The sequence below is a fragment of the Desulfuromonas svalbardensis genome (genome assembly GCF_055389415.1).
In genome coordinates this window covers 459,055-516,725 of sequence record NZ_AP042416.1, presented here as the reverse complement: position 1 = coordinate 516,725, position 57,671 = coordinate 459,055, and the positions used below count along the sequence as shown (strand labels likewise).

General features: G+C 46.0%; 54 protein-coding genes (2 of these 54 only partly in view). 33 read left to right on the top strand and 21 right to left on the bottom strand.

Features of this window, described 5'->3' with window-relative positions:
* The 5 genes from ACZ5KY_RS02415 to ACZ5KY_RS02395 all read left to right on the top strand — a co-directional run.
* Positions 1-42: the 3' portion of a transporter substrate-binding domain-containing protein gene (locus ACZ5KY_RS02415; protein WP_464242316.1), read on the top strand. 1,731 nt of this gene lie to the left of the window's left edge; only the last 42 of its 1,773 coding nucleotides appear in the window; its start codon lies off the left edge, out of view; its stop codon occupies positions 40-42.
* Positions 35-1,468, top strand: a complete 1,434-nt coding sequence (locus tag ACZ5KY_RS02410) for a sigma-54-dependent transcriptional regulator (protein WP_464242315.1) — start codon at positions 35-37, stop codon at positions 1,466-1,468. The genes ACZ5KY_RS02415 and ACZ5KY_RS02410 overlap by 8 nt, the downstream gene beginning before the upstream one ends.
* A gap of 305 nt (positions 1,469-1,773) precedes the next feature.
* Positions 1,774-2,742 (top strand): TAXI family TRAP transporter solute-binding subunit, encoded by a 969-nt coding sequence (locus tag ACZ5KY_RS02405; protein WP_464242314.1) that lies wholly within the window; start codon positions 1,774-1,776, stop codon positions 2,740-2,742.
* Between the two features lie 84 nt (positions 2,743-2,826).
* Complete coding sequence (locus ACZ5KY_RS02400) at positions 2,827-4,926, top strand: TRAP transporter permease (RefSeq protein ID WP_464242313.1); 2,100 nt, start codon at positions 2,827-2,829, stop codon at positions 4,924-4,926.
* 9 nt (positions 4,927-4,935) lie between these two features.
* On the top strand, positions 4,936-5,424 hold the full coding sequence (locus tag ACZ5KY_RS02395; protein ID WP_464242312.1) for a universal stress protein: 489 nt from the start codon (positions 4,936-4,938) through the stop codon (positions 5,422-5,424).
* Positions 5,425-5,448: 24 nt separating this feature from the next.
* Here ACZ5KY_RS02395 and rimO read toward each other — a convergent pair whose 3' ends face one another.
* Genes rimO through ACZ5KY_RS02370 form a run of 5 tightly spaced genes read right to left on the bottom strand, consistent with a single transcriptional unit; the run spans position 5,449 to position 9,588 of the window.
* Positions 5,449-6,795, bottom strand: coding sequence for a 30S ribosomal protein S12 methylthiotransferase RimO (gene rimO / locus ACZ5KY_RS02390; RefSeq protein WP_464242311.1), 1,347 nt, complete (start codon positions 6,793-6,795; stop codon positions 5,449-5,451).
* A 15-nt stretch (positions 6,796-6,810) separates the two neighbouring features.
* Positions 6,811-7,296: a YajQ family cyclic di-GMP-binding protein gene (locus ACZ5KY_RS02385; RefSeq protein ID WP_464242310.1), complete on the bottom strand. Its 486-nt coding sequence runs from the start codon at positions 7,294-7,296 to the stop codon at positions 6,811-6,813.
* A gap of 27 nt (positions 7,297-7,323) precedes the next feature.
* On the bottom strand, positions 7,324-8,070 hold the full coding sequence (locus ACZ5KY_RS02380; RefSeq protein WP_464242309.1) for a LolA family protein: 747 nt from the start codon (positions 8,068-8,070) through the stop codon (positions 7,324-7,326).
* 48 nt (positions 8,071-8,118) lie between these two features.
* A complete protein-coding gene (gene thiL, locus ACZ5KY_RS02375; protein WP_464242308.1) occupies positions 8,119-9,126 on the bottom strand; it encodes a thiamine-phosphate kinase in 1,008 nt (335 codons plus the stop codon).
* Positions 9,127-9,174: 48 nt separating this feature from the next.
* Positions 9,175-9,588 (bottom strand): acyl-CoA thioesterase, encoded by a 414-nt coding sequence (locus ACZ5KY_RS02370; RefSeq protein WP_464242307.1) that lies wholly within the window; start codon positions 9,586-9,588, stop codon positions 9,175-9,177.
* 268 nt (positions 9,589-9,856) lie between these two features.
* Here ACZ5KY_RS02370 and nfo point away from each other — a divergent pair, with 268 nt between their 5' ends.
* On the top strand, positions 9,857-10,708 hold the full coding sequence (gene nfo / locus ACZ5KY_RS02365; protein WP_464242306.1) for a deoxyribonuclease IV: 852 nt from the start codon (positions 9,857-9,859) through the stop codon (positions 10,706-10,708).
* Positions 10,709-10,787: 79 nt separating this feature from the next.
* Here the strand turns inward: nfo and ACZ5KY_RS02360 are convergent, their stop codons facing one another.
* Complete coding sequence (locus tag ACZ5KY_RS02360; protein ID WP_464242305.1) at positions 10,788-12,389, bottom strand: phosphoenolpyruvate carboxykinase; 1,602 nt, start codon at positions 12,387-12,389, stop codon at positions 10,788-10,790.
* 401 nt (positions 12,390-12,790) lie between these two features.
* Positions 12,791-13,690, bottom strand: a complete 900-nt coding sequence (locus ACZ5KY_RS02355; protein ID WP_464242304.1) for an Mrp/NBP35 family ATP-binding protein — start codon at positions 13,688-13,690, stop codon at positions 12,791-12,793.
* A 288-nt stretch (positions 13,691-13,978) separates the two neighbouring features.
* Between ACZ5KY_RS02355 and ACZ5KY_RS02350 the strand changes: the two genes are divergently transcribed.
* Together ACZ5KY_RS02350 and ACZ5KY_RS02345 are read left to right on the top strand one after the other, a co-directional pair.
* Positions 13,979-15,379, top strand: coding sequence for a hypothetical protein (locus tag ACZ5KY_RS02350; RefSeq protein ID WP_464242303.1), 1,401 nt, complete (start codon positions 13,979-13,981; stop codon positions 15,377-15,379).
* A gap of 106 nt (positions 15,380-15,485) precedes the next feature.
* On the top strand, positions 15,486-17,024 hold the full coding sequence (locus ACZ5KY_RS02345) for a hypothetical protein (protein ID WP_464242302.1): 1,539 nt from the start codon (positions 15,486-15,488) through the stop codon (positions 17,022-17,024).
* A 76-nt stretch (positions 17,025-17,100) separates the two neighbouring features.
* Here ACZ5KY_RS02345 and tkt read toward each other — a convergent pair whose 3' ends face one another.
* Positions 17,101-19,092, bottom strand: a complete 1,992-nt coding sequence (gene tkt, locus ACZ5KY_RS02340) for a transketolase (RefSeq protein WP_464242301.1) — start codon at positions 19,090-19,092, stop codon at positions 17,101-17,103.
* A gap of 250 nt (positions 19,093-19,342) precedes the next feature.
* Here tkt and ACZ5KY_RS02335 point away from each other — a divergent pair, with 250 nt between their 5' ends.
* Positions 19,343-20,524, top strand: a complete 1,182-nt coding sequence (locus ACZ5KY_RS02335) for a BaiN/RdsA family NAD(P)/FAD-dependent oxidoreductase (protein WP_464242300.1) — start codon at positions 19,343-19,345, stop codon at positions 20,522-20,524.
* 64 nt (positions 20,525-20,588) lie between these two features.
* Here ACZ5KY_RS02335 and ACZ5KY_RS02330 read toward each other — a convergent pair whose 3' ends face one another.
* The gene (locus ACZ5KY_RS02330; protein ID WP_464242299.1) at positions 20,589-21,893 is read right to left on the bottom strand and encodes a pyridoxal phosphate-dependent aminotransferase; all 1,305 of its coding nucleotides are present in this window, start codon (positions 21,891-21,893) and stop codon (positions 20,589-20,591) included.
* Between the two features lie 460 nt (positions 21,894-22,353).
* On the opposite strand from ACZ5KY_RS02330, the gene ACZ5KY_RS02325 reads away from it, so the two are divergent.
* The 13 genes from ACZ5KY_RS02325 (at position 22,354) to ACZ5KY_RS02265 (ending at position 33,876) form a co-directional block, all read left to right on the top strand.
* Complete coding sequence (locus ACZ5KY_RS02325; RefSeq protein ID WP_464242298.1) at positions 22,354-22,746, top strand: NADH-quinone oxidoreductase subunit A; 393 nt, start codon at positions 22,354-22,356, stop codon at positions 22,744-22,746.
* A gap of 83 nt (positions 22,747-22,829) precedes the next feature.
* Entirely contained in the window at positions 22,830-23,312 is a 483-nt protein-coding gene (locus tag ACZ5KY_RS02320) for an NADH-quinone oxidoreductase subunit B (protein WP_464244610.1), read from the top strand.
* Positions 23,309-23,824 carry an NADH-quinone oxidoreductase subunit C gene (locus ACZ5KY_RS02315; RefSeq protein ID WP_464242297.1) on the top strand — a complete coding sequence of 172 codons (516 nt, stop codon included), beginning with the start codon at positions 23,309-23,311 and terminating at the stop codon, positions 23,822-23,824. Before ACZ5KY_RS02320 ends, ACZ5KY_RS02315 begins: the two co-directional genes overlap by 4 nt.
* A 5-nt stretch (positions 23,825-23,829) precedes the next feature.
* A complete protein-coding gene (locus tag ACZ5KY_RS02310; protein WP_464242296.1) occupies positions 23,830-24,951 on the top strand; it encodes an NADH-quinone oxidoreductase subunit D in 1,122 nt (373 codons plus the stop codon).
* 5 nt (positions 24,952-24,956) lie between these two features.
* Positions 24,957-25,943 carry an NADH-quinone oxidoreductase subunit NuoH gene (gene nuoH / locus ACZ5KY_RS02305; protein ID WP_464242295.1) on the top strand — a complete coding sequence of 329 codons (987 nt, stop codon included), beginning with the start codon at positions 24,957-24,959 and terminating at the stop codon, positions 25,941-25,943.
* Entirely contained in the window at positions 25,940-26,380 is a 441-nt protein-coding gene (locus ACZ5KY_RS02300) for a NuoI/complex I 23 kDa subunit family protein (RefSeq protein WP_464242294.1), read from the top strand. The genes nuoH (ACZ5KY_RS02305) and ACZ5KY_RS02300 overlap by 4 nt, the downstream gene beginning before the upstream one ends.
* A complete protein-coding gene (locus tag ACZ5KY_RS02295; protein ID WP_464242293.1) occupies positions 26,377-26,901 on the top strand; it encodes an NADH-quinone oxidoreductase subunit J family protein in 525 nt (174 codons plus the stop codon). The genes ACZ5KY_RS02300 and ACZ5KY_RS02295 overlap by 4 nt, the downstream gene beginning before the upstream one ends.
* Positions 26,898-27,212: an NADH-quinone oxidoreductase subunit NuoK gene (gene nuoK, locus ACZ5KY_RS02290; protein WP_464242292.1), complete on the top strand. Its 315-nt coding sequence runs from the start codon at positions 26,898-26,900 to the stop codon at positions 27,210-27,212. The genes ACZ5KY_RS02295 and nuoK (ACZ5KY_RS02290) overlap by 4 nt, the downstream gene beginning before the upstream one ends.
* 86 nt (positions 27,213-27,298) lie before the next feature.
* Positions 27,299-28,792, top strand: coding sequence for a monovalent cation/H+ antiporter subunit D family protein (locus ACZ5KY_RS02285; protein ID WP_464242291.1), 1,494 nt, complete (start codon positions 27,299-27,301; stop codon positions 28,790-28,792).
* Positions 28,789-29,037 (top strand): hypothetical protein, encoded by a 249-nt coding sequence (locus tag ACZ5KY_RS02280; protein WP_464242290.1) that lies wholly within the window; start codon positions 28,789-28,791, stop codon positions 29,035-29,037. Before ACZ5KY_RS02285 ends, ACZ5KY_RS02280 begins: the two co-directional genes overlap by 4 nt.
* Positions 29,027-30,793: a Na(+)/H(+) antiporter subunit D gene (locus tag ACZ5KY_RS02275; RefSeq protein ID WP_464242289.1), complete on the top strand. Its 1,767-nt coding sequence runs from the start codon at positions 29,027-29,029 to the stop codon at positions 30,791-30,793. Before ACZ5KY_RS02280 ends, ACZ5KY_RS02275 begins: the two co-directional genes overlap by 11 nt.
* A 46-nt stretch (positions 30,794-30,839) precedes the next feature.
* Positions 30,840-32,438, top strand: a complete 1,599-nt coding sequence (locus ACZ5KY_RS02270) for a complex I subunit 4 family protein (protein WP_464242288.1) — start codon at positions 30,840-30,842, stop codon at positions 32,436-32,438.
* 19 nt (positions 32,439-32,457) lie between these two features.
* The gene (locus ACZ5KY_RS02265) at positions 32,458-33,876 is read left to right on the top strand and encodes an NADH-quinone oxidoreductase subunit N (RefSeq protein WP_464242287.1); all 1,419 of its coding nucleotides are present in this window, start codon (positions 32,458-32,460) and stop codon (positions 33,874-33,876) included.
* Between the two features lie 319 nt (positions 33,877-34,195).
* On the opposite strand, the gene ACZ5KY_RS02260 is transcribed toward ACZ5KY_RS02265, so the two are convergent.
* The 12 genes from ACZ5KY_RS02260 to ACZ5KY_RS02205 all read right to left on the bottom strand — a co-directional run bounded on the left by ACZ5KY_RS02260 (position 34,196) and on the right by ACZ5KY_RS02205 (position 48,116).
* Complete coding sequence (locus ACZ5KY_RS02260; protein ID WP_464242286.1) at positions 34,196-34,456, bottom strand: hypothetical protein; 261 nt, start codon at positions 34,454-34,456, stop codon at positions 34,196-34,198.
* Between the two features lie 11 nt (positions 34,457-34,467).
* Positions 34,468-35,508, bottom strand: a complete 1,041-nt coding sequence (locus ACZ5KY_RS02255; RefSeq protein WP_464242285.1) for an FAD:protein FMN transferase — start codon at positions 35,506-35,508, stop codon at positions 34,468-34,470.
* Between the two features lie 72 nt (positions 35,509-35,580).
* On the bottom strand, positions 35,581-36,036 hold the full coding sequence (locus ACZ5KY_RS02250; protein ID WP_464242284.1) for a ferritin family protein: 456 nt from the start codon (positions 36,034-36,036) through the stop codon (positions 35,581-35,583).
* Between the two features lie 84 nt (positions 36,037-36,120).
* Positions 36,121-37,353 carry an NADH:ubiquinone reductase (Na(+)-transporting) subunit F gene (nqrF, locus tag ACZ5KY_RS02245; protein WP_464242283.1) on the bottom strand — a complete coding sequence of 411 codons (1,233 nt, stop codon included), beginning with the start codon at positions 37,351-37,353 and terminating at the stop codon, positions 36,121-36,123.
* Positions 37,354-37,387: 34 nt separating this feature from the next.
* Positions 37,388-37,999 (bottom strand): NADH:ubiquinone reductase (Na(+)-transporting) subunit E, encoded by a 612-nt coding sequence (gene nqrE, locus ACZ5KY_RS02240; protein WP_464242282.1) that lies wholly within the window; start codon positions 37,997-37,999, stop codon positions 37,388-37,390.
* Positions 38,000-38,010: 11 nt separating this feature from the next.
* Positions 38,011-38,625: an NADH:ubiquinone reductase (Na(+)-transporting) subunit D gene (locus tag ACZ5KY_RS02235; RefSeq protein WP_464242281.1), complete on the bottom strand. Its 615-nt coding sequence runs from the start codon at positions 38,623-38,625 to the stop codon at positions 38,011-38,013.
* Between the two features lie 2 nt (positions 38,626-38,627).
* Positions 38,628-39,401 carry a Na(+)-translocating NADH-quinone reductase subunit C gene (locus ACZ5KY_RS02230; protein ID WP_464242280.1) on the bottom strand — a complete coding sequence of 258 codons (774 nt, stop codon included), beginning with the start codon at positions 39,399-39,401 and terminating at the stop codon, positions 38,628-38,630.
* The gene (locus ACZ5KY_RS02225) at positions 39,394-40,557 is read right to left on the bottom strand and encodes an NADH:ubiquinone reductase (Na(+)-transporting) subunit B (RefSeq protein ID WP_464242279.1); all 1,164 of its coding nucleotides are present in this window, start codon (positions 40,555-40,557) and stop codon (positions 39,394-39,396) included. The genes ACZ5KY_RS02230 and ACZ5KY_RS02225 overlap by 8 nt, the downstream gene beginning before the upstream one ends.
* Positions 40,558-40,562: 5 nt before the next feature.
* Positions 40,563-41,900: a Na(+)-translocating NADH-quinone reductase subunit A gene (locus tag ACZ5KY_RS02220; protein WP_464242278.1), complete on the bottom strand. Its 1,338-nt coding sequence runs from the start codon at positions 41,898-41,900 to the stop codon at positions 40,563-40,565.
* Positions 41,901-42,378: 478 nt separating this feature from the next.
* Positions 42,379-43,095 carry a PilZ domain-containing protein gene (locus ACZ5KY_RS02215; protein ID WP_464242277.1) on the bottom strand — a complete coding sequence of 239 codons (717 nt, stop codon included), beginning with the start codon at positions 43,093-43,095 and terminating at the stop codon, positions 42,379-42,381.
* 103 nt (positions 43,096-43,198) lie between these two features.
* On the bottom strand, positions 43,199-45,301 hold the full coding sequence (locus ACZ5KY_RS02210) for a carboxy terminal-processing peptidase (RefSeq protein WP_464242276.1): 2,103 nt from the start codon (positions 45,299-45,301) through the stop codon (positions 43,199-43,201).
* Between the two features lie 277 nt (positions 45,302-45,578).
* Complete coding sequence (locus ACZ5KY_RS02205; protein WP_464242275.1) at positions 45,579-48,116, bottom strand: helicase C-terminal domain-containing protein; 2,538 nt, start codon at positions 48,114-48,116, stop codon at positions 45,579-45,581.
* Positions 48,117-48,328: 212 nt separating this feature from the next.
* Here ACZ5KY_RS02205 and ACZ5KY_RS02200 point away from each other — a divergent pair, with 212 nt between their 5' ends.
* The 11 genes from ACZ5KY_RS02200 to ACZ5KY_RS02150 all read left to right on the top strand — a co-directional run.
* Positions 48,329-48,709, top strand: coding sequence for an iron-sulfur cluster assembly scaffold protein (locus ACZ5KY_RS02200; protein WP_464242274.1), 381 nt, complete (start codon positions 48,329-48,331; stop codon positions 48,707-48,709).
* 357 nt (positions 48,710-49,066) lie between these two features.
* Entirely contained in the window at positions 49,067-49,423 is a 357-nt protein-coding gene (locus ACZ5KY_RS02195) for an NADH-quinone oxidoreductase subunit A (protein ID WP_464242273.1), read from the top strand.
* On the top strand, positions 49,414-49,956 hold the full coding sequence (locus ACZ5KY_RS02190) for an NADH-quinone oxidoreductase subunit B (RefSeq protein WP_464242272.1): 543 nt from the start codon (positions 49,414-49,416) through the stop codon (positions 49,954-49,956). Before ACZ5KY_RS02195 ends, ACZ5KY_RS02190 begins: the two co-directional genes overlap by 10 nt.
* Before the next feature lie 34 nt (positions 49,957-49,990).
* The gene (locus ACZ5KY_RS02185) at positions 49,991-50,470 is read left to right on the top strand and encodes an NADH-quinone oxidoreductase subunit C (RefSeq protein ID WP_464242271.1); all 480 of its coding nucleotides are present in this window, start codon (positions 49,991-49,993) and stop codon (positions 50,468-50,470) included.
* 36 nt (positions 50,471-50,506) lie between these two features.
* Positions 50,507-51,685, top strand: coding sequence for an NADH dehydrogenase (quinone) subunit D (gene nuoD, locus ACZ5KY_RS02180; RefSeq protein WP_464242270.1), 1,179 nt, complete (start codon positions 50,507-50,509; stop codon positions 51,683-51,685).
* An 85-nt stretch (positions 51,686-51,770) separates the two neighbouring features.
* Entirely contained in the window at positions 51,771-52,787 is a 1,017-nt protein-coding gene (gene nuoH, locus ACZ5KY_RS02175) for an NADH-quinone oxidoreductase subunit NuoH (RefSeq protein ID WP_464242269.1), read from the top strand.
* A 27-nt stretch (positions 52,788-52,814) separates the two neighbouring features.
* Positions 52,815-53,210, top strand: coding sequence for a NuoI/complex I 23 kDa subunit family protein (locus ACZ5KY_RS02170; RefSeq protein ID WP_464242268.1), 396 nt, complete (start codon positions 52,815-52,817; stop codon positions 53,208-53,210).
* Between the two features lie 20 nt (positions 53,211-53,230).
* On the top strand, positions 53,231-53,743 hold the full coding sequence (locus ACZ5KY_RS02165; RefSeq protein ID WP_464242267.1) for an NADH-quinone oxidoreductase subunit J: 513 nt from the start codon (positions 53,231-53,233) through the stop codon (positions 53,741-53,743).
* 24 nt (positions 53,744-53,767) lie between these two features.
* Positions 53,768-54,070, top strand: coding sequence for an NADH-quinone oxidoreductase subunit NuoK (nuoK, locus tag ACZ5KY_RS02160; RefSeq protein WP_464242266.1), 303 nt, complete (start codon positions 53,768-53,770; stop codon positions 54,068-54,070).
* A gap of 46 nt (positions 54,071-54,116) precedes the next feature.
* Positions 54,117-56,096 carry an NADH-quinone oxidoreductase subunit L gene (gene nuoL / locus ACZ5KY_RS02155; RefSeq protein WP_464242265.1) on the top strand — a complete coding sequence of 660 codons (1,980 nt, stop codon included), beginning with the start codon at positions 54,117-54,119 and terminating at the stop codon, positions 56,094-56,096.
* Positions 56,097-56,140: 44 nt separating this feature from the next.
* Positions 56,141-57,671, top strand: the 5' portion of a protein-coding gene (locus ACZ5KY_RS02150) for an NADH-quinone oxidoreductase subunit M (RefSeq protein ID WP_464242264.1). It continues 62 nt past the right edge of the window; the window shows 1,531 of its 1,593 coding nt (coding positions 1-1,531); the start codon lies at positions 56,141-56,143; its stop codon lies beyond the right edge, outside the window.

Below are 57,671 nucleotides of genomic sequence, written 5' to 3'. Positions count from 1 at the left end.
GTCACCCTTTTGCTGCCCGAGGAGGGGGTGATCAATGAATGAGAGTTTGTGTCCTGAGTTTAAAATTTTACTGGTGGATGATGAGCGCTCGTGGCTTAGGAGCCTGAGTATCACCTTAGAGGGCCCTGGCGGCTATAACAATCAACTCATGTGTAGCGATAGCCGACAGGTTTTGGATGTTTTGGCGCGTGAAGACATTGGGCTTGTATTGCTCGACTTGACCATGCCTCATGTTAGCGGCGAGTCGTTACTTGAAGAGATCGTTGCCAATCATCCCCAGGTGACGGTGGTGGTGGTGAGTGGCATGAACCAGATCGAAACGGCGGTGCGGTGTTTAAAGATTGGCGCATTTGACTATCTCGTCAAGAGTGTTGATGAGGAGCAGTTACTCGACTGTGTTCACCGCGCTGTGCGAGTGGTGGAGTTGGAGCGTGAAAATCAGGCTTTAAGTCGCGGTTTGTTGCATCAACAGTTACGTTACCCCGAGGCGTTTAGCTCTATTCTGACTCAGGATAGCAGTATGAAAGCGATCTTCCAGTATGTGGAATCGGTGGCGGCAACGCGGCGGCCAATCCTTATTAGTGGTGAGAGCGGTGTCGGTAAAGAGCTGATTGCTGGCGCACTCCACCAGATCAGTGGTCGCAGTGGCATGCTAGTCGCCGTTAACGTAGCAGGGCTAGACGATAATGTGTTTTCTGACACCCTGTTCGGTCATGTGCGCGGTGCGTTTACTGGGGCAGATACGGCGCGACCTGGCATGATCGAAAAAGCAGCTGGTGGCACCCTGTTTCTCGATGAGATCGGTGACTTAAGTCTTGCCTCACAGGTAAAGCTACTCCGTTTGCTTCAGAGTGGGGAATATTATCCCTTAGGCAGTGATCAGTCCTGTCAAATAAAGGCGCGGGTTATTGTTGCCACCCATCAAGACCTGATTGCTCGGCAAAATGATGGCCGTTTCCGTAAGGACCTTTATTACCGTTTGCGCACCCACCATGTTGAGATTATTCCACTGCGGAAACGACGTGGCGATATCTCACTGTTGTTTGGCTATTTTCTCGAAATGGCAGCTAAAGAGTTAGATGTTGACGTACCGTTGATCCCCGATGGTCTCCTTGGTTTACTCTCTAGTTATGATTTTCCGGGCAATGTACGTGAATTGAAGATGATTATTTACGATGCGTTGAGTGTCAGTCGCGGCGAAACACTATCGTTACGGCCTTTTCAAAAAGCGTTGGGTGTCAACGCCGATGTGCCCGCTGGGCGCGGTGAATTGGATGAGATGTTGGCCGCACGGTTGTTCGGTATGTTAGATCAATTACCGACACTGAACGAGGTTGGCTCTCTGTTGGTCGCTGAAGCGATGCAGCGTTCACAGGGCAACCAAAGTGTTGCCGCACGTTTGCTTGGTATTTCACAACCCGCACTAAGTAAGCGGTTAAAAAATTCCCCAATTAATCCCTCATCTTAATCATTCAAATATTATAACTATAGTTATAGTGAATAGCTAAGGTTATAGATCCTGTTAAACCCTGTAGTTCCAGTAAGTTATTGATTTTCAGAACCAAGACTATAACTTTTATTATAGTTTCCTCGTATGGTGTCCCTCGGTCTTTCTCTCCATTTGTTCTTTAAATACAGCATGTTATATGAATCGCGTAGACTTGGCACTCCCCTTGCTAATTAGTATTAATGTGCAACACTATAATGTGTCGCCAAGGGGGGGATGTGATCAACATCCTGATAGATTGAAATCACCATATGGAGGAATACAGTATGAAGAAAACAGCACTATTTTTTGCCGTCATGGCCGTTTTTACTTTGATTGCAGCACCAGCATTTGCCGTTCGTTACGTCACCATTGGTACGGGTGGTGTCACTGGAGTGTATTATCCAACCGGTGGCGCGATCAGCAAGCTGGTGAATAAAAAACGTAAAGAATATAACTTGCGTATGACTGTCGAGTCCACGGGTGGTTCGGTGTTTAATGTCAATGCCCTGATGAATGGCGACCTAGAGATGGGTGTCGTTCAGTCTGATCTACAATATCAGGCAATGAAAGGGATTGGCGCTTGGGAGGGAGAGCCTCAGGAAAAACTTCGCGCGGTATTTTCAATCCATCCTGAAATTGTCACCATCATTGCAGCTGTTGATAGTCAAATCAACGGTATCGCTGATTTCAAAGGTAAAATTATCAATATCGGAGCTCCGGGTACGGGACAACGGGTTAACGCCTTGGATTTGATCACTGCGGCAGGTCTTGATCCGAAGACGGATCTGCAAACCGAAGGGATTAAACCAGCAGAGTCTGCCAAGATGTTACAGGATGGCCGTATCGATGCGTTCTTCTACACAGTAGGCCACCCAAATGGCTCAATCAAAGAAGCAGTTGCTGGTGCGCGTAAGGTGGCGTTTGTCCCTGTTGAGCAAGCTCTTATCGACAAACTGGTTGCTGAGCAACCTTATTATGCTGCGGCCAACATCCCTGTTGCACCCTATGCCGGCGTTGCGAACAGCGAGCCAGTTCCTAGCTTTGGCGTTAAAGCAACAATCTGTAGTTCAGCCGATGTTCCTGAAGATGTGATCTATACCATTACCAAAGAGGTGTTTGAAAACCTTGAGGTACTGAAAACTCTTCACCCTGCCTTGGCAATATTGACCAAAGAGAACATGCTTCAAGGTCTGAGTGCTCCGCTACACCCTGGTGCGTTGAAATATTATCGCGAAGTGGGTTTGATGAAGTAAACCGCTTTTGCCGAGGTGGGGAGGTTATTCTCCACCTCGGTGAATTGTGCTGCCAACGTAACTGCACTACGGTCAGGAGGTCTGATGAAAATAGCTGATAATCAACACGACGAAAAGAGTGAACGAACAATGCCAGAGCAAGATGATGGGATTGCCGCCGCAAAGCGGATTCAAGAGGAGGAAGAACTCGGTATTCGCTACCTCCAGGGATGGCAAAAGTTCCTCGTTCCGTCGATCGCTCTCATCTGGTCACTGTTTCAATTATCGTTATCGAGCTGGTTGTTGGTCGATTCAACCTATATTCGTGCTATTCACCTGACCTTTGCATTGCTCATTGTGTTTTTGTCCTACCCCATGTTCAAGCGCGATATTCACATTCCGGGCTTGCGTTGGTTGGGTGAAAAACATGGAATACCATGGCCTGATTTTGTTTTGGCAGGTGTCGCCTCCGCTGCTGCATTGTATCTAGCTGTTGATTATGAGGGGATTGCCAATCGTATCGGTCGCGCCAGCGATATGGATATTGTTGTTGGCATTACCTTGGTGGTGATACTGCTCGAAGCAGCGCGGCGGGTAATTGGCCCTGCACTACCAATCATCGCCTCGATCTTTACCGCCTATGCTTTCTTTGGCCGCTATATGCCAGATTTCCTCGCCTTCAAAGGGGTGAGCATTCCCCGTTATCTGAGCCAAATTACTTTGTCGACCGAGGGGATTTATGGAATTCCTCTCGATGTATCAGCGCGTATTGTCTTCTTGTTTGTGTTGTTTGGCGCCATGCTCGACAAGGCCGGAGCAGGTAAGTTTTTTATCGATGTTGCCATGAGTTTGCTTGGCCGCTACAAAGGCGGCCCAGCTAAAGCGGCGGTGTTGTCGAGTGGATTGTCTGGTTTGGTATCTGGTTCAAGTATTGCCAACGTGGTGACCACGGGAACATTTACCATTCCGCTGATGAAAAAGGTGGGCTATCCCGCTCATAAGGCGGCGGCCGTTGAGGTCGCAGCAAGTACCAATGGTCAACTGATGCCACCGATCATGGGAGCGGCAGCATTCATTATTGCCGAATATGTCAATGTTCCTTATCTCGATGTGGTCAAAGCCGCAACGGTTCCAGCTTTCGCCTCCTACGCGGCACTGTTTTATCTGACCCACCTCGAAGCGTGCAAACTGGGGATGAAGGGGTTAGCTAAAGCCGACCTTCCTCAATTTGTTTCCACCTTTATGGGTGGCTTACACTTCCTTATCCCGATTTTCGTTCTACTTTACGAACTCATTATTCCTCGTCACTCGCCCGATTTAGCCGCCTTCCGCGCGATTGGGGTGTTGGTGGTGTTGATGATATTGCAACGGCTGATTCCAGCATGGCGCGATGGGCTGTCGAAACTGGCGGCATTAAGATTGGGTTGTGGTGAAGTGGTGGATGGCTTGATTGCTGGCGGGCGTAATATGGTTAGTGTCGCGGTAGCGACTGCCGCGGCAGGGATCATTGTCGGTGTTGTCACGATGGGCCTCGGCGGATTGGTGACTGATATTATCGATCTGCTCAGTGGTGGGAATCTGGTGCTTATGCTGGTGATCACCGCTATCGCTAGTTTGATTTTGGGGATGGGTCTTCCAACAACGGCGAACTACATCGTCATGGCATCACTCACGGCACCTGCTTTGGTAGCTCTAGCTGACATGCAAGGATTTGCCGTACCGTTGATTGCCGCTCACCTGTTTGTCTTTTATTTCGGTATTTTAGCTGATGATACGCCACCCGTTGGTTTGGCAGCCTATGCCGCTGCGGCGATTGGTGGTGCCGACCCGATCAAGACCGGCCTTCAAGGCTTTATGTATGATATTCGTACGGCCATCTTGCCGTTTATGTTTATCTTTAATACCGATATTTTATTGCTTGGAATCAGTAATCCGTTCCTGGCGGTCTATATCTTTATTATGACCTGTGTTGGCACTTTTGCCTTTGCAGCCGCAACGCAAGGGTGGTTTATCCGGAAGAACAGTTGGTACGATACTCTGTTACTCTTGCTGGTTTCGGCGATGATGTTCCGTCCGGACTTTTTTGCCCGAGTGGTTGGCATTGAGAACCATTACCTTGCGTATCTGCTTGGCGTGGCTCTATGGGCTGGAATCTATTTTTTGCAAAAAATGCGTGGTGGTTCAACACCGGTCGCACTAGCGTAGGAGGTTGTTATGTTGCCAGAGTATAAGACTATTTTACTTGCCATCGATCTATCGGAAAATTCTGCTTATGCGCTACGCCACGCGCTAGCCATTGGCCGCTGTCACAATGCTAAAGTGCATCTACTTCATGTATTACCCGATGTTGAACCTGCGGTGCTTAACTATGTGGCAACGGTAATGGGGGAGAATAAACTCGCCGACTATGAGTTGCAGCATAAGGAAGATATTCGTGATCAGGTTCGGGTGTCGGTTCATGAGTTTGCAAAAGCCGAGTTACTCAATAATCCTGAGTTGTTAGAACTGATCCACGACATTGAAGTTCATCATGGCAACCCGGCCTCTGTCGTGCTGGATGTTGCCGAACGTCTTGATGTCGATCTGATTGTCATCGGCAGTCATAGCAAAGGGCGGGTCAAGCATGCGTTTCTCGGCACTATGGCCAAGCGCTTACTGCGCAAATCGGTGCGACCGGTACTGGTGATTCCTTTACAGGACTGATAAGAGAATGTGTCGGGGAGTGAATTACTCCCCTTCACCGACCATCTCACCAATGAGGTCATACTCGGTGGTGTCTGTTACTGTTACGGCAACGATGTCACCGATGTTGGGTTGCCCTGCTGTGATGTAGACGATGCCATCGACATCGGGAGCCTGTCCGCGACTGCGTCCTTGCAGGAGCAAGTCAGTCTCTTCACTAAACCCATCTACTAACACATCAATCTGTTGACCGAGCAAGGCGTGATGTTTGTTGAGCGAAATCGTACTTTGAGCGGTCATAATCTGTTTTTGGCGCTGCTCTTTTAGCTCTTCATCAATTTGATTATCCATTTTGGCTGCCGAAGTACCATCCTCTTGCGAGTAACAGAACGCACCAACGCGGTCAAAATTCCCCTCATTGACAAATCCGAGAAGTTTTTCAAACTGGGCCTCTGTTTCACCAGGAAAGCCGACGATAAACGAGGTGCGCAGGGTGATGTTGGGTACCCGTTGGCGAATGCGTTGAATGAGTGCACGCAATTGCTCTTCATCAATGCGCCGATTCATCTTTGTTAAAATAGCGTCGTCAATGTGTTGTAACGGCAGATCGAGATAGTTACAAATCTTCTCTTCGCTGGCGATCAGATCGATCAATTCATCCGTTACCCCATCTGGGTAGGCATACAGCAGCCGAATCCACTTTAAATCAGCAATCTTCACTAACTCACGTAGGAGTTTTTCCAGCGTTGAACCATCCTTCAAATCATGACCAAAGGCGGTAATATCCTGCGCGATGAGATTGATCTCTTTTACCCCTGCCTGAACACTGGCTTCCACTTCGGTGACAACCGAAGCGATACTACGTGAACGCAGTGGTCCGCGTAATTGAGGAATGATGCAGTAGGAGCAGCAATTGGAACAGCCCTCGGCAATTTTGACGTACGAGGTGTAGAATGGTGAGGCTTTTACGCGCGGCGTGGTGTGGTCGTGTAGCGCAGTTGGCGCGCTCACCGCCTGGAGTTGCTGCTTCGAGGCGCGATATTCATCGATCAGTTCGACAATCCGCACCGCATCACCCGTTCCCATGAAGATATCCACTTCGGGAAGTTCTTTAGCGAGATCCGCTTTGTAGCGCTGTGGTAAACATCCGCAAACAATCAACAGCTTGCACGAGCCGTCATCCTTAAGCTGCGTTGCTTCAAGGATGGTATCGACGGATTCTTCCTGAGCATCGCGGATAAAAGAACAGGTATTGATGATGAGGATATCCGCCTGTGCTTCATCGTTAGTGATGTTGAAGCGATCACTGGTAAGGTGGCCGAGAATCACTTCCGAATCAACAAGGTTTTTCGGGCAGCCTAAGCTGATTAAACACACATTTTCTTTATTCAAACGAGTTCTCCATGACTATGAGCGCATGTTCGTAAATTGGAGGTCAACTTCAAGGTCGGTCCCTTTGAGCATCTGCATCACTTCTTGCAAGTCGTCAATTTTTTTGGCAGAAACGCGCACTTCATCGTCAGTAATTTGTGGTTGGACTTTGAGTTTTGTCTCTTTAATTTTTTTGATGATCTCTTTGGCTTTCTCTTTTGAGATCCCTTGAACTAAGTCGATGTGTTGACGAACCGCGACGCCGGATGCATTTTCCACTTTACCGAAGTCGAGACACTTGGCCGATACGTTACGGCGGGTTAGTTTGGCTTTGAGAATATCGACAATCGCTTGCAGCTTATAATCATCGGCAGCCAAAATGGTGATGCTATCCTTGTTAAGGGTGACCTCGTTGTGAGTACCCTTAAAGTCGTAGCGCTGATCAACCTCTTTACAGGTTTGGTTCACAGCATTATCAACTTCTTGTAGATCTACTTTAGAAACAATGTCAAAACTTGGCATGAAACTCCTCCATGAAGGATAGATAGATTATTTAAAATCAACGGTTAAATCAGATGGCCGTACGGTATCAACCCCTTCAGGGATAACGAAGGTAAATGATTCCGTTTCGGCTGTTTGATTAATTTTTATCGCACGGAACTCGATCTCAGTGGTGTTCCCGGTGGGATCGAGAACGCTGGCCATGTGTAATGGAAAGCCCGCTTGGGGTTGCGTGTCTGCCAGCCACTTTGGTACTGCGAGCATCAGAGTTTTGATGTAGACCGAGGACTCTTTCGGGGTAAGTTGCAGTAAAAAGTCTTCATCATCATTGCGTTGAGGAACTCCCCATACAACAGAGAAGTGCTGCGAGAGCTGACCTAAATTGCGTAAAAACAGTAAGGGGTCTTCACTGTAATAGCTTTCATCGTTCACTTCTGAGACCATCACCTGATTATTATCGGGTAGATACACCCACAAGTTTTCGCCGTCGGACACCACTTGTTGCTGGTTTGGTACGGTATAGCGCCAGTGGAAGAGGGTGTCGGTACGTTGCGCATCATCCGCACAGATAAACTTCATTGCCATCGTGCCACGTGCTGTTTGGGTACGATTAAGGCTAGCAATGCGGGCCTTTTGATAAAAATCGGCCTCAACTGTTTGTATGCTTTGCTCGCCAGCACTTGCGTTAAAGCGTTGTTGGAAGCGTTCGAGTAGTTGTTCAGGGCCAGGGCTGGTGGTCTGAGCCCATGCTGGACTGGTGATGCAAAGTAAAATTAAAAAAATAACAGTGCGCATGCACAATTCCTTTCGGGAAGGTTGAAACCGGTTGTTACCGGAGAGCGATTAACGAAAATGGTTAAAGCCTGTTGACTGAATGGGCCGTTGCTGACCTGCTAGATCGACCAGTGTCAAACCGTGACTAGCAGGGACGCAAGAGCCGATTTGGGTCAACGGTACTCCGAGTTCAGTGGCAAGCCGATTGATCTTATCATTGTTTATCGCTGGAGCACAGAAAAGGAGTTCATAATCCTCACCGCCGCGTTGGGAAATCTCAGCGTCTTGTGGATTATCTTTAAGGTGCTGCCGTGCTGCATCGGAAAGGGGAAATTGATTTTGAATCAATTGTGCGCCCAGTTGAGAGTGTTCAAGGATGTGGCCAAGGTCGGAAAAAACTCCGTCTGATACATCAATCATTGCCGTTGCTAGCTTGTTTTTGGCAATGGCGTGGCCAAGCTCTAGGCGCGGAGTTGGGCTATGATGACGTTGGGCTAGGTAGGCCGATGGAGTGTCACCGCGCTGAAGTTGAGCGAGGGCGATGGCGCTATCGCCAATGGTTCCAGAAACATAGATGAGGTCGCCCTGTTTGGCACCATCTCGACATAGCAGATGTTCGGGTAAAATAGAACCCTGAACGGTAACAGAGATTAACAAGCTGCCATTGCTGCGACAGGTGTCACCGCCGCAAAGTGTTGCCCCGGCTGCGTTCGCTTCATCAAGAAACCCTGAGGTAAACTGATCGATTTCGGTTTCAGTAAGAGTTTTCGGTAGGCCAACACCTAAATAAAGGTGAGTAGCCTTGCCACCCATAGCGGCAATATCACTCAAATTGACGGCAGCACTTTTCCGACCGAGGTGATACATATCTGTCCAATCTCGGCGAAAATGGACATCTTCGATCAGCAGATCTTTGCTGGTAAGTAGTAGTTCCCCCACTGGCATAATGGTCGCGGAGCAATCATCTCCAATGCCTACAGCAACACTGCTACTGTGAGCAACTTGGTTGCGAATTCGATCTATGAGGCCAAATTCACCGAGTTGGCTGAGGCACTTGTTGGGTTCGACGGATTTCATGGCGATAACTTTATGCAAACTGCGGCTAAATGTCCAGCAGAGACCGTATCATTCTAACCCTTCAAGGTCGTTAATCGCCTGTTTAAATGGTTGTGGCAGTCGACGGGCTTTACGCGCAGTGTAATCAAAGGCGATGAGGACCGTTGTCCCTTCAGCGGTTAATTCCCCCTTTCGCTCAATGCGGTAGTTCATTGTCACTGAGGAACGTCCTATTTCAGTTATCCGTACCCCAATTACCAACTCGTCAGCGAAAAACATTTCGGCACGATACTTTACGTTTGCTTCAGGAAGAATAATGCCACAACCACCAATATCGAGTTCACTGAAATTTCCTAGATGTTTAAGGTAGCGGATACGAGCATCTTGGAAAAAGTTTAGTACCGCAGAATTGGCAACATGGTTACCGTAATTGATGTCGCTTATTCGAACTTGGTAGGGTGTTGTAAACTGAAAGCCTTCCATTTTGTACTCCTAAGTAGTGATGAGAGTACAACGGTAACGTATTGTGCCGCGGTTACACAATGTAAAGTGGATAAATTGTATTTTGCTTGCAATTACAGATATTTGCATGTTTTTGTTCATTTTTAAGTTCTGTGCATTGATTTTGAATATGGTGTTATTTGTGAATCTTCAACTGAAAATGAAGGGTTTGCCAGTTTTGTCTGTTGTGCGGTAGTATGTTGGTCAGATGTAAACAGTCGAAAATAAAACTCAAAAAAGGATGATGAGAATGAAATATATTGGAGCGCATGTTAGTGCAGCAGGAGGGGTCGATAATGCCCCAGGTAATGCAGCCGAGATTGGTGCAACAGCTTTTGCATTGTTTACCAAAAATCAGAAGCGCTGGAATGCCTCTGCGTTGACCGATAAGGTGATTGAAGCGTTTAAGGAACGGTGTCTTCATCATGGTTTTGCCATGGATCAAATTTTACCTCACGATAGTTATTTGATTAATTTAGGTCATCCTGAGGCTGAAAAGCTGGAAAAATCGCGCGTTGCTTTTGTTGATGAGCTGCAACGTTGTCAGCAATTGGGCCTAACTCGACTCAATTTTCATCCTGGTAGTCACCTTAAACAGATTGAAGAGTCAGAGTGCATAAGTCGTATTGCAGAATCGTTAAATATCGCTTTCGCGCAAACGGCGGGGGTTGTGGCGGTGATTGAAAATACTGCTGGTCAGGGTAGTAATCTCGGTTATCGTTTTGAACAGTTAGCAGAGATTATTGCGCAGGTCGATGACAAAGAGCGTGTCGGTGTGTGTTTGGATACCTGCCACACCTTTGTTTCAGGTTATGATTTGCGGACTACTGAGGCGTGTGAGGCGACGTTTAAAGCCTTTGGGGAGATTGTAGGCTTTAACTATCTAAAAGGGATGCATCTCAACGACAGTAAAACCCCCCATGCGAGCAAAGTTGACCGTCATGCACCGTTGGGTGCTGGTGAGATTGGTTGGAGCTGTTTTGAGTACATTATGGGCGATAGTCGCTTTGATAATATTCCGTTGATTCTAGAAACAACGGATCCGCTGTTGTGGCCAGAGGAGATCGCTGCGTTGAAACGGTTGGCGGGAATTACTGTTTAAGGTTTTTGTTGAAAAAAACAGATAAAAAAAGCGGTTATCCTGTAAAGGATAACCGCTTTTTTTGTTGAAGCTATCTAGCTTACTTAGCTAGTGGGCCGGCGTTTTTAACTTCGTCGGTAACACCATCAGCAAATTTCTCAAAGTTGGCGTGGAATGCTTTAGCAAGATGGATTGCTTTGGCATCATATGCGTCTTTGTCTTCCCATGTATTACGTGGGTTAAGAATTTCATCCGGTACGTTAGGGCAGGTCTGTGGAATATGAAGTCCAAAGATTGGATCTTGCTGATAGTCAACATTGTCCAATTTTCCTTCAAGAGCTGCGTTCAGCATCGCACGGGTGTACTTGATCTTCATCCGTGAGCCGATGCCGTATGGGCCACCACTCCAACCTGTGTTAACCAACCAGCAGGAAACTTCGTGTTTGCGAATTTTCTCTTTTAACATGTTGCCGTACTCAGAAGGATGCAAAGGCATGAATGGTGAACCGAAGCACGCTGAGAAGGTTGTTTGAGGCTCTGTAACACCTTTCTCAGTACCAGCTAGTTTTGCTGTGTAACCAGAGATGAAATGATACATCGCCTGCTCAGGTGTTAATTTTGAAATTGGAGGCATAACACCAAAGGCATCAGCCGTAAGCATGATGATGTTCTTTGGGTTGCCACCCATCGATTCAGGAACAATGTTAGGGATCTGCTTGATGGGATACGCCGCACGAGTGTTCTCAGTGATGCTCGCATCATCGAGATCTACAAAGCGGGTGGTGGCATCAAGGCCAACATTCTCCAAGACGGTACCGAAGCTGCGTGTGCACTTGAAAATCTCAGGCTCAGCTTCAGGACTGAGGTTGATCACTTTTGCGTAGCAACCGCCTTCAAAGTTAAACACCCCTTTGTCTGACCAACCGTGCTCATCGTCACCGATTAACTGGCGGCTTGCATCGGCAGAAAGGGTTGTTTTGCCTGTGCCCGAAAGACCAAAGAATACTGCGCTATCACCACCAGGTCCAACGTTGGCGCTACAGTGCATAGGCAGAACACCTCTTTGAGGGAGGAGATAGTTCAGAACAGAGAATACACCTTTTTTGATTTCGCCACTATATGCTGCTGCAGCAATTAAAACAATTTTACGGTCAAAATTGATGATGATGCCCGCTTCAGAGTTTGTACCGTCGAGTTCAGGGATCGCTTTGAAGTCGGGTGCTGCAATAACCGTAAAGCCTGGAGCAAAGTTTTCAAGCTCAGCCTCTGTCGCTTTAATCAGCATGTTGCGAGCAAACAGACTTTGCCATGCTTGGGTAGTAATCACGCGGATAGGCAGACGAAATTCTGCGTCTGCCCCGGCAAAGCAATCCTGAACAAACAGATCACGATTTTGCAGATAAGCCATCATGCGGTTGTATAGGGAATCAAACTTGTCAGCGTCGAAAGGCTTATTGACAGTGCCCCACCAAATTTTATCAGCACTCTCGCCAGCTTTTACAATGAAGCGGTCGTTGGGTGAACGTCCAGTATATTGGCTATTTGAGACGACGATTGGTCCTTGATGAGAGAGGTGACCCTCACCGCGACGAATAATCTCTTCATAAAGTGCTGGGGTGCATAGGTTGCGACTGATGCTTTTGACGTTGGTAATACCGTGTTGTTCCAGGTAATTACCGCAAGGTTTGTTTGACTGGCTCATGGTGACTCTCTTTCCTGAAAATAAAAGACGATAGCAATGTACCACAGGGTACAAAATAGAATGTTGAGCTGTATTGTTTTTAGAGCTGTTACAATAACCTCCCTAAAAACATGGTTAAAATTTTTATTGTTATTGAAGATTCACTTCATAGCCCCTGAATTATCAAGAGTCAAGTAAAACTCGTAAAAAATTAGACTATTCCTAACAAAATACCAAAAATCAACAGGTTGTAAATGGCAGGGTTGGGACGGTTGGAATAATGCGCTAATTATTGGATTCAGTCAAAGTGAAAAAATCGATGACAAAGAGTGATGTCGGTGATGGAAGGAATAAAAAGGGATCAAAGTCATCGACTCTGATCCCTTTTTGATGGTGATATATTTTGAACCGGTTTCGTAATTTTAGTCCCGTAGGTCAGCCGTGCCGCCGCCAGGATTGATACAGCGCAGAGTCAGTTCCTGAGCAATCTCTTGTAGAGCCTGAGCGGTTGGGGAGTCAGGGCAGGATTCAACAACAGGCTTCCCTGTGTCGCCTGCATCAACCATTCGTGGATCCATAGGGATTTGACCTAAAAACGGTACCGTCATATCTGCTGCCATCAGACGTCCACCACCCGTTTTGAAAATGTTGGTGACTACATTACAGTTAGGGCAAACAAAGCCACTCATGTTCTCGATAATGCCGAGAACGGGAAGATCCATTTTTTTACAGAAGGTTACCGATTTTCGTACATCAACAAGAGCCACTTTTTGTGGCGTGGTCACGAGAACCGCGCCTGAGCCTTTGCCGAGAAGTTGGACAATAGTGAGAGGCTCATCGCCAGTACCTGGGGGGCAATCGACAACGAGGTAATCAAGCTCACCCCATTCAACATCTTTGATAAACTGTTGAATAACACCCGCTTTTGCAGGGCCACGCCAAATCAACGCATCGTCATTTGATTCAATTAAAAAGCCGATTGACATCACTTTTAGGTTGCCACGCTCAATGGGAAGCATCCCATTTTCGTTGGTTTCTGGTCGTTGTCCTTCCATGCCGAGCAAGGTTGGGATGGAAGGACCATGAAGGTCAATATCCATTAATCCAACTTTAGCCCCTTGGCTGGCAAGTGAAACGGCAAGGTTTGCTGCCGTTGAGCTTTTACCAACGCCACCCTTACCTGACATAACGAGAATCTTATGTTTGATCGCCGCTAAATTATTAGCCAAGCGTTCTTGTGCTTTCTCTTTATCGCATGCTTGTTTCTCATTGTCGGAACAATTGTCACTTTTAGAACATCCGCTACAGCTGTCGTTTGCCATGTTTGATCATCTCCTTGGTAAATTTATTTTAGTTATTCAGTATATCAAATATAGGTTTTCACGCATTGAAGACTAATCCTCTCAGGTATAATTTGTCAATTTAGAATATGTGCTGGATGGTTTAGATTGAAAATTTCGTCGTAGTATCTATTTCGTTTAGTCAGAGTAAACATCCTATAACTCTGTTTTATTTATCTTGACGGTCAGGTTAGGGGACTGTTAGTTTCACCCTTTAATTATACCTGCCACGTATAATTCGTCTTGCATTTCTATTTATGGAGGAAAGTGATGAAAAGATTATTGATGTTGATCGCTGTGCTCGTTGCAGTATCTCTTGCAGCCCCGAGTTGGGCGGCGATTGAATTTTTTGGTACAGCAAAAGTAAAGCCAACATATTACTCAAATTTTGATTTCAATGATGACGCTAACGATAAGTTTGTCGTGAACGAAGGTGGTTTAGTTAAGGGCGCCCATATGCGTTCAGAATTACGCTTAGGCTGGAAGGCCGCAGGCGATAAATGGTCTGTTAAGATGATTGCTGAAGCGGATGTAATCATGCAAAAAGATACAGCTGATCGTTCATTTTACGCTAATGCAACAAAGGACGGTAATCCTAACACTGGTGGTGAGTTTGGCATTGAGCGCGTAGAGTTGCTCTACAAATTTAATCCTGCATTTGAATTGCAAACAGGTTGGGATATTCGCGCATTAGATATTAAGTCTGGTGGTTTACTGTATGGTGATGATCACCCCTTCATCGGTTTCCGTGGTCAGTTAGCTGAAAACACCAAATATGAGCTTCTCTTCCTCCCTATTCAAAACATGACGAGCCTCCAAGGCTCTGGGCCATTTGATAGTGACGAAGTGAATGACTGGCGCGTGTATTCATTGAAATTGAATCAACAAGTGGGTGGTTTTAACCTTAGCCCATTCATTGCTTATAGTGACAACGACTCTCGCGAAGCCCAAGTGGCTTACTACGGTTTCGAGATGACAGGAAAAGCGGGGGCATTTAAGCCATCGTTTGAGATTATTGCTGCAGACGGTGAGTTTGATAACGGTAAAGATATCTCATCATGGGCGATGTTCGCAGGTGTTGAGATGGACGTATGCAAGGCCTTTACCCCTTATGTCGCTTTCCGCTATACACAGGGCGATGACGATGCCAACGATGATGATGTTGAGGGCTGGGTTGGTATCACAGATATTGGTCGTTTCACTCCATTGATGGGAATGGACGGTGGTATCCTTAGTGAAGACTTAGGTCAAAGTTACGGTGCGACACTTTATTCATACACTCCTGAGCGTTCACCACTGGCTGATGGTCTAGATGCTGACAATTATGGCGGTATCAGTAATGGTGGCAAGGGTAATAACCCTGGTCAGGTTTTGTTAGCGATTGGTGCTAAGGGTGACCTCTCTTCAGTTGTTGATAAGTTAAGTTATAAGACTCAGGTATTCTTTATTTGGTACGATGAAACAGGCAACCTTGCAAACGTGAAGGATCCTGGCTCTAATGTAGACGATTATGCTGGTACAACTTTTGACTTTCAATTGAAGTACGCGCTTGATCCAAACTTCAGCATCGATTATATCTTCGGTGTCTTCGTTCCAGGTGATGGAATAGAAGATCAATATGGCGACGATGTTGCGATGACAAACTGCTTAAGCCTGTGCTGGAAATATTAATTCCGAATGGGCTAGATAGCTGATAAAAAACTCCCCAGTAGGATATGATTCTGCTGGGGAGTTTTTGTTTAATATTGACTGGTTTATTTGCATAGGAGATGTACCAATGCGACGAAGTGTAAAAGGGTTGATCATTTGTGTGTTGTTGTGTGCGACTACGGTTGTAAGTGCGGCCAGCTGGCCGCAAGTTGAAAATCGTTTACAGCAATGGCAGGGTGCAAAAGAGATTGCTTTGCCGCTGGGTGTTGATCCTTTTGAGGACGAGTTGTTTGCTCCTGTTGCTGAGGCAGCTTTGATGCAAGGCTATATGATCTTGCCTGATGGCGTGACGACAAAGGCTGGGCTCGTTTTCTCCGTTCGGGAAACAAGTCGCGGTGAAATGCTGGTTTTGAAACGCGGAGAAGATGGTGCTTTGTTGGCTATGGAGAAAATTCACGTTACAGCAGCACCAGTGGTGTTATCGACCACGATACAGCAACAAGTAACAGCTCCGATGGTGGTTGCTCCCGCTTTTTCTCCAACAGTGGCTGTTCAATCTGCACCGATGGATCAATCGGTTATACTAGCTACCCCGCAGCGCTCAATTTCACCCGTTATCTCGGCAACAGCAACAACTCTTTCGGTTCAGCATCCAGCTCCAGCGCTGCCACAAAGTGAAGCGGTTTTTGAGATGGATGGAGCACCCGTGCAGATTGTTGTTTGGCCTATAACAAGTGGTGGCGTTGATCTGTATGTGATGTACGATGATGCGATTCAACAGATGCACAGTGATGGCAGAAGTTTGCAATTGGGGGAGCGATTTGAGACACCTGTTTCTCCCGCTCGCGCTTTACGTCTTGATATTGGTGATATGGATGGTGATGGTCACCCGGAATTGGCTGCGGTATGGGCTGAAGATATTCGCGGTGTTTCAGACGGTACTAATTCATTGATCCATAGTTGGATCCTAGCCACAACGAACGGCAGCTTTAAAACCCTTAGCGATGATCTAGGGGGCTACGTGTCCTTGGCTGGCAATCAGGCTTACTTGCAGAAACGACTTGAGTTTACAGCTTTTTCACCAGAGGTTTATGCCTTATCTTTGGCGGGTGGCGCGGTGACTGTCAGTGAAAAACCGCTACGCCTTGATACGCGGTTATTATTTAATCAACTGGAGTGGCCTGACAACGGCAGCGCTCTGGTGTGGAATGATGATGATCGCTTGATGTTGGTGGCTCAGGGTAAAAACACGCGCATTGCTGGCTCGACGTTGTTGACCGATTTTGGTCGTTATCAGGGGCCAGTGGTATCGATTCCGCTGAAAGATCCAGAGTATCGCAGTGGTTTTTCCGCAGGTGATCGTGTTATGGAACGCGATGTGGTCCTTGGGCGAAGATTGATTCAGCAACAAGGATCGGTATTTACATTAGTGCGTGGTCGTAGCGAAGGATTGCCGTTGGTTGGTCGTCCGAGTGGGGTGGATCGATTGGTGAAAATTGATCGTGTGGCAAATGGCTTGAGTGCAGGCTATCCATTCGCGGCAGTCGAAGCATTTATGATCGATTTTTCTGTGTATGGTCAAAATGGTTTTGAAGCCATTGTGCTGTTAAATGAGAAGGCCGATGGCAGTGGTCGTTCCTATTTACGGATGCAAGCACAGCACTAACAGCACCAAGTTGAATTGAATAAAAAAGGGGATGACCGTTTGGTCATCCCCTTTTTTGTTGAAGCGGTTTGTTGCTTTATTTAGCCAGTAACCGTTGAGCTGCTGCGAGAACATTTTCAGGGGTGAACCCAAAGTGCTCCATCAACTTGCCACCTGGAGCGCTGGCACCAAAACCTGTCATGCCGACAATATCACCGTCGAGGCCGATATAGCGTTCCCAGCCAAATGTTGAAGCGGCTTCTACCGCTAAACGGTTGCGGCAGCTGTTAGGCAACACTTGTTCCTTGTATGCGGCATCTTGTTTCTCAAACAGTTCCCAGCACGGCATAGAGACCACGCGAGTACCAACACCTTGTTGTTGGAGTTGTTCGCGCGCTGCCATAGCGTGTTGAACTTCGGAACCGCTGGCGAGAAGGATCAATTGTAATTCCCCCTCCTCTTTAGCGAGAACATAGCCGCCCTGTTGCAATCCTTCAGCAGCACCGAATTGTGTGCGGTCGATGGTAGGAAGGTTCTGACGAGTAAAGATAAGAGCGGTTGGTGCGGTGCGATCCAAAAGTGCCACGCGCCATGCCTGAGCTGTTTCGTTGGCATCGCAAGGGCGGATGACGTTCAGGTTGGGCACACTGCGAAGTCCAGTTAGTTGCTCAACAGGTTGATGAGTCGGGCCATCTTCGCCAACTCCGATTGAATCGTGAGTAAATACGTAGATGGGGGCGATACCCATCAGTGCTGCCATACGCATTGGTGGGCGCATATAGTCAGAGAAAATCATGAATGTTGCCCCAAATGGGATCAGGCCGCGTGTATGACAGAGGCCGTTTAAGATCGAACCCATCGCGTGCTCACGAATACCAAAGTGGATATTGCGACCACTGCTTGCTGCGCTAAAGGCTCCCTCACCATTGAGGTGAGTATTGTTGGATGGTGCCAAGTCGGCACTGCCGCCAATCATCAAAGGCAAGCCTGCTGCCAACGCATTAAGAACCTTGCCACTCGAAGAGCGAGTTGCCATTGAGCCGCCCGCTTCAAACTCAGGGAGTAATGCATCAACGGTCTCGGCTGTGAGCGGCTTATCGGCGCACCAGTCAGCGAGAGCGGTGTTGGTTTTACACTTTGTTTCGCACTTTGCTTGCCATTGCTGCTCAAGTTCAGCACCACGCGCTTTGAGTTCGTCCATGTGGCTGTAGACCGCCTCGGGAACAACAAAGCTTTGCTCTGGATCAAAGCCAAACGCTTGTTTGGTCAGTTTAAGTTCATCAGCGCCGAGAGGAGCACCGTGTGCTGCTGACGTTCCTTGCTTGTTGGGTGATCCTTGGCCAATGTTGGTACGGGTGATGATCATTGATGGGCGTGGGTCGCGTTTTGCGCGCTCAATGGCTGCATCGACTTCAACGAGGTTCTCACCCGTCACACGCTCAACGTGCCAGCCATATGAAAGATAGCGGGTTGCTACTTCTTCACTAAAGGCAAGAGATGTATCGCCTTCAATGGTGATTTTATTATCGAGGTAAAGGTAAATGAGGTTGCCCAGCTGTAAGTGACCTGCCAGTGAAGCGGATTCAGCGGCAACACCTTCCATCACATCACCATCGGAACAGATGGCGTAGATGTTGTAATCAAACAATTCGGGGTCAAGGGTGTCAGCAAGAAATTTTGCACCCATTGCCATACCAGCGCCAACAGCAATCCCTTGGCCGAGTGGGCCAGTGGTTGTTTCAACGCCTTGGGTGTGGCCAAATTCAGGATGCCCTGGTGTTTTGCTGTCGAATTGACGGAAGTTTTTCAGATCATCGAGGCTCAGATCGTAGCCACTAAGGTGCAGTGTGCTGTAGAGCAGCATCGATGCATGACCGCATGAAAGGATAAAGCGGTCACGGCCAGCCCATTCGGGGTTAGCGGGGTTGTGACGCATGTGGCGATTGTAGAGAAGATACGCCAGAGGAGCCCCTTCCATTGGGGTTCCGGGGTGACCGGAGTTGGCTTGTTGAACCGCATCAGCGGAAAGCAGGCGGATCGTGTCAATCGTTTGCTTGGTAACGTCAGAATCGAGAGGTACAGAGTGCATGGATTAGGCTCCTTTGGAGGTTCTATATAATGAAGCCTAATTTTAAACAGTATTAGCCACATTTTGCAAGGTGTGATCGTCGTGGAGCAACCGTTGGGAAATTAAATTTGCTTGAAAATTGGCTTGTTGCGCACCATCTGGTAATTGTTATCCGTATTTTGCCTTGCGAGAGACTCTTTACATCGGGGGCGTAGGGCGACTATGATTGCGACAAACAGAATTTTTAGTGTTTCTCAAATGGGGTCTGTAAATGGAACAGGTGGATGTTGTTATTATCGGAGCGGGAGCTTCAGGGCTCATGTGTGCTGCGGAAGCAGGTAAGCGGCAACGGCGCGTCGTTGTTCTCGATAGTCAAAAACAGGCCGGGCGCAAGGTTCTTATGTCGGGAGGCGGGCGCTGCAATTTCACCAATTATGATGTTGAAGCGCAGCATTTTATCTCAAAAAACCCCCATTTTTGCAAATCAGCTCTAAAGCGTTATACGCAGTGGGATGTGATTGATTTATTGCAAAAACACGATGTTGCTTACGCCGAGCGTGATCACGGCCAATTGTTCTGTGTGGAAAGTGCCAAGGATGTTTTGGATCTGTTGGTGCGCGAATGTCGCGATGCGAATGTTTCGCTGCGATTAGGACAGCACATTGGTAAAGTAGATCGTAACCCAGAGGGTGGTTTTACCGTAACGACCAAGAGCGGAAGTTTGAGTTGCCAATCGCTGGTTATTGCATCGGGAGGGTTATCCATTCCGACAGCAGGAGCTTCACCGTTCGGGTTTCAGGTTGCCGAGCAATTTGGTGTGCCTGTGCTGCCGACGCGGCCAGGTTTGGTTCCGCTCACGCTTCAGCCTGCGGATAAAAAAAGATTGTCGCCGTTGTCAGGTATTGCGGTTATGGCTGAAGTCTCCCTCGGCGAGGTGAGCTTTCGGGAAAATCTGTTGTTTACTCATCGTGGCTTAAGTGGTCCTGTCATTTTGCAGATCTCATCGTATTGGCTTCCCGGTCAGCCGGTTCATGTGAATCTGTTACCAACAGAGGATGTTGTTTTACTGATAAAAGAGATGGAAAAACAGCAGCCAAAAATCCATCTACGTTCGCTGCTGACAAAGTATTTGCCGCGCCGGCTTGTTGATATATTTATTCCTGAACGCCTTTGTGCTAAGGCGATCGGTCAGTTTACCGTCGCTGATATTGCTGAAGTTGAGACTCTCGTGCACCAGTGGCAGGTGATCCCTAATGGCACTGAAGGCTATCGAACTGCAGAGGTGACCCTTGGTGGTGTCGATTGCGATGCGGTGTCATCAAAAACATTTGCAGCGAGACAGGTTGAGGGTTTGTATTTTACTGGTGAAGTTCTCGACGTTGCTGGTTGGCTTGGTGGTTATAACTTACAGTGGGCATGGTCGTCAGGTTGGTGTGCGGGGCAGTATGTGTAGGTGTTGAATCGTGTCAAATTCATTGGCCCCTTACTGCTGTGCAGTAAGGGGCCAATGCGAACCGTTAGGACTTAAGGTAAGCTGTAATGCTCGCAGCAATGGTTTTGAAAATTTGGGTAAATTCCTTTTCATTGCGCTCAAGCAGGGTGATACGGAACCCTTGCTCAGCGGTTGAAAATGAGGTTAAAGGAACCACGCAAATTCCTGTCGAAGCGAGAAGGTAGTAAACAAAACGCTTATCGTTCGACGTGCCTGGTTTGTCAACCAACTCCTCAATCATCGCGCGAACTTCTTTGTTGGGGATCGGCAAAGATTGGCTGGGGTTCAGTTTGTTCGCTTCAAAAGCGATGCTCATATAGAACGCCCCGTTGGTTCGATTTACTTTGATACCGTCAACTGCTTTTAGTACATCATAGGCGATATTAGAATGCTTTTCATAGCGACTGGTACGCTCTTTTAAGTAAATAGGATACTGAGGGTGACTCATGATCGGTGGAATCGCTTTTTGCGGTAACGTTGTCGAACAGACTTCGACCATCTTCGAATCAACGATAGATTGAATATAGCGGGCAAACATTGGATCCTTATCGCGATTATAGACTTCAATCCAGCCACAGCGCGAACCTGGCCAAGGCAGTTCTTTGCTAATCCCCTTCATAGCGATAGTAGGAATATCGCCAACAAGGTCAGAGAGCGGCTTGGTCGACTCACCGTTGTAAATAATATTGTGGTAAATCTCATCGGCAATGATGAACAGGTCATACTCTTTTGCAATCTTGATCATCTCCACAAGAATCCGTTCAGGGTAAACGGCTCCCGTTGGATTATCAGGATTAATGATTAAAATGCCACAGATCGCCGGATTGTATTTGATCGATAAGCGTAGGTCGTCAAGGTCAGGATACCAATTGTTATCAGGATCTAAACGATACGATACTGGAGCTTGTCCTGCATGTGAGGCCTCGCCCGAAGAGTGAGTTGAATACGTCGGAGAGGGTCCGATAACACGCGCTTCACGTTTGAGGAGCCCATACACTTTTTGGATGGCGTCACCAAGCCCATTGAAGAAGATAATGTCTTCAGCGGAAATCTGTGCTTTGCCACGCTTATTGGTCAGCTGAGCTAAAAATTCACGTGTTTCGAGAATCCCTTTTGTTGCACAGTAGCCGTATGAGCAGTCAGTCATGGCAAGATCGGCAACGATTTTCTTCATCCATGCAGGAATCTTTTCCCCTTTTGCAATGGGGTCACCAATGTTCTCCATGTTGGTTTTAATTCCCAATTTACCAAGCGTTTCGGCAATCTCGACGATTGCACGAATTTCATAGGTAAGTTCTCCAGCTCCGATATGTACAATATTGTTTCTCATGATTATATCTTTCTTGGGCGACAGTTATTTGCACTGCGATACGAGTATGTCGCTATGCAGATCATTAAATATTAGCCTGTGTGGTTAGCATGGCGTCAATTTGTTGTCAACGAATTAAGTTTATTAGCTCCAGGCAAGGCGTGACGTGGAAAAGAAATGGATCAGGTTGAACTGTATACAGTATCCAGCATTAAGGTTTATCGTGTATGCGCCGGAACGGGGGTTCATTTTCATGTAGTGTAGTAATAATAGTGGTTTATCTGTTGTTTTGGCCTTTAAGGAAACTTTGTCGACAAAACTTCCCTATTAAAATCTTGACAAGCTGTGGGCATTCCGCTAGAAAATACGAGGTTTGTTTACACTGTTTGTATTGTGTGCAAATGCACGTTTGGGATGAGAACCTGTGCACAGTCACGAGTGATTTGTGTACAATTTGCCCTTCAGGGAGGCATGAATCGGTATGGCCGAACAGTATTTGGTCGATTATATGTATGTGTTGGTGCTTTTGATTGCAGGTATTGCTTGCGGTCTTGGCCCTCTGGTGATCTCCAGAATTTTTGCGCCGCGGGAATTGTACCGTAAAACATTGGAACCATATGAGTGTGGTATGGATCCTTACGGTACGGCATGGAATATCCGTTTTGATATTTCATATTACCTGTATGCGTTAATTTTTTTGGCGTTCGATGTTGATGTTCTGTTTCTGTTTCCTGTCGCGACAGCTTTTGACATGGTGTCGGCGGTACGGGGGATTTCTGAACTGTTAATTTTTGTAGGTATTTTGTCTCTGGCGATTGTTTATGCCTGGGTCAAGGGAGTATTCACGTGGCCGAACAGAAGAAAAGTCTGCTAAACGTCCACTCCTATTCTAAGGAGTGTCTAGAGCGCTATGATGGCGGTCTACCGCAGAGGACTAAGACCTCAGACGCAGAGCCATTGCTGCAAATGAAATTGTCCGACACGATCTTGAATCTGTGCCGGGCGAACTCGTTGTGGCCAATGACTTTTGGTTTAGCGTGTTGTGCAATTGAGATGATGTGCTGTGGTATGGCACGTTTCGATATGGCACGCTATGGTGCTGAGGTGTTCCGTCCCTCACCTCGACAATCAGATTTGTTGATTGTTGCAGGGACAGTTAATCGTAAGATGGCTCCAGCAGTGATAACGCTCTATGAGCAAATGCCAGCGCCTCGCTATGTTATTGCACTTGGTAACTGTGCAATTTCTGGTGGCCCATTTGCTGTTGAAGCAAATTACGATGTTGTTCTCGGTGTTGACCAACTGATTCCAGTTGATATTTACGTTCCCGGTTGTCCTCCACGGCCAGAAGCTCTCATTGAGGGCATTCTTCAGCTGCAAGAGAAGATTACTGGTAAACGTTTCCCATTCCCTCAGAACAAAATGCCGGAGGGTAGATGATGGACGTTAAAAAAGTAATCAAGCAATGGAAAATTCTGGCAACGGATGTTGAAACCGTAGATCGCTCAGTGAGTGGTTACGATTACAGCCTGAGCCTTGACGGAGCAAAACTGCCTGAGTTAGCCAGCTTTATGCTGAAGCAGGGCTTTTATCTCGTTGATCTGATGGCTGTCCATGTGACGCCAGAGATTGAAGTGGTTTATCAATTTGCTCACTTCGAAACACGTTGTCGTGTGTTGGCCCGTGCTTTTGTTGTGAACAATGAGCTTCCAACAATCTCTGATATCTATCAGGGCGCCAATTGGCACGAGCGCGAAACACGTGATTTTCACGGTGTCGTGTTTACCGACCACCCAAATCTGGAGCCGTTGATCTTAGCGGAGGAAGATGTGGACCTGAAGCCGCTACTTAAGGATGAGAAAGCATTGAAGGATGTTGGCGCAATACGTCGTCAACCACCTGAGCCTAAAGTAGCAAAACCTGAAGTTGTCAAGAGTCAGGAGCAGAGCTGATTGCCATGAATGTTGAACCATTAGAAGACGACAGACATCATCGCTTCGTACTAAATATGGGACCACAGCACCCTAGTACCCACGGGGTATTACGCGTGGTGCTGGAGCTTGAAGGTGAGTACGCTATGAACCTTCATCCTGTACTTGGTTACGGCCATAGATGTCACGAGAAAATTGCCGAGCACAAGCCTGCAAAATCATTTATGCCTAATACGGCACGGATGGATTACTTAGGTGCCCTGATTTATAATCATGGCTATGCTCAAATTTTAGAAAAAGCAACTGGTGTAGAAGTTCCACAACGTGCTGAGTATATTCGCGTTATCACCTCAGAGCTTAACCGTATCCAAAGTCATTTACTTTGGTATGGTGCCTATCTTCTTGATTTGGGTGCGTTTACACCCATCATGTATGCTTTTGATGATCGTGAGCACATCCTTGATATTCTTGAGGATATCACCGGGTCACGATTAACATATTGCTACTGCCGAGTTGGCGGTGTTTGCAAAGATATTGATGATAAGTTCATTTCATCAACGCGCGCTTTCATTGATCGTTTGCGTGGCCGCTTTCCGATGTATGAACAACTCGTTAACGGCAACATTATTTTACAAAACCGTTTGAAGGATGTTGGCGATTTAACTCCTCAAACCTGCGCTCGTTATGGCATTACAGGACCAATGTTACGCGGTACTGGTGTTGCATATGATCTGCGTCGTGCTGAGCCGTACTCTGTTTACCCTGAGTTTGATTTCGAGATTCCTACCGAGACAAAAGGCGATTGCATGGCCTCTTTCTTGGTGCGTTACCGCGAGATGGAGCAGAGCTTACGGATTATTGAGCAAGCGCTCGATAAATTGCCAGAAGGTCCTGTTATGGCAGCTAAGGTTCCTAAAAAGCTGAAAATCCCAGCTGGCGATTACAATAGCTCAGTTGAGGCTCCACGTGGCGAGTTATCCTACTATCTTGTTTCTGATGGCTCGGATACTCCTTATCGACTTAAGGTAAGAACGCCATCCTATTCAAACTTGAGCGTTGTCCCTGAAATGTGTCAAGGGATGTTGCTTTCTGACGTGGTATCAGCCATGGGTTCTTTGGACCTGGTTATCCCCGAGATTGACAGGTAGAGAATATGGAAATCTTATATAGTATTTTCCCGGAATTGATCCGGATTATTGTCTGTGCAGCCTGCGGGGCAGTGATTGTCTTCGGCAACGCACTGGTGATGGGCTATGCCGAGCGTAAACTTGCTGGGCATATCATGTTGCGTCCCGGGCCAATGGAAGTTGGTCCTCACGGTCTTATTCAGCTTGTCGTTGACGGCCTGAAGTTGATGGGTAAGCAATTGGTTGTGCCAGCTCAAGCTGACAAGCCTTTGTTTATGCTGGCTCCTCTTCTCTCCTTTGCTCCTGTTTTTGTCCCTCTGCTCGTCATCCCATTTAGTGATAAGCTTCAGGGCTTTGATCTCGATGTTGGCTTATTGTTGATTTTGGCGTTTGCTTCAATCAACGTTTTAGCCGTATTGATTGGTGGTTGGAGCTCAAATAACAAGTACTCTTTGTTTGGAGCGTTTCGTTCGGTAGCACAAAACGTTGCTTACGAAATTCCAATGCTAATCTCGTTGCTAGCAATTGTGTTTATGACCAACACTTTCAGCTTACGTGAGATTGCTGCAGCGCAAAGCCCAGTATGGTTTATTGTTCTACAACCTCTAGCATTCATCATCTACATTATTGCTATGGTTGCTGAAACAAACCGCGCACCTTTTGACCTTCCTGAGGCTGAAAGTGAGCTGACTGCAGGTTTTCATACTGAGTACAGCGGCATGAGTTTCAGTTTGTTCGTGCTCGGTGAATATGCAAACATGTTTATTGTTTGTAGCGTTGCAACGGTTTTCTTCTTGGGCGGAAGCTCAGGAATTCCATTGCCATACTTTGAGTACAGTGGTGCGATTTGGTTCTTGATGAAGGTTTACGCGCTGATGTTCTTTTTAGTGTGGATTCGTTGGACTTATCCTCGTACTCGTTTTGATCAGTTGATGAACTTTTGTTGGAAGTATTTGATTCCATTTTCACTGGTTAATCTTTTAATTACTGTCGTGGTGGTGAAACTGATATGAAATCCTATTTCTCAGTAATATTTACGGGAGCATGGAGCCTTATCAGTGGCCTAAGGGTCACTATCAAGGCACTGTTCTCACCTATTGTCACTGTTCAGTATCCACGTGAAAAACTTGTTATCACGCCAAACTATCGTGGTCATATCGACCTGATTAAGTTTGAGGATACCGGCAGCCATAAGTGTATCACTTGCGGAAGTTGTCAACGTGAGTGTCCTTCTGATTGCATCGTTGTTGAAGGCGAAAAACGTGAAGGAGTTAAGGGCAAGGTATTAACCGTCTTTACTCTTGATTTCACCAAATGCAGCCTTTGTGGTGCTTGTGTTGAAGTTTGCCCAACGAGCGCACTCGATTACTCGAATGAGTATGAGTTGGCTGGCACAACACGTGAAGAGTTCCATTACGACATTTTGAAGAGAGTGGAGGAACGGGAATGATTGTTTATGAGTACATCGCCGAAGCCCTCTTTTATGGCTTTATGATCCTAACGTTTATGGGCGGGTTTATTGCAATTCGTTCCAAAATGTTGATGCATGCAGTTCTCGGGCTAACCGTGTCACTGTTTGGTATCGCAGGGTTATATTTCCACCTGGGCAGTCCATTCCTTGCCATGATGCAAATACTGATTTATGTCGGTGCCGTTTGTATCATGATTGTTTTAGGGGTCATGCTCGGTAATACACCTGATCAACTTGCTGCGAAGAACTTGACGGGCCGCAACATGATTTTAGCGCTCATTGCATGTACAACAGGTTTTATCTCACTGTTCGTTGCAATTGGTCAGACAAAATTTGCTCCAGCAGCTGAGCAGATTGGCGATATGTCGATTCGCTTTGTTGGTGAGAACTTACTGTTTAAGTATTGCCTCGCCTTTGAGTTGATTTCGGTCGTATTACTGACCGCTATTCTCGGTGCTATTATTTTGGCTCGTGGTGGTCGGGAGGAAAAAGCATCATGATCAGTGGTAACTTAAATACTTATCTGATTATTTCAGCGATCCTGCTGATAATCGGACTCTATGGCATGATTCAACACCGTTCGTTGATCGGCATGTTGATTTCAAGTGAATTTATCCTCAATGGTGCAGCGCTGAACTTTATGGCATTTAATCGCTTTGTTGCACCAAACCCCGCTGTTGGACAGATCTATACGCTATTTATTATGGCAATTGCAGCAGCAGAAGCAGCAATTGTGATTAGTATGATCATCGCGGTGTACCGCAAGTATCGCAGTGAAGATCCTGAGCAGGTTCAGGACTTGAAAATGTGATATCGCTTTTCTGGCGGTTATGAAATCTGTAACGGCAGTCACGCGGCTTAAGCTAGCGCGACACACCACTTGAGAAAGTACTTGCAATGAACACTATTATCACCAGCAAGATTCTAATAACAATGTTGATTCCGATGATTACGGGTCTGCTTGTTATGTTTTCGGGGAAAAAGCCGAATTTGCGCGACAGCTGGTCGACGCTCGGCGCTATCCTTACTTTTGCCTCGGTATTAAGCTTCTTACCCACCATTCAGGGTGGGCAGCAGCTTAAATATACTCTGTTTGAGTTATACCCGGGGATCTCTATAACCCTGAACCTTGATCCACTGGGTGTGATCTTCGCTTTGGTTGCTTCGTTCCTCTGGATCTTAGCCAGCCTGTACTGCGTCGGTTACATGCGTGGTCTTGATGAGCATGCGCAGACCCGTTTCTATGTTTGCTACGCCGTTTCAGTTGGCGCAGCAATGGGCGCTGCCTTTGCCGGTAACCTCTTTACTCTGTATTTCTTTTATGAAGTCGTATCGATTTTCACTTATCCATTAGTTATGCATCATCAGGATAAAGAGGGATACGAAGGCGCTAAGAAGTACATTGTTTACTTGATGTTTACTTCCAAAGCGTTCTTGCTCCCAGCCATGGTTATTATTTATGTGCTGTGCGGGACTCTTGATTTTAACACCGCCAATATTGCTCAGGGTATCTTCCCTGCTGAAGCCGATCGTTTCATGGTGGGTGTTACCTTCATTCTCTGCCTGTTTGGTTTCGCTAAAGCGGGTATCATGCCATTCCATAACTGGCTGCCAGATGCGATGGTTGCACCAACACCCGTTAGTGCTCTACTTCATGCGGTTGTTGTTGTTAAGGTTGGTGTCTTTTCAATCTGTCGTGTCATGCTGTCAATCTACGGTACAAATATCCTCGCTGAAACTGGCTTGGGTTTATTTACCGCTTACTTTGTATCATTTACCATCCTTACGGCATCGGTGATTGCGCTGACTAAAACGAACCTCAAGGCGCGTTTGGCCTACTCAACAGTCAGTCAGCTCTCCTATATTATTTTAGGTGTCGCGATGTTGACACCGAATTCGATTACAGGTGGTTTGATCCATATTGCTAACCATGCGCTGGCTAAGATCACTCTGTTCTTCGCAGCGGGTTGTATCTTTGTTGCTACTGGTAAAAAAGATATCTCGGAAATGGGTGGCCTAGGCAAGCGGATGCCATTTACCATGCTTGCTTTTGGTGTGGCTTCGTTAAGTATGATTGGTGCACCACCGGTTGGCGGCTTTGTAACCAAGTGGTATTTAGCTCTTGGTACTATGGATATCCATAATTACATTTTGCTCAGTGTTCTGTTGATTAGTAGTTTACTTAACGCTGGATACTTTGTCCCTGTCTTCTTGCAGGCTTTCTTTGGCAAGCCGTTACCTGCTGATGAAGGGGTTACAACTAGCCTAGAGAAAAAGCCATTGATTCTGTTTATGGTGATCCCTCTGGTCATTACGGGAACACTGTCGGTGTTGATTGGTGTTTACCCTGACCTGTTCCTAGACCTCATTAACCTAATGGTGAAGTCATGATTGTAAATTTCCTTACTTACTTGCGTGAGAGACCAAGTTTGCTTAAATGGTTGTTTCTAGCCTATTTAGCCTTTGCTCTCGTCTTTGATTTCTTTGCTGATCGTTCCCATGGTCACTTCTGGGGAGACCACATTGTTGGCTTCTGGGCAATGTTTGGTTTGGTTGGTTGTCTTGCAATGATTGTATTCTGTAAAGGGCTGTCACACGTATGGCTGGAGAGGGACACGGATCATTATGACAAGTAGTATTTTTATGCATCCAGCCACGATGTTCATCATCGGCGCGCTGTTATTGCCCTTATTTAAAAAGTTCAATGCACAAAAGATTTGGTTGGTCGCGGTACCGCTAATTGCTTTTATTCAAATCAAGTACCTTCCTTCCTCATTTGGTTGCGTTGAGTGGCTCGGTTTTAAATTGCAGTTTGGTCGTGTTGACGAATTGACAATGGTTTTCTTGCATGTCTTTACCTTGATGGCGCTCATCGGTAGTATTTTTGGCCTTCATGTTAAAGAGAGTGGTCAACATGCCGCTGCATGGTTATATGTGGCAGGCTCTTTGGGAACCACGCTTGCTGGTGATTACCTGACCGTGTTTATCTTCTGGGAATTGATGGCTTTTGCCTCTGTTTTCCTTATTTGGTATCGTAAGCGGAAACGTTCCATCGATGCTGGTTATCGCTATCTTCTGGTGCATACATTTGGTGGGTTGGTTCTCCTTGCGGGGATCTTCTTACGTTACCAAAATGTAGGTGATCTAAGTTTCGATTTGATCTCTGCGGATAATGCAGTGCTTGCTGATTATCTGATTATGATCGGTTTCATGCTCAACGCGGCGGTACCACCAATTCATGCCTGGCTACCTGATGCGTATCCCGAAGCAACTGTTACCGGTGCGGTATTTATGTGCGCCTTTACGACTAAGACAGCGGTTTATGTTTTAGCACGTGGTTTTGCTGGTTTCGAAAGCTTGGCCATTATGGGTGCGATTATGACCCTGTATGGTGTTGCCTACGCGGTTATCGAAAATGATGCCCGCCGTATTCTGGCCTACCATATTGTTAGTCAGGTCGGTTACATGGTGTGCGCGGTTGGTATCGGTACGGAGCTCGCCATTAATGGTGCTTGTGCTCATGCTTATGCACACATCCTTTACAAGGCCTTATTGTTCATGGGCGTTGGTAGTGTTCTAGAGATGACAGGTCGCTCGAAGCTGAGTGAACTTGGTGGTCTCTATAAATATATGCCGCTTACTATGATCTTTACCGTTATCGGCGGTATCGCGATCTCAGGTTTCCCACTTACCAGTGGTTTCATCAGTAAATCAATGATCATTTCCGCTGCAGGCGCTGACCATCAGCTGATTATTATGAGTATGTTATTGTTGGCTGCTGTGGGTACCTTCCTATCTGTTGGTATCAAGCTGCCATACTTTATCTGGTTTGGTCCTAATGATTGTGGTTTAAAACCAAAAGAAGCGCATTGGAATATGCAACTCGGTATGTTTATGGCAGCCTTTATGTGTATTTTCCTTGGTTTCTACCCTGATTATCTCTACGACATGCTTCCATACGCTGTAGAATATCACCCTTATACAAGTTATCACCTTGCTGAGACTTTCCACCTTCTCGGTTTCACAGGTTTAGGTTTCTACATGATGGTTAAGTATCTCAAACCGCATGATGTATCTAACCTTGACCTTTGCTGGTTCTATCGTCGCGGTGCAGGTTGGTTTATGTGGGTTGCTCGTAACCCTATTAGCGCCACAAACGAATGGGTGAGTAACATATATAAAACCGTTGGTTTACGTTTTACGATGGCTCTGGCTCGTGCACTCTCTTGGTTCGATTGGGAGGGCATTGATTGGGCTCTTGATGGTAGTGCACGTGGTGTTGTCAAGGGTGGTGAGCAGGTACGACAGTTCCAAACGGGTAAGTTGCAACATTATATCGGTGCAGCGGTTGCTCTGCTGTTTATCGTACTCATTGTTGTAGTTTTGATCTGACACTGCCTGCTTGTTAACGGCAATTACTCATAGACAGTAGGAAGTCATGGAAAAGTATCTAATCCTGAATACATTGAATTTCCCGATCTTATCGATGCTGCTGATCATACCGGTAGTCGGGGCTATTGTTGCCATGTTTTTACGTGGTGATACCTTATTGAAATACTGGGGTCTTGCAGTCACCCTAGTCACTGCTATCATTTCACTGCCATTATGGACGTGTTTTGATAAGACAACAGCGAAGTACCAATTTGCTGAACTGCGGCATTGGTTCCCCGCTTTGAACCTCGACTATGTTGTTGGAGTTGATGGAATAAGCGTGCTGTTAGTTCTGCTGACAACATTTGTGATGCCGTTGTGTATCCTTTGTTCATGGACTTACATCAAGACGCGGATGAGAGAGTTCATCATCGTGACATTGCTAATGGAAACTGCCATGCTTGGTGTTTTCATGAGTATGAACACGGTGCTGTTCTACATTTTCTGGGAAGGTATGTTGGTTCCAATGTACCTGATGATTGCAATTTGGGGTGGAGCACGCAAAGATTATGCTTCAATCAAATTCTTCCTCTATACCTTTGCAGGAAGTATCTTTCTGTTGGTTGCGATTGTTGCAATGTATATCAAAACAGGGACGTTCTTTATTCCCGAATTGATGGCTCATAGCTACAGTTTCTCTTTCCAAATGTGGGTGTTCTTGGCGTGTGCGATCGGTTTTGCAATCAAAATGCCAATGTTTCCATTTCACACTTGGTTGCCAGCAGCTCACGTTGAAGCGCCAGTTTCTGGTTCGGTTATCCTTGCCAGCATCTTGTTGAAGATGGGTGGTTATGGGTTCCTGCGCTTCTGTTTGCCAATGGCACCTGAAGCAACCCTTTATTGCATGCCTTACCTCATCGTAATGTCGCTGATTAGTATTGTGGTAGGCGGATACCTTGCCTTAGGTCAAACCGATATTAAGAAGTTGATCGCCTATTCATCTGTTGGCCATATGGGATTTGTTACCCTAGGTATCTTTTTACTCAATGATGCAGGGATCAAAGGAGCAATGCTCCAGATGCTGAATCACGGTGTAACGACAGGGGCGCTGTTTATCTTAATTGGTATTATTTATGAGCGTACCCATAGTCGTGAGATCTCTGACAACAGTAAACTCGGTATGTTTATGCCGATCTATGTCACGTTCTTGGGTATTTTCTCGTTATCATCTTTAGCATTTCCAGGAACCAATAGTTTTGTTGGTGAGTTCCTTGTTTTATTCGGTGCGTTTGAAAAGTATCCATTGGTTGGCGCCGTTTCAATTCTTGGTGCAGTCCTTGCCGCAGCGTATATGCTTCGTCTATTACAAAAGATGGTCTGGGACGATTCAGATGGTCACGGACATCACGATCATGGCGATGACCATGGTGACGATCATGCACTTACCGATTGTAACTTTCGTGAAATTATTCAGTTGGCATTTTTAACCGTGTTTGTTTTTTGGATCGGTTTTCACCCAACGCCATTATTGGACATGATGGACACAACTGTCGCTCACCTGATTCATCAAATTGATGCGGGTAGTGCGGTACACGAGGCTGTTCAGCATGGTGAACACCATGCCCTGCTAAATAACGCAGGTGCCTGGGTCAAGAACCTCTTTTAACTAAAGGATCGGATCTATTATGTTAAACACAGTTTTTATGCCTGAATTGGCACTGATGTTAACGGTCCTGGTCTTGTTCTTCATGACCTTGGGCAAGTTTCGTACAGGTACTATCCAAGCAGTGAGCCTTGTTCTCACTGCAATCACCATTGTTGCAACCTTTGCAAGCATGGGCAATGAAGCAAACATGTTTTATGACGCATACCAGATTGATGCGTTGTCACAACTCTTTAAGATGGTCATTGTTGTTGGTCTGTTTCTCATCTTCTACCTTGGTAGTGGTTTGACAGGCATTGATGATAATTTGCATCCTGAATACAATATGTTTCTTGCTATCAGTGCCCTAGGATTGATGTTCCTGAGTAGTTCGGTTGAACTGTTGACCATTCTTCTTAGTCTCGAAATTTCATCTTATGCATTGTATGTTGTGATCCCATTTCGGCGCGGATCGGGCCGTATGCACGTCGAAGCTGGCATTAAATATGTACTCTTTGGTGCTGCTTCAACAGGTTTGACTCTGTATGGTATGAGTTACATCTTTGGTCTTGCTCATACAACTTACTTAAATGAATTGGCTGAATTGATGCCTTCTCTGATTGCTACACAGCCTCTAGCTGTTATCGCAATGGTGTTGGTTATGACAGCGTTCTTTTATAAGTTGGCATTATTTCCAATGCATTTTTGGACACCTGATGTTTATCAGGGTGCATCCAATGAGACCACAAGCTTCGTAGCTACCTTACCTAAAGTTGGTGCGGTGCTGTTGTTGCTTCGCTTTGTTGCTGTTGCAGGAGTTGATGTTTCTCAACTTACTTGGGTTTTGGCTACGATTGCCGTGTTGTCAATGACACTTGGTAACATGACTGCCCTCGTTCAAACAGACCTTAAGCGTTTGTTAGCTTACTCAAGTATTGCTCATGCTGGTTATGTCATGCTTGGTATTTTGACTGCTGATGAGATGGGTATGGCTGCGGCAGTTTTTTATGTCATCGGTTATCTATTGATGAACCTTGGCTGCTTCTTCGTTATTTATAATATTTCTCCTGAAGGCGAAAACGTAACCTTTGATGACCTAAAAGGGTTGTCACGTCGTTCTCCTCTCCTTGCTTTAACCTTACTGGTTTCAGCTTTTGGTATGGCAGGTATTCCTCCGACGATTGGTTTTATCGGTAAGTTTATGATCTTTACCGGTGCGATCCATAAGGGCTTCTATGCGCTGGTTATTATTGCGGTAATGAATGCTGCTGTTGCGGCATATTACTACCTCAAGATGGCACGTGCAGCCTACTGTGGTGCGGACGATGATCAAGAGTTAATCGTGCTACCATTTGGTACTAAAGTGATGGGAGCTTTCTTCATCCTTTCAATCATTTTGATTGGTTCCTTGCCACAAAGTTTCCTAGCTGCTGCCAAAGCGGCGGTTGTTACTTTGCTCTAGGGTGACAGTAATACGTTAGACTTAAAAGGCCCGCCAATTGGTGGGCCTTTTTTTGTGCAATAAATATGGATAATATTAAGAAGGTAAGTAGATATAAAAGAGTTTATGAAAGTGGGGATGAAGATCGTCTAGCGGTCTGTCGGACTTGACGGGCCGTAGCGAGAAATAGCCTGACTTGGCCCATGTTAAGTCCGGCAGGCTGGTAGGATTAAATTGAGATGAGCAAATACAGTCAACAGGTATACTTTAGACTGTAGGATTGTTGAATATGGGAGCACATTGTGCTCCCATATTCTTAGTTGCGAATAACTTTATTGAGTTATCCTCTTTTTTGTAGTTCATCTAACATTTGCTGATATTTTTCTGGTTCTTGTTCTGGGCAAATCACTTCGACTTCGATATCGTTTGCACATGAGATAGAAGAATCATTATCCCGACCACAGGAACAATCGATGTCAGCAAGGTTGCCTTCATTACTGCTGCATCCCCCAGAGATCCCCTTGCGACCGAAAATAATTCCAATCGATAATCCGGCAAATGCGAGTAAAAATATTATCAAAGCAGGTAGTAGTAATTTCATTCTTAGCCTCGTTACTTCGTTAAATAATGGGTAAAGAGTTCATTGTTACGTTCAGTGAAGACTTCACCCTCTTTGATAATCATAAGAATTGCAATATTATTTTTATTAGCAAATTCCATCCCTTTAATTGGTCCAAGTACCATTATGGCAGTTGCATAGGCATCAGCAAGCATACAAGTAGAACCGATAACTGTAACGGATGCTAATTGATGGTTGATAGGGTGGCCAGTTCGGGGATCAATGGTGTGTGAATAGCGAACGCCATCTTGTTCAAAGTAGTTGCGGTAATCACCAGAAGTCGCCATGGCAATATCTGTTAAATAAAGTCGTTTTTGTACACTCTGTTCGACTGTGGCGGGGCTTTGTACACCAATAACCCAAGGGTTGTTCACTGACTTATAACCATGGGTAACAATTTCACCGCCAATTTCGACCATGAAATGTTCAATATGAAGATCGAGTAGTACTTTAGCAATTGCATCGACAGCATATCCTTTGGCTATTGCTGATAGGTCTAAATAGATCTGTGGGCTCGTTTTTAATATTTGGGGTGGCTGTGATGTGAGTTGTAACTTTTGATAGCCGATTTGGTTGATTAGTGCATCAATCTTATGTTGTTGAGGAATGGAATCAAGGTTGATAGTCGGACCAAATCCCCACAGGTTAACAAGATTGCCAATGGTCATATCAAAGGCACCATCACTGAGTTTGCTGACCTGTTGACCTGCCTGTATAACATTCAGGGTCTCATTACTGATATCGACCCATTGGTTCTCATGGTGTTGATTAAATAAACTGACTTCAGAATCGTTTTTATAGGTCGACATTAAGAGATCAATATCGTTGAGGCGATCAATAATCGTGTCTGAAACGCTCTTGACATCTATTTGGGTACTAAGTGTCGGGATCACCTTAATATGGTAACTAGTGCCCATTGTGGCGCCCTCAAACAATATTGGCCCCGTTGGTGTTTGGTTGTTTTTGTTTAGATAAACAACCAGGGTGATCATTAACAGTAATGGCAGCGCAATTATTACAATCCGTTTTTTCATTTTAACTCCGCAAAAAGGGCCACATCAAATGACGTGGCCCCATAATCACATATAAATAACGCGAACAATTAACTACATGTCGTTAATCCCAAGAGCTATACGGGATTTCTGGTGTTTTTCTTGTTCTTCCATTTGGAGCAAGTTTTCGAAAATCTCACGAACTTCAGGAGTTGAAGCTGTGTCTGCGACACCTTTGTACGATGCTATTAAGCAGTTGTCAATCGTTTGACCAATCTTTAGTACGTCATCAACTGACATCGTTGGTGAGTATTTAATGGCATTGAGAGGTTCAAAGGTGCGCTGGTCTTGTGCGTATTGATACCAAGTGTTAAGCGCTTGAGAAGATACCGATTGTTCGAAGTCTTCTAATGCTTTGGCAAGATGTATCTCATGGCGAATTAAATAGTCCAATAATAATTTCACACGTGAACTTTGAGCTTTATCTGCGAGTTGCTGGTAAAAATCGCTTACTTGACAGTGGAAATTACGAGCATAGGCTAAAATCTCTTTTGCTTGTCCGTATGGCATAACAATCCCTCCAGAATAAAGTACGCCCTCTTGCGTATACGATTAAAGCGTAACACAAGAGGGCGTTATTTCAACTATTACTGATTAGCCACCAAAGTCATCGAACATAACGTTTTCACGTTCTACACCTTGATCAAGCAGCATCTGCGTTACCGCATTTGCCATCATTGGGGGACCGCACATGTAGTATTCGCAGTCCTCAGGAGCTTCATGATCCTTGATGTACTCATCGAAGAGAACTTGATGAATAAATCCAGTGTAGCCTGTCCAATTGTCTTCTGGCATTGGGTCAGACAGAGCAATATGCCAACTGAAGTTAGGATATTTCTCTTGAAGACCGTTAAACTCTTCAACGTAGAACATCTCTTTTAAGCTACGAGCACCATACCAGTAGGTCATCTTACGGGTAGAGTTCAAGCGAAGCAATTGATCCAAGATGTGGGAACGCATAGGCGCCATTCCAGCACCACCACCAACGAAGACCATCTCGTTTTGTGTGTCACGAGCAAAGAACTCACCGTATGGGCCTGAAATTGTAACTTTGTCGCCTGGCTTCAAGTTGAAAATGAAGGAAGACATTTGTCCTGGAGGTGCATCAGGTGCATTTGGAGGTGGAGGACATACTCGCACGTTAAGCATAATCATCCCTTTTTCAAGAGGGAAGCTCGCCATGGAATAGGCACGCATAATTGGCTCTTTTACTACCGATTTATTGTCCCAAATGTTGAATTTATCCCAATCAGACCGGTACTCTTCTTCAATGTCAAATTCAGAGTAAGATATTACGTGAGCAGGTGCTTCGATCTGAATGTAACCACCAGCACGGAAATCGCAATCCTCACCTTCAGGAAGATCAACAATAAGTTCTTTGATGAAGGTTGCTTTGCCATCGTTTGATCTAACGGTACATTCCCATTTTTTGATATCAAAGATTTCAGCTGGGATACCGAGTTTCATGTCTTGCTTAACACCAACTTGGCAGCCTAGACGTAAACCATCACGTGCTTGACCTTTGGTGATAAAACCAGTCTCAGTAGGTAAAATGTCACCTCCACCATCATAAACGTGAACATGACATTGACCACAAGTACCACCGCCACCACATGCTGAAGGGATAAAGATACCCTGTTCAGCTAAGGCACCGAGGAGTTTACCGCCAGGTTTGGTTACAATTGTTTTACTTGGGTCGTCGTTGATGAAAAAACTAATGTCACCGCTGGGCACCAAGCTCTTCCGTGCTACCAAAATAATGGCAACCAGAGCTAGGATGACACCGGTAAACATCGTACATCCGGCTATTACAAGTGTGAAATCCATACTATTCATCCAATCTTTAGTATCTGCTTTAAAACTACGAAAATTTCAGCCCGGAAAATGCCATAAACGACATTGCCATTAAGCCAACGATGATGAAGGTGATTCCAACACCGCGTACCCCTTTAGGGACATCGCTATAGGTCAGCTTTTCACGAATACCGGCTAACAGACAGATTGCCAAGGCGAAGCCAACGCCAACTCCTGCGCCGTAAACGGCACTTTCTCCAAAGTTGAGGTCTTTATTGACCATGAACAATACCGCACCAAGGATGGCGCAGTTGACCGTAATTAATGGCAGGAAAATTCCCAAGGCATTGTAGAGAGCTGGAAAATATTTATCGAGCGCCATCTCCAGAATCTGTACAATTGCAGCGATAACTCCGATATAGCAAATTAAACCGAGAAAGCTCAGATCAAGGTTAGGATATCCTGCCCATGCTAGTGCTCCCTTTTTTAATAAAAATGTGTAGAGGAGATTGTTGACTGGGACTGTAATGACCTCAACAGCAATAACCGCTGCACCCAGCATTAACGCGGTATCTACTTTTTTAGATACAGCGATAAAAGTACACATGCCTAAAAAGAAAGTTAAGGCGATGTTGTCGATAAATACAGATTCAAAAAATATTGTAAAATAATGTGACATAACGTCTATTCCTATTCTTGGAGTTCAGGCTTCCAGGTCCGCAAACCCCAGATGATAAAGCCAATCAGGAAGAAGGCGCTGGGTGCCAGCAGCATCAAGCCGTTAGTAACATACCAACCGCCATCATTGACAGGGCTGAGAATAGTCAGGCCGAAAAGCTTACCTGAACCGAACAGTTCCCGAACAAAGCCGACGGCTAAAAGCACCAGACCGTAGCCTAGACCGTTGCCGATGCCATCAAGGAAACTCAATCCAACTGAGTTTTTCATCGCAAATGCTTCAGCACGACCCATAACAATGCAGTTGGTGATAATCAGACCAACATATACCGATAGAGCTTTACTCATTTCGTAAGCAAAGGCCTTGAGCATCTGGTCGATGATAATAACTAGCGTTGCAATAATGGTCATCTGAACGATGATACGAATGCTGTTAGGAATATGGTTGCGAATTGCACTAATTGACGCATTTGAAAATGCAGTAACAAGTACTACTGCAATCGTCATTGTTAGTGCCGTCGACAATTTGTTTGTAACCGCCAAAGCAGAACAGATACCAAGAATCTGGAGTGCGATGGGGTTGTTATTAAATAATGGATCCAGCAGTGCGTCTTTTGCTTTTGCCATGATTAACCTCTCTCTGCTTTTAGTTTGGCTATGAATGGGGCGAAACCGTGCTCACCAAACCAGTAGCGAACGATGCCATGTACCCCTTTGCTGGTGTTTGTTGCGCCAGCAAGGCCATCAATTGTGTTTATAGCATCCGAAGCGCTTGGGTTGAACTTGCCGTTTTTCACGACCTTTAGAGCGACAGTACCTGAGTTGGAATAGATTTGCTTACCAGGCCATTGAGATTTCCAGCGTGGGTTGTCAACTTCAGCACCCAGACCCGGAGTCTCGCCGTGGCTGTAAAAGGTTAATCCATTAATTGTCGTGCCATCAGTTGCGACAGAAACGTAACCGTACATCATTCCACCGAAACCAATTCCACGGATTGGCAGAACTGCAGCGCCGCTCTTTTCAACGTAAACCGCAGCATATTTAGCGCGAGTGCGGATTCCTGCAACATCAAGATCGGCAGGTATTTCGACCGACAATTCTGGGTTGTCGACGGCTTCTTTTTGATTGTATGTTGCAGCATCAACTGCGGTCGTGTATTCGCCCGTAGCTAGATCAACAATTTTAAGCTCAAAGTTCGCCGTGAAGAGTTCATCTACATCACCGCCATCATTAATTTGCTGCTGGTACCCACCTGCAGCAAGGACGGTTTGGCGAAGTTCCAATCGCTGGTTAACTGCTTCTTTATCGATCCGTACGATTGCTGCGAGGCAAACGAGAACCGAGCAGACAACACACAGCAGGAAGGCGACCAAAAATGTTTTAAATATGGAGTCATTAGACATGGCGCATCTTCCTTTTCTTGATGTGTGCATTGACGACCAGGCGGTCGATCAATGGTGCAGAAACACTACCGAACAGGATGATGATGCCAACACTCTCAGGCATCATTGGGTTAAATACCCGAACAGTAACAACGAGAAGACCAATAAGAAGGCCATAGATCCACTGACCTTTAGTCGTCATCGCTGCTGATGAGTGATCTGTCGCAAGGAATACCATACCAAAAGCAAGGCCACCAAGAACAAGGTGCCATGCAGGACTCATTGCTTCAGGGTTAAACATGCATAAGGCTGAAGACAGACCAATAACACCCAAAAGGACCGCAGCAATGATTCGCCATGAAGCGATTCCACTAATGATCAGAACAACTGCACCAAATAAGCATGCTAAGGCTGAGGTTTCGCCCATGCTGCCTGGGATTGTGCCAAGAAAAGCTGATTGCCAAGTAATTCCTTGAGCCATAATGCTTGGGACACCGTCGCTTAGAGCCATAGCAAGTGGTGTTGCTCCCGTATAGCCATCAACGGCTGTCCATACTGCATCGCCTGACATGGAACCAGAATATGCGAAGGACATAAAGACCCATGCAAGTAACGCAGGGCTTAGGAAGTTCATGCCAATACCGCCGAATATTTCGCGGCCAATAACAACACCAAAAGAAGTAGCAATAGCAACTTGCCACAATGGTGCTGTTGGAGGCATGAGAAGAGCAATGATTACTGCAGTTACAAGAAACCCAGCATCAATGCTTTTCTTACGCATTGATGCGAAAACGGTAACCCAGATTGCTTGAGTGATTAGCGCAATGAGAAGAACGGGTAAAAATGAACCTGCGCCAGTAATCAGGTTAGCAAGGAGTGAGGTGCTATCACTGAATCCTGGAAGTTGGCTAATTTGGCCAGCTGCCAGCATTTGATTCAATGTTAGATTTTCTTGGAAACCACTGTTCCATATTGCCATCATGATGCATGGCAACAGCGCGAGCATTATGATGCTCATCACCCGCTTGTGGTTGATACTGTCCCGAACTTGAACCGTACCAGTTGTTACGGTTGCGGGAGAGTATAGGGTTGTGTCGATCGCTTCGTGTAGGGCAGCGTACTTTTCCCACTTACCACCCTTATCAAAGTGAGGTTTCAATTCGTCGAGTAATTTCACGGCTCTTATCCCTCTTTCTCGATAGTGGTTAGTGTGTCTCGCAGCATAGTGCCGTAATCATTTTTACCCGAACAGACATAAGTACAGAGGGCGAGGTCTTCCTCAGCCAACTCCATGCAGCCTAAAAGTTGAGCTTGGTCTTCATCGTTAGCAGCAAGGCTACGTAACAAGAAGTTAGGTAGAATGTCGAGGGGCATTACCTTTTCAAATGAACCAATGGCTAAGATATTGCCACTGCGGCCATACTGGCTTGTGTTCATTGAAGAGGATGGGCCGCCGGTAAAGGCTGACAGAAAAGCTCGTTTGATTGAGAATTTGTCGTCACCAGCAGTAAGTGATGCAAGGAATTCACGCTCACGCTTCTCGGGTAGGGCAGAAACTTGTTGATGGAAGCGGCCTAGGAATGCCAGCGGTCCTTCAGCAATTGTACCGTCAAGCACAGAACCTGAGACAATACGTTGCTCGCCGTTAGCTAGTTCACCGGCAGTCAACTCTTGGAGCGATGCGCCGATTCGAGTACGAATTAAGCGAGGCTTGTTGACACTTGGTCCAGCTAGGGCAATGATTTTCTCTACAGGAATTTTTCCTGTGGTGAAAAACTTGCCAAAGGCAATAACATCTTGATAGCCAATAGACCAAACCGTTTTATTCTCATTGACCGGGTCGAGAAAGTGGATGTGAGTTCCAGCCAAACCAGCAGGATGTGGTCCGTCAAACTCTTCACAACTTGTTCCTGCAACCTTAGGAAGTACCACGTTTGGCTTCTGGCAGATAAAGACATTGCCCTCAGTGAGGCGGGTCAATACCTTGAGGCCATTTGTGAACGCTTGCTCCTCCTCTTTAATGATCAGCTCTGCTTTCGCTGCAAGAGGGTTGGTGTCCATCGCTGTAACAAAAATGGACCGAGGTGTGCTGTCGATCGCTGGAGCTTTGCTGTATGGGCGAGTTTTGAACGATGTCCATAGCCCTGAGTCAACAAGGTTTGTAACAACGGTCTCACGCGCTAGGTTATCGAGCTCAGCTTCGGTTGATGATGTAAACACTTCAGCATCGTCACCGTTGAGTTCGATAACAACCGATTGCAACGCCCGGCGATCACCACGATTGATTGCAACAACTTTACCGCAACCAGGAGCAGTGTACTTAACACCTTCTGTTTTTTTGTCCATAAAAAGTACTTGGCCAAGCTTTACTTGGTCGCCTACTTTTACATTCATACTTGGCTTCATGCCGACATAATCTGGGCCCAGAACCGCAACGGTTTTGATGGCAGGTCCGTCATAAATTTTTTGTTCAGGGCTACCGGTGATCGGCAAATCCAAGCCCTTATCAATTTTGATCATTTCCAATGCACTTTCTAAAAAGGGTTGAGAATCAATCTATGTTCAACTTTGCTTGATTTCGCTCTGGGGATTCAGAGGCGGTGTGCAAAATAGACGCAGTTGATTGGATCGCTCACGCCTTTATTCGGTCCTGCACGAACTGTTGTAGTCTTCATTTAATACATACCTCCCCTTTCAAATAAAACCAAACGCCGGATCTCGAGATCTCTCAAAATCATCGGCACCACATAAGCATTGTGAATAATACTACGATTACTCACTCAAATACTCTCATCAAATTGTATACAGTATATAGTATATATTTAACGGTTAGTATTACGATGTAATGCATATCTGTGTCAATAGCGGATGATGGAAAATGGCTGAAAGATGTCATTTCTGAAGTATTTTGGCTGGAAATAGCTAATATGTTGTCAGTGTAGGGTTTTTCTAGTTTAAATGTATGTATTTTCTATACAGCTTGATGGGGTATTTGTTGCTATTTCCCCGGGGCTTCAACGCCCTTGATGAAGTTACGTAATGCAAACAAATCAGAGACTTTAAGTGAAGCAAATTGGAGGCCAAATCCACCTGGCATTTCAGGGTGGGAAGGTTGTTCGCTGTGGTTGTGCCACGTGACAACACCTTGGCAAAGAATAGGATTCTCTGCCGTGGATAGATCTAGCTGTATGAAGACGGTTTCGTCAATTTTGGGTAGATGTTCGGTGGCAATAAATACACCACCGCTACTCAAGTTAAATGCACACGCTGTGCGAAGGATGTCTTCGTTGAGGCCAAAGTGGATGAGTAGGCTCGTTTGCTTCCGAGAAAATGAACGGTGGGAAAGTCCTAGAATCCGTCGGGCTGAAGCGAGGAAAAGGTGGGTGTTGATTGGCGTAAATAAAACGTCAGCGGGTCGGTCATGGAGAACGTGGTTGCTTTCGGCGAGTTTGCTACTGTCGACAATCGTCACCATCGGAATTGATGAAATTCGATTGTCCTCTCTGAGGAGGCGGCAGAAGGTGAAATCATTTTGGTTGCAAGAGGGTGATGCAAAGATGATATCTGGCGTATCTCCGCGCGCTTGCTTTAAGAGGTCAGCGCAATCTTTACCCACGTAAATTGTGAAGCCCTCGCGCGCAGAAAAGTTGTCATCGATCGTGAGAAGGTCTTTTACTGTTTCAGAGATAAGGATTTTTTTTTGTTTCACCGTCATGCAAATAAGGCCTTCCTCTGATTGGTGTCGCCCCCTTTGTGTTGAAGGCACAGAATGATTATTGTTAACAACATGACGTATGTTGTGCGGTGGTGCAAGCTCTTTAATCTAAGGGTAGGTCTCTAATCAGGGCAATGGCTTCTAGTACATATGGGTCGGTACTGATTGTCGTTTGCCACTTTTTATCGTCATTGCTTGGTTCGTGTGAAGGAAGTTCGCCAGCGTCTGTTTCGTCATCCGCGTCACGTGAGTTTCTTTCAGTGATGATACTCGCTAACAGGAGGTTGCGCTGAGTGTTTTCTATTCGACTCTGTGTTTTGAGTGATTGTTCGCTGATCTTCTGCATTTTCAAGCTTGTGCTGACGCGCTGTTCGCTTGCTTGTTTTAATCTGGCAATGGGAAGTGTGTTTGGTAATGGTTGGTAATCACTGCTGAGAATCGTGTCCCAAGGCATAGAGTAATCAAGATATTGCTCGCCACTTTTAATCGACTTAAAGCGGTCAGGGAGGGCAATGTCGGCCTCAATTCCACGATATTGAGTTGAGTCGCCACTGATGCGGTAGAATTTTTGTACCGTGATCTTAAGCGCGCCAAGAGGTTTGAACTTCTCCATATTGCGTAGTGGCATGTTTTGATCGAGGTCAATCACCGCTTGAACGGTCCCTTTGCCGTGGGTGTGCTCGCTGCCCACAATGATTGCCCGGTGGTAATCTTGTAGGGCGCCTGCGAGGATCTCTGAAGCTGAAGCGCTAAATTTGTTCACCAGCACAATGAGTGGTCCAGCATATTGCACGGCTGGATCGTGATCAGAGAGTACTTCAATTTTACCGGTACTGTCTTTGATTTGGACAACGGGGCCTTCTTTGATAAAGAGGCCAGTCGTGTCAACGGAGTCAGAAAGTGATCCGCCACCATTATTACGCAGGTCGAGGATCAGGCCGCTGATGTTCTGTTGCTGAAGGGTGATTAGTTCTGCGAGGGTGTCATCGGTAACGTTGCGCGCATCGTCAGCGCCATTGTTGAAATCACGGTAAAAGCTTGGGATTTTTAAGTAACCATAGAGTTCGTCGTCATCGGGCTGTTCAATGACGGTGGATTTGACAAATGTTTCTTTTATTTGCACCACTTCTCGAATGATTTTGATGATTTTTCGTGAGCCATCGGCCTTACGCACGTGGAGTCTTACTTCTGTCCCTTTGGGGCCACGAATTAGAGTTACGGCATCACGAATACGCGTATCAGTAATATCGACAGGTTCCTGATCGCCTTCAGCGACCTTGAGGATTGTATCTTCACTTTCAAGTTGGCCATCTTGCTCTGCTGCACCGCCAGGGATGACATTGACGACTTTGATGTAGCCATCCTCTTCACGTAGCAAGGCACCGATCCCTTCAAGCGATCCGCGCATGTGGATATCAAAATCTTCTTTTTGATCAGGTGGTAGATAGTTACTGTGTGGATCGTAGGCTCGAGAGATGGAATTTAGGTAGCGGTCGAAGTGGTCTTTGCGCTGGTCTTGGAGCATTCGTTCTAGGAGATGGGTGTAACGTTTGGCAACTTTCTCTCGTGCTTGCTCACGTAGTTGGGTGTCTGTAGCGATGACAACTTCTTCTTGAGTGTCAGCAGGTTCTTCACTTGTGGTGAAAGTTGTTTTTTCATCTTGCTCATCCTTGAGGTCAAGGTAGCGGTTTGCGACTTGGTATTTTAACGTTTTGCGCCAGCGTTCACGAAGTTGTTCGTCGGTCTGGCAGAACGTGAGTTTTTTGGTGTCTGTTTCTAGCTCTTCTGAGAGAGTTAGGTCGAACGGATTGGCTAGGAGGTCGAGGATCATCTTTTTAACGATGGGGATTCGTTGGCTCATGATCTCGCTGCTGTAGATAGGCAGGTGGATCATGCCGCGTCGAATTTCATTGTCGATATAGTTTTCATAGGCTCCAAGCATTTTGATGTCTGTTTGGAGTAGGAATCTTTTTTGAGCATCAAGTTGCTTAATGTACAGATCAAACGCAGCGATTGAAAGCTCGTCGTTAAGGCGTTTGTGGCTGTAGTGGTGTCTGGTGAGGTGCTCGCTGACGATATATCCCAGTAGCTTTGCCCGTTCTGGGTTGAGTTCGTGATCGGGGAGCGAGTTGGCTGCCACGTTCGTTGCGGAAAAAGTAAGGCAGAAAAATAGGATGTAGAGGGTGGTGCGGTGGAAAATGTTCATATGATTGCGTATCCTTTGGCAGGTTGTCGATTTATTATCCACCAACATTAGCATAAACAATTGCTTTAAATGAAAAAAAAGGCCGACAGCTGGGAAGCTGCCGGCCAAAAAGTAGGAGGTTTTTAGGGGAAAACCTTTTCCTGCTGTTGATGGCTAAACTATACCGAGTTGTTTAATTGGCGAACACGTGCGAGTGCGTAAAAATTTGAGAGAATGTGGCCGGCACTTGACTGTGCATTTACACAGCCGACAGTATGGTCCCTGAGGGCTCAAGCAGCTATGCATCGCTGTCGTTTGTTGTGGTTTGGTCGAAAAAGGTGGCCAGGGTCTGTTGTATCTCGGCCGCTGGTGCTTTGATCTGGCGCGCAGGCGGCAGCGAGTTGAGAAATAGGCGGCCGTAGCGTTTGCTAATAACCCGCTTGTCGAGAATAAGGACGACACCGCGGTCGTTGCGGTGGCGGATGAGACGACCAAACCCCTGTTTGAGCCGTATAATCGCTTGTGGTACGGTGTAGAGCATGAATGGGTTTCCCCCTTGTTGCTCAATCGCTTCGCTGCGGGCAATCTGTATCGGTTCGGTGGGCACTCGAAACGGTAGCCGGGTGATAATGATCTGTTCCAAGGCTCGGCCTGGAACATCAACGCCTTCCCAGAATGAGTCAGTACCAAAGAGGATATTTCCGTCGCCATGTTTAAACTGCTCAATCATTTGGTGACGAGAGGTCTGTCCCTGGCACATGCAGTGAAAGCCATGGGCATTAAGGGGTGCGTCAAGCTGGTTATAGATTTTTTTCAGTAATGTGTAGGCTGTGAACAGGATGAAAGTGCGGCCATGCGATGCGCGAACAGCTGCTTCAATCTGTTCGGATAGCATGGTGGCAAAGTGGTCATGGTTGGGCTCGACGATATCAGTAGGGACCGCGATGACCGCTTGATTGGCGAAGTCGAAGGGCGATTCGATCTGTCGTTCAGTGCGCCGTTCTGGCGGGCAGAGGTCAAGCCCGCTACGTTGATTGAAAAAAATAAAGCTATGGTTTGTTGTTAGGGTAGCACTCGTTAGGATGATGGTGCGAAAGCGATCATATAGGGCCCGCTTGAGCTTATGTGCCACGTTGATTGGCGCCATGTTTAGCCACAGTACCATCTCTCGGTTGCGTCCTAGCCCCGGGGTGATCTCAATCCAGGTGCATGCGTGATCATCCAGGGTTAAGAGGAGGTTGAGATCGTTGCTGAGCCCGGCGAGGCGGTCGCACACGCCTTGAGTATCAGTGAGGCTGCCGATAAGCGCTTCTGCTGTCTTGTCAGGCAGGTTTTTGTTGCACTCTTTTAGCAGCCGCTCAAGTTTTGTGGTAATTTCGGCACTTTCTTTCGCTAGCGGGGTCAGGCTTTTTCTGAGCTCTTTCCAGTCCGACGTTTGTGCTTCTATTGCGGTGATGCGCCAGCGTAAATCATTGCGTGATGATGTGTGCTCTATTGATTGAGAAAGTGCGTCGCGTTGTGACTGGAATTGTTGATGAGAATTGTCGCGTAGTTGGCGGCAGCATGAAACGAGCTCCTCAATCTGAGTATAGAGGGAATCGTAGAGTATGGCCTCAGTATCAGGCAGTTCTTTTGCGAGGCTGCTGAGCAGCCGTGGCAATAGGCCGCGCTCTTGCTTGCGAGGGTGGCATAATCTATTCAGGATTCGTGAGAAGCTGAACTCACTGATGCGGATGGAAAAATTTCGTGTTGCTGCATCCTCGAGGTGGTGTGCTTCGTCGATAACAATACGGCTGTAGGGTGGAAGGACGGCGGCCGCTGAATAGTTTTCAGTCTGTGAGCGAACGGCTAGGTCAGACATGAGTAGTGAATGATTGACAATTAGCAGGTCTGCATGGGCCGCACGACGGCGAGCTTTGTGAAAGAAACAGCGGGTGTAGTGCGGGCAGCGAGTTCTTGGACATTGGTCCATCTCGCAACATACCTCATTCCATACTTGGCTGGCTGGGACGATGTTGAGCTCATCTTTGCTGCCGCCTTTAGTGTCTGTTGCCCAACTGCGTAGGTTTTCAAGGTCGCTGGTGTGCTCGTTGTTAAATAAATCGGGTTCGCGGTAGGCATTATCAAGGCGCCGCAAGCAAAGGTAGTTGCTGCGTCCTTTGACTAAAACAGCTTGAAAATCTTGGTTGATTGCTTTTTTGAGTAACGGTAAGTCTTGGCGAACCAACTGTTCCTGCAGATTAATGGTGTTGGTAGAGATGGCTATCGGTTCTTCGTTGCCAAGGGACCACAGTATCGCGGGAATAAGGTAGGCGAGACTTTTTCCCGTCCCTGTTCCTGCTTCAATGGTTGCAAGTTTGTCTTGATTGAAGGCTTCAGCACAGTCAAATGCCATGCGTAGTTGCTCGGGCCGCTCTTCATAGTTTCCGAGGTGTTGCGCCAGCGGCCCTTCAGGGCCGAGATGTGCCGCAAGTATTTCGGGTTTGAGTAGCTGTTGTGCTTGAGGTGGGCATGCCTCGACAACTTTATACACGTTTTCAACAGTGTTATCCACAATGTGGAAACCGATCCCTTGTTCGCCAAGGGTCGCAGCGATGCTGAGGTCGGCATTGGATGGGGTTAGATTTCCAGAAGGATGGTTGTGGATAACTGTGTCGCCGCTATGGCATCGGCTAAGTAGCGCAGGAACCGATTGTTTGTTGCCGCGTGCGAGAACCGTTACGCTCCAAATGGATAAGTTAGTATCGGTGTGTCCAAGAAAAAAAACTTCATTGCCGTGACTGTCGGCGATCGCTTGGCGCATAGAGAGCCGACTGCTTTGACTGTATGATTTCATTGAGGTGGTCTACGCATTTTCTTAGAGTGTTAAAGTTGATGTTCTTCTTATATCATTAAAATAGTGAAGGTGACGCTTTTAAATATCTAGACAACTGTGTTGTTGTCCTTGACTCGGCAGGGCAAGCACTTTAGAATCCAGACAAAAGTCAGACAGAATTGGTCAAGTAAAGACAAGCTAGTGTATTAACTTGTGTGGGAGAATTTATAGTTATGTATACCGATAAGGTGATGGACCATTTTTCGAATCCGAGAAATGTCGGACAGATTGAGCACCCAAACGTTGTGGTAAAGGTTGGTGATCCAGGCTGTGGGGATGCGGTATTGATCTTTTTAAAGATCGATAACGATATTATCACAGACGTGAAGTATAAGGTCTATGGATGCGGTGCCGCGATTGCCACCACATCAATGGCCAGCACCATGATCATGGGTAAGTCGTTGGACGAAGCCCTTGAGGTGACCGATGACACAGTAGCTGAAGCTCTTGGTGGTTTGCCTGAAACGAAAATGCATTGTTCGAACTTGGCGGCGACAGCGATTCGTGCCGCGGTGACGCGCTACTTGCACCCACCAGAAAGTGCAGAGTCTTAGCCTGAAATCTGGGGTAAAATTTTCACAGTTGATACGTTAGGTAGGAAGAAAGCCCTGAATCGAACTTATTCGAATCAGGGCTTTTTTTGTCGATTGAGGTTAGATTAGGGTGTTTACGCTGGGTAAAATAAAGCAAAAAAGTGACATTTTTGACCCCGTATACGGGGTGTAAAATCTGGTACCATTCTAGTGTAAGTAGCTGTACTTTATAGTGTTTACGCTGCCTTGATTGCATACTGTATACTATATTTTTAACTTGACAAAGCCGTGATTTTGACTTAACTTGCACGACGCTGAAATGAGTAAAATATGTCTGTTTGTATGACATGAATTAACCCTGTCTGGAGGAGCTGTTTCATGCTTGAGAGTTATCTACCGATACTCGTCCTCATAGCCATCGCGCTGATGTTCGCATTGGGTTCGGTGACTTTTTCATTCTTGTTTGGGCCAAAGAAGCCAAGTGCGGTTAAACTTGCCCCATATGAGTGCGGTATGCCTCTTATCGGAACTGCTCGCGAGCGGTTTTCCGTTAAATTTTACATTGTCGCTATGCTATTCATTTTGTTCGACATCGAGACGGTATTTCTATATCCGTGGGCTGTTGTCTTCAAGAAGTTGGGCGTATTTGGTTTTGTAGAGATGGGCGTCTTTATCGTGATCTTGTTAGTTGGTTACGTTTACGTCTGGAAAAAAGGAGCATTGGAATGGGAGTAGTACAAGGAGTTGAGCAAAGCTCTGAGCCTGACTACAGTAAGGTCTTAGGGAACAACATTATGACCACCTCACTTGATTTGGTGGTTAACTGGGCGCGCTCCCGTTCATTGTGGCCCATGACCTTTGGTCTTGCTTGTTGCGCGATTGAGATGATGTCTACAGGTGCAGCGCGTTTTGACCTCGACCGGATGGGGGTTCTCTTTAGAGCCTCACCCCGTCAGGCTGACGTTATCATTATTGCGGGTACCGTTACGCATAAGATGTTGCCAGTTATTGAAGTTGTTTATGAGCAGATGCCTGAGCCCAAGTATGTTATCGCAATGGGCGCTTGTGCTTCCTCAGGTGGTGTGTTTGATACCTACAGTGTCGTGCAGGGGATTGATCAGATCCTCCCTGTTGATGTTTATATTCCAGGTTGTCCACCACGTCCCGAAGGGTTGTTGTACGGGTTGATTAAGCTGCAAGAGAAGATTATGCGTGAGCGTAATAGTTTCGGAGCTGCTATCGGTGCAGGTGATGTTATCCAGGGCTAGTTGTTTGCTAGAACCGAACAGATAGGAAAATAGTATGAGCCAAGCTGTTGTAACAAAGCTGAAGGGTGCCTACGCCGCATCTGTCCTTGAAGTTAAGGAATATCGGGGCGAGGTGACGGTTACGGTAAAGAAAGAGGATATTGTAGCGATTTGCCAATTCCTGAAGGATGAAGCTGGTTATAATTTCCTGTGTGACCTTTGTGGTGTGGACTATTTAGGGCAACAACCACGGTTTATGGTTGTATATAATCTCTATAATATTACTACCAAGGAGCGGTTGCGCGTCAAGGTAGCTGTCGAGGAAGAAGACGCTAAGGTGGATACTGTTTCCACTGTCTGGTCTACAGCGAACTGGCATGAGCGTGAGTGCTGGGATTTGATGGGCATTGCTTTTAATAATCACCCTGATCTTCGTCGTATTCTTATGGCGGAAGACTGGGAAGGCCATCCATTGCGTAAAGATTATCCACTTCAAGGACCTGGTCGCGAATTGTATCAGGGCCGAATTTCATAATCTAGCGCATTACCGATCTAAATAACGAGGCTTGAAATGGCTAAAAAAGAGACGATGACAATAAATATGGGGCCGCAACATCCGTCAACGCACGGTGTGTTGCAGTTGGTTCTTGAACTGGACGGCGAGACCGTTGTCAGTGCCGTACCCCATATCGGTTTTCTCCATCGTGGGGTGGAAAAACTAGCCGAAAATCGTAGTTACCACCGTACGCTTCCATTGACGGACCGCCTTGATTACTTGGCGCCTATGAGTAATAACCTTGGCTATGTGTTGGCCGTGGAGAAGTTGCTCGGAATTACCGATAAAATTCCTGAGCGAGCAAAAGTTGTTCGGGTAATGATGTCAGAGCTGACGCGGATCAAGAGTCACTTAGTTTGGTTAGCGACACATGCTCTTGATATCGGTGCTATGACCGTCTTTTTATATTGTTTCCGTGAGCGTGAAGATATCATGGATATGTATGAAAAACTTTCGGGTGCACGTATGACATCAAACTACTTCCGTGTTGGGGGGTTGTCGTTGGATCTTCCCGAAGGGTTTGAGGATGATGTGCTTAAGTTTATCGATGGTATGCCAGCTCACCTTGAGACGTATGAAGGTCTTTTGACGGGTAACAAGATTTGGCAAAAGCGTACCATCGGCGTCGCTGAAATCAGTGCAGAAGATGCTATTGATATTGGCCTTACTGGCCCAGTATTGCGTGCTAGTGGCGTTGATTGGGATCTGCGCCGAGATAACCCGTACTCAGGTTACGAAGACTATGAGTTTGAGGTTATAACACGTGACGGGTGCGATACTTTTGATCGTTATAAGTTGCGTCTCGATGAGATGCGTGAATCGTGTAAGATTATCCGCCAAACTCTCGATAAATTACAACCTGGTCCGATCCTTGCGGATGTTCCATCAGTTTGCCTACCTGCAAAACAAGATGTTACCAACAGCATTGAAGGTTTGATTCACCAATTCAAAATTATCACTGAAGGCTTTAAACCTGAGCCTGGTGAGGTGTATCAAGGCATTGAAGCGCCAAAAGGTGAATTAGGTTATTACATTATTTCAGACGGTACAGCTAACCCGTTCCGTATGAAGATTCGACCTCCATCGTTTGTCAACCTTCAAGCGTTGCCACAGATGATTGAGGGCAAATTGCTGGCGGATGTTGTCGCAGCAATTGGAACGCTAGATATTGTCTTGGGTGAAATTGACCGTTAGTAAGTAGTGGCTTGGTATTTGCCAGCCTTAAGTGTCCTGCTTACATATAAATGGCAGGAATAGAGAAGAAGGAAAGAGGAAAATCATGCCAGAAATGCTTAGCCTCTCGAATGACCCGATATTGTTTTTAAGCGTCATGCTTGCCAAGATCTTGGTAGTGTTTATCGTGGTTATTTTGATCGTTGCTTATGCAACATATGCCGAGCGGAAAATCATTGGTCGGATGCAGACACGACTTGGACCCACTATGACGGGCCCATTTGGATTGTTGCAACCAATCGCTGATGGTTTGAAGCTGTTTTTTAAGGAAGATATCATCCCCTCGCAAGCAAGTAAGTTAGCCTTTGTTCTTGCGCCGATGATGATTTTAGTTCCTGCCTTTATTACTGTGGCCGTTATCCCTTTTGGTGGTTATGTCGTTATTGAAGGCTATACGGTACCGTTGCAGATCACCGATCTCAATGTTGGTATCCTTTATATCCTCGCGATGGCAGGTCTTGGTGTTTATGGGATTGTTCTCGCAGGCTGGGCCTCAAACAATAAATATTCTTTGTTGGGTGGTGTTCGTTCGGCAGCGCAAATGGTTTCCTATGAACTTGCTGCTGGACTCTCCATTATTGCGGTGTTCATGCTTTCAGAAACATTGAGTCTGCGTGGCATTGTAGATGCTCAAGCAGGATCAATGTTCAACTGGTATATTTTCTCTCAGCCGCTAGCATTTTGTCTGTTTGTGATTACGTCACTAGCTGAAATTAATCGGACACCGTTTGACTTGCCTGAGGCTGAAACTGAGTTAGTTTCTGGTTTCTGTACTGAATATTCGTCGATGAAATACGCATTGTTTTTCATGGCGGAGTACGCAAACATGATTGTTGTTTCGGCTCTAGTTGCGACGCTATTTCTTGGTGGCCCCGCTGGTCCTTTTGCCGGTCCGATTAATCTACTCTTCAAGATCTTTGGTTTTATGTTCTTGTTTATTTGGATTCGCGCCACGTTCCCACGTGTTCGCTATGACCAGCTGATGTTTATGGGCTGGAAAGTGTTCTTGCCGTTAGCATTGCTGAACATTGTCATTACTGGTGCTGTCGTAGTTTTTTTATGATGTAACCCCTGTTCAAAGGATCGACCCATGATTAAAGAGTTTATTCAGGGCCTAAGCATAACGGCAAAGCATCTTTTGCCGGGTCATTCAACTACGGTTGATTATCCCAAACAGAAGCTCGAACCGTCTGAGCGATTTCGTGGTTTACACCGTTTGGTGCCTGACCATGATCGTGAAAAATGTGTCGCATGTTATCTGTGCCCAACGGTTTGCCCGGCAAAATGTATAACTGTGGAGGCCGGCGAGGATGCTAACGGTAAAAAGTATCCGACCGTTTACCAGATTGATATGCTGAGATGCATCTTTTGTGGATACTGCGTTGAAGCATGTCCCGTTGACGCGATTGAAATGACTGGTGAGTACGAATTGGCCAATTATAAGCGTGAAGACTTCTGCTTCACCAAGGAGCGTTTGCTCAAATAATCGGTATAGGAGCCACACTCATGGAATTATTGCAGCTGTTCTTCTTTTATCTTGTCGCGTTTGTCGCGATTCTTTCAGGGTTTTGTGTGATCACATGCAAAAACCCGATCAATAGCGCTATCTCATTGGTCATGACATTTTTCTGTCTTGCAGTCTTTTATGTCATGTTGCATGCACCGTTTATGGCTGTCGTGCAGATTATGGTTTACGCTGGCGCTATCATGGTATTGATCATCTTTGTCATGATGTTGCTAAATCAAGGCTCAGAAGTTGTGTCACGTTATCGTCATGCCGTTACGGGTGCATTTGTCGCCGCCGGATTGATGATGGTTCAAGTGATTATCACCATCAAGCAGGGTGACGTAAGTAGCACTGTTGGCCCGATTAATAGTGAAGTAATTGAAACCGTTGGACACACTGAGCTGATTGGTCAAGCGATGTTCACCGAATTTCTACTTCCGTTCGAAATCGCTTCGATTTTACTGTTGGTGGCCATTGTTGGTGCCGTTGTATTAGCGAAACGGGAAGTATAAAATTTAGGAGCAGGAGTTTTTATCATGATTACGATCACTCACTATATGGTTTTAAGTGCCATCTTGTTCTCAATGGGAACGGTTGGTGTCTTAACCCGGAAAAATGCCATAGTTGTTTTTATGTGCGTAGAGTTGATGCTTAATTCCGTCAACCTCACCTTTATCGCACTTTCAAGTCATCTCGGTAATATGGATGGTCAGATATTTGTATTTTTCATTATGACCGTTGCTGCTGCTGAAGCTGCTGTAGGCCTTGCGCTTATGATCGCCTTCTTCCGTAACAGTGATTCCATAGATGTTGAGGACTTCAGCCTGTTGAAATGGTAACTTCTTCAGGGCTGTTGATAGTTCAGTCCGCCTAGAGGAGATGTAGATGTACGATAACTTATGGCTCATTCCGTTATTCCCTTTTATCGGGTTTTTAATCAACGGGTTATTGGGCAAAAAAATCAAAAATGAAAAGGTGATTGGGTCTATTGCAACCCTTGCAATCTTCAGTTCATTTTTAGTGTCTTGTAACTACTTTTTCAAATTGCTTGATGATCCTGAAAAAGTTCACGAAGTAATTATTTGCAGTTGGATGACTGTTGGTACCTTACAAGTAGACTGGGGCTTCTTGCTTGATCCTCTTTCTGCCTTGATGATCATGAATGTAACAGGTCTAGCGACGCTGATTCATCTTTACTCAATTGGTTATATGCATGGCGAAGAGGGCTACTATCGCTTTTTCTCCTACCTGAACCTATTTAGTTTTGCGATGCTAATGCTTGTTCTTGGTAACAATGCTCTCGTCATGTTTGTTGGCTGGGAGGGCGTTGGTCTGTGTTCTTACCTTCTTATTGGTTACTACTTTGAGAAGAAGAGCGCGAGCGATGCCGGTAAGAAAGCATTCGTTGTTAACCGTGTTGGTGACTTTGGTTTCCTCCTCGGTCTATTTACCCTGTTCTGGTCTTTAGGCAATGAGGGTGTGTGGACAGTTCGCTTTACTGAGATCTCTGCCAATGTCCATCTGCTCGAAAATGGTGGCATCGTTGTTACTGTTATCACCTTGTGCTTCTTTCTTGGTGCGACAGGCAAATCAGCACAGATTCCACTCTATACATGGCTTCCAGATGCGATGGAAGGCCCGACACCAGTATCTGCATTGATCCACGCAGCGACAATGGTTACTGCGGGTGTCTATATGATCGCACGGATGAATGGTCTGTTTGCTATGTCACCTGATACCATGATGGTGATTGCTATCGTTGGTGCTTCGACAGCCCTATTTGCTGCAACCATTGGCTTAGCCCAGAACGATATCAAACGTGTCCTTGCTTATTCAACCGTATCGCAATTAGGTTACATGTTCTTAGCGATGGGCGTAGGCGCATTTGGCGCTGGTATCTTCCATCTTCTTACTCATGCATTCTTTAAGGCCTGCCTGTTCTTGGGTTCAGGCTCCGTCATTCATGGTATGCATCATGCTTATCATCATGCACATTTAGATGATGATGCACAGGATATGCGTAACATGGGTGGCTTACGTAAGAAGATGCCGATCACATTTATTACGTTCTTTATTTCTACCTTGGCTATTTCAGGAATCCCATTTTTCTCAGGCTTCTTCTCTAAAGATGAGATCCTTTGGTGGTCATTAGCATCAACGCGTGGGCACTGGATTCTTTGGGTTATGGGTGCACTCGCCGCGATGATGACGGCATTTTATATGTTCCGTCTCGTCTTTATGACCTTCTTTGGTGAGCAGAAAACTGATGCTCGCGCAAAGGATCATATCCCTGAGTCGCCATTGGTGATTACTTTACCGCTGATGATTCTTGCTGCTTTAGCAATGTTTGGCGGTCTACTAGGTATTCCTCATGTCTTAGGTAAAGTTCTCGGACATGTGCCAAATTTACTTGAGAACTTCCTAGCTCCAGTATTCGAGCAGACACAGCACCTGCATGGGATTCATGCTCACGGTAGTGCCGCAACAGAATATACCTTTATGGGTATCTCGGTTGGTATCGCTGTTGTCGGAATCGGTACAGCGTGGTTGCTTTATTGCAAAAACCAAGAACTCCCTGGCAAAATTGTGGCGAAATTTCCTCGACTTCATCGCGCTATCTATAACAAGTGGTACATCGATGAGTTCTATGATGCGTTGATCATCAACCCAACAAAGAAATTAGGCACAGTGTTGTGGCTTTTCTTTGACGTACGTATTGTCGATGGCTTGGTAAATGGTCTTGGTTGGATCGTTAAGGGAAGTGGTCGCGCGCTACGTTATACGCAAACCGGTTATACACACAACTATGCGATGTCGATGGTGGTTGGTGTTGTAGTTATCATTGCTGTCTGTGTCTTTAATTAAATGATAACTGTGACTATAACCTCATATACAAGGAGCAACTTATAATGTCAGAACATCTTCTCAGTCTGATGACATTCTTCCCAATCTTAGGCATGCTGATTGTTCTCATGCTACCTAAGAATAATGGCGGTTTGCTTAAAGGTGCGACACTGGTTGTCACACTGATTACATTTGCTATCAGCATGCCTTTAGCTCTTGATCCTGTATTCAAGACATCAGGTGCGATGCACTATAAAGAGTTTGCTGAGTGGATCCATGTCGGCAATTACTTTCAGATGAACTACAATGTTGGTATTGATGGAATCAGCCTTTGGTTGGTGATGTTAACCACATTTATTATGCCTATCGCTGTCTTGTCAACGTGGCAAGCTGTAACGAAATACGTTAAAGGTTACATGGCGTTGCTGCTGTTACTTGAAACTGCGATGCTTGGCGCATTTATCTCCCTCGATCTGTTCCTGTTTTACATCTTCTGGGAATTGATGTTGATCCCAATGTATTTCATGATTGGTATTTGGGGTGGTGCGAACCGTATTTATGCCGCGGTTAAATTCTTCATTTACACGGCTGTTGGTTCACTGTTGATGTTGGTAGCGATCATCTATATCTACTACACTGCGGTTAATTCAGGCATGGATATTAGTGGCTTTAGTATTGCGGATTTCTATAATCTGTCACTTGATTTGGCGCTGCAAAAATGGTTGTTCCTTGCCTTTGCACTTAGCTTCGCGATTAAAGTCCCCATGTTCCCTGTTCATACTTGGCTTGCCGATGCTCATACCGAAGCACCAACTGCAGGTTCCGTCATCTTAGCTGCGGTGATGTTGAAAATGGGTACTTATGGTTATGTTCGTTTTGCTATGCCACTGTTCCCAGAAGCATTAGATTACTATCTTCCTTATCTTGCCGGTTTAGCTGTTATCGGTATTGTTTATGGCGCCTTAGTTGCCATGATGCAGAAGGATGTGAAAAAACTAGTTGCTTATTCATCGATATCTCACCTTGGTTTTGTCATGTTGGGTATTTTCGCCTTAAATACCATTGGTATGAGTGGTGCCGTTTTACAAATGATCAACCACGGTATTTCGACTGGCGCATTATTCCTTATCGTTGGATTTATCTATGAGCGTCGCCATACCCGTTTGATCAGTGACTTTGGTGGACTGTCAAAACAGATGCCTGTTTTCGCCACGATCTTCATGATTGTCACCCTCTCATCTATTGGTTTACCGGGGACAAATGGGTTTGTTGGCGAATTTATGATTCTGTTGGGCGCATTCCAAAGTGAGTTACGTTGGTTTGCTGTCGTTGCAACATCGGGTGTTATCCTTGCCGCTGTCTACATGTTGTGGATGTTTCAACGTGTCATGTTTGGCAAGCTAGATAATCCTAAAAATCAGAATTTAAAAGATCTTTCTATCCGTGAGCTGTGCGTGATTGCACCGCTACTCATTTTCATATTCTGGATCGGTGTTTACCCTAATACGTTCCTAGAGAAAATGAATCCTGCCGTAGATCAATTGATTGAGCAGGTCACTGGTGAGAAACCTCAGATCGTCATTCCTGTTGCTCCAG

Bases quoted from the DNA above. Each gene is read 5' to 3' on its own strand.
- ACZ5KY_RS02355 (WP_464242304.1), bottom strand. From the start codon at position 13,690: ATGGCAAACGACAGCTGTAGCGGATGTTCTAAAAGTGACAATTGTTCC.
- ACZ5KY_RS02260 (WP_464242286.1), bottom strand. From the start codon at position 34,456: ATGAAATTACTACTACCTGCTTTGATAATATTTTTACTCGCATTTGCC.
- nuoL (WP_464242265.1), top strand. From the start codon at position 54,117: ATGTACGATAACTTATGGCTCATTCCGTTATTCCCTTTTATCGGGTTT.
- ACZ5KY_RS02380 (WP_464242309.1), bottom strand. From the start codon at position 8,070: ATGCGCACTGTTATTTTTTTAATTTTACTTTGCATCACCAGTCCAGCA.
- nfo (WP_464242306.1), top strand. From the start codon at position 9,857: ATGAAATATATTGGAGCGCATGTTAGTGCAGCAGGAGGGGTCGATAAT.
- ACZ5KY_RS02370 (WP_464242307.1), bottom strand. From the start codon at position 9,588: ATGGAAGGCTTTCAGTTTACAACACCCTACCAAGTTCGAATAAGCGAC.
- nqrF (WP_464242283.1), bottom strand. From the start codon at position 37,353: ATGGATTTCACACTTGTAATAGCCGGATGTACGATGTTTACCGGTGTC.
- ACZ5KY_RS02250 (WP_464242284.1), bottom strand. From the start codon at position 36,036: ATGCCATACGGACAAGCAAAAGAGATTTTAGCCTATGCTCGTAATTTC.
- ACZ5KY_RS02360 (WP_464242305.1), bottom strand. From the start codon at position 12,389: ATGAGCCAGTCAAACAAACCTTGCGGTAATTACCTGGAACAACACGGT.
- ACZ5KY_RS02395 (WP_464242312.1), top strand. From the start codon at position 4,936: ATGTTGCCAGAGTATAAGACTATTTTACTTGCCATCGATCTATCGGAA.
- ACZ5KY_RS02220 (WP_464242278.1), bottom strand. From the start codon at position 41,900: ATGATCAAAATTGATAAGGGCTTGGATTTGCCGATCACCGGTAGCCCT.
- ACZ5KY_RS02235 (WP_464242281.1), bottom strand. From the start codon at position 38,625: ATGGCAAAAGCAAAAGACGCACTGCTGGATCCATTATTTAATAACAAC.
- nuoH (WP_464242269.1), top strand. From the start codon at position 51,771: ATGCCAGAAATGCTTAGCCTCTCGAATGACCCGATATTGTTTTTAAGC.
- ACZ5KY_RS02270 (WP_464242288.1), top strand. From the start codon at position 30,840: ATGGAAAAGTATCTAATCCTGAATACATTGAATTTCCCGATCTTATCG.
- nuoD (WP_464242270.1), top strand. From the start codon at position 50,507: ATGGCTAAAAAAGAGACGATGACAATAAATATGGGGCCGCAACATCCG.
- ACZ5KY_RS02205 (WP_464242275.1), bottom strand. From the start codon at position 48,116: ATGAAATCATACAGTCAAAGCAGTCGGCTCTCTATGCGCCAAGCGATC.
- ACZ5KY_RS02385 (WP_464242310.1), bottom strand. From the start codon at position 7,296: ATGCCAAGTTTTGACATTGTTTCTAAAGTAGATCTACAAGAAGTTGAT.
- ACZ5KY_RS02310 (WP_464242296.1), top strand. From the start codon at position 23,830: ATGAATGTTGAACCATTAGAAGACGACAGACATCATCGCTTCGTACTA.
- ACZ5KY_RS02350 (WP_464242303.1), top strand. From the start codon at position 13,979: ATGAAAAGATTATTGATGTTGATCGCTGTGCTCGTTGCAGTATCTCTT.
- ACZ5KY_RS02285 (WP_464242291.1), top strand. From the start codon at position 27,299: ATGAACACTATTATCACCAGCAAGATTCTAATAACAATGTTGATTCCG.
- nuoK (WP_464242292.1), top strand. From the start codon at position 26,898: ATGATCAGTGGTAACTTAAATACTTATCTGATTATTTCAGCGATCCTG.
- thiL (WP_464242308.1), bottom strand. From the start codon at position 9,126: ATGAAATCCGTCGAACCCAACAAGTGCCTCAGCCAACTCGGTGAATTT.
- ACZ5KY_RS02280 (WP_464242290.1), top strand. From the start codon at position 28,789: ATGATTGTAAATTTCCTTACTTACTTGCGTGAGAGACCAAGTTTGCTT.
- ACZ5KY_RS02330 (WP_464242299.1), bottom strand. From the start codon at position 21,893: ATGAGAAACAATATTGTACATATCGGAGCTGGAGAACTTACCTATGAA.
- ACZ5KY_RS02255 (WP_464242285.1), bottom strand. From the start codon at position 35,508: ATGAAAAAACGGATTGTAATAATTGCGCTGCCATTACTGTTAATGATC.
- ACZ5KY_RS02335 (WP_464242300.1), top strand. From the start codon at position 19,343: ATGGAACAGGTGGATGTTGTTATTATCGGAGCGGGAGCTTCAGGGCTC.
- ACZ5KY_RS02185 (WP_464242271.1), top strand. From the start codon at position 49,991: ATGAGCCAAGCTGTTGTAACAAAGCTGAAGGGTGCCTACGCCGCATCT.
- ACZ5KY_RS02345 (WP_464242302.1), top strand. From the start codon at position 15,486: ATGCGACGAAGTGTAAAAGGGTTGATCATTTGTGTGTTGTTGTGTGCG.
- ACZ5KY_RS02165 (WP_464242267.1), top strand. From the start codon at position 53,231: ATGGAATTATTGCAGCTGTTCTTCTTTTATCTTGTCGCGTTTGTCGCG.
- ACZ5KY_RS02410 (WP_464242315.1), top strand. From the start codon at position 35: ATGAATGAGAGTTTGTGTCCTGAGTTTAAAATTTTACTGGTGGATGAT.
- ACZ5KY_RS02195 (WP_464242273.1), top strand. From the start codon at position 49,067: ATGCTTGAGAGTTATCTACCGATACTCGTCCTCATAGCCATCGCGCTG.
- tkt (WP_464242301.1), bottom strand. From the start codon at position 19,092: ATGCACTCTGTACCTCTCGATTCTGACGTTACCAAGCAAACGATTGAC.
- ACZ5KY_RS02315 (WP_464242297.1), top strand. From the start codon at position 23,309: ATGATGGACGTTAAAAAAGTAATCAAGCAATGGAAAATTCTGGCAACG.
- ACZ5KY_RS02200 (WP_464242274.1), top strand. From the start codon at position 48,329: ATGTATACCGATAAGGTGATGGACCATTTTTCGAATCCGAGAAATGTC.
- ACZ5KY_RS02400 (WP_464242313.1), top strand. From the start codon at position 2,827: ATGAAAATAGCTGATAATCAACACGACGAAAAGAGTGAACGAACAATG.
- ACZ5KY_RS02230 (WP_464242280.1), bottom strand. From the start codon at position 39,401: ATGTCTAATGACTCCATATTTAAAACATTTTTGGTCGCCTTCCTGCTG.
- nuoK (WP_464242266.1), top strand. From the start codon at position 53,768: ATGATTACGATCACTCACTATATGGTTTTAAGTGCCATCTTGTTCTCA.
- ACZ5KY_RS02210 (WP_464242276.1), bottom strand. From the start codon at position 45,301: ATGAACATTTTCCACCGCACCACCCTCTACATCCTATTTTTCTGCCTT.
- nqrE (WP_464242282.1), bottom strand. From the start codon at position 37,999: ATGTCACATTATTTTACAATATTTTTTGAATCTGTATTTATCGACAAC.
- ACZ5KY_RS02265 (WP_464242287.1), top strand. From the start codon at position 32,458: ATGTTAAACACAGTTTTTATGCCTGAATTGGCACTGATGTTAACGGTC.
- ACZ5KY_RS02190 (WP_464242272.1), top strand. From the start codon at position 49,414: ATGGGAGTAGTACAAGGAGTTGAGCAAAGCTCTGAGCCTGACTACAGT.
- ACZ5KY_RS02215 (WP_464242277.1), bottom strand. From the start codon at position 43,095: ATGACGGTGAAACAAAAAAAAATCCTTATCTCTGAAACAGTAAAAGAC.
- ACZ5KY_RS02275 (WP_464242289.1), top strand. From the start codon at position 29,027: ATGACAAGTAGTATTTTTATGCATCCAGCCACGATGTTCATCATCGGC.
- ACZ5KY_RS02300 (WP_464242294.1), top strand. From the start codon at position 25,940: ATGAAATCCTATTTCTCAGTAATATTTACGGGAGCATGGAGCCTTATC.
- ACZ5KY_RS02170 (WP_464242268.1), top strand. From the start codon at position 52,815: ATGATTAAAGAGTTTATTCAGGGCCTAAGCATAACGGCAAAGCATCTT.
- nuoH (WP_464242295.1), top strand. From the start codon at position 24,957: ATGGAAATCTTATATAGTATTTTCCCGGAATTGATCCGGATTATTGTC.
- ACZ5KY_RS02405 (WP_464242314.1), top strand. From the start codon at position 1,774: ATGAAGAAAACAGCACTATTTTTTGCCGTCATGGCCGTTTTTACTTTG.
- ACZ5KY_RS02295 (WP_464242293.1), top strand. From the start codon at position 26,377: ATGATTGTTTATGAGTACATCGCCGAAGCCCTCTTTTATGGCTTTATG.
- ACZ5KY_RS02325 (WP_464242298.1), top strand. From the start codon at position 22,354: ATGGCCGAACAGTATTTGGTCGATTATATGTATGTGTTGGTGCTTTTG.